The sequence below is a fragment of the [Limnothrix rosea] IAM M-220 genome (assembly GCF_001904615.1).
GTDB lineage: Bacteria > Cyanobacteriota > Cyanobacteriia > Cyanobacteriales > MRBY01 > MRBY01.
In genome coordinates, this window is sequence record NZ_MRBY01000038.1 from 1 (window position 1) to 42,071 (window position 42,071).

Here is a 42,071-nt window from a genome sequence, read left to right on the forward strand (position 1 = left end):
CTGGGTTAGTAATGGAACCATCGTTTCAACGACATTGCTTTTACTACTTCAGCATACTCATTCCCGGAGAGCCAAAAATTAGTCGCTTTGGGATTAAATTCGAAAGTTAAAATAGGGCTATAGACCACTAACTTCACATGGGAACATCACTGGATATGGACCTGGGCGATCGCCAAAACCAAGAATTACACAAACCGCCTAGTCCCCTCGCGACAAAGTTAATGCGAGCGATCATTATTAGCCGTTGGTCAATGGTTGTAGGCCTTTGGCTCACCTGTGGAACCTATGCCGCATGGGCTTTACGAGCAGAATTTGTATTGTGGCGCGATCATTTAACCTGGGCAAGTTTACGCTACGGTTTAGCTTACAATCCCCTCGCAGCTTTGGCGTTAGTGCTATGTGTTGCCTATACCTGCGCCGTCAGTGTATGGCATAGTCAAAAACTCTTACAAGGTTGGTCGGCACGCGAGCTATATCGCCTCGAAAAACAAGCCACCAAAATTTCCCAGAATCCTCGCCATTGGCTATGGCAAGTGCTCAAAAAAATTTAGTTCGGTTTAGCTTGAGCTATCGAAAAAAAGCGTAGTGCCAAGCATTGAGGCCATTGTCATTACCATAACCTGAGTTCGGTTTAAGGAAGGTTCAGCATGACGATGCAGCGAAGGGGAGAGTGAGTGAGGGGGGATTTTTTATGCCCACAAACAACCATAGGTATCAAAACATGTAAATTTCGATTAATTCTCCATTTCTCCCTCTCTCTGTATCTCCCGTTTCTTGGAGACATTCAGGCTAGTACTTAACCCGAACTGACTTTGCCATAATGTTCTTTGCTGACTGTCTAGTCGGTGTGTTCTTGGTAACGTAATAAAGCTTTGGTTGTTTTATCGCCTATTGATTGACTGTTTTGAACCTCAGGGGATGACAAGGAGATGTGAGGACTCGGAGACTCGGAGACACAGGGAATATTGATATTATTCTCACAGCATTTTTGTCCAAACTTATGAGCTGAGGAGATCTCCCCACCACCTTCGCTGCTGTCCACTGTGCCACCATGACACACTCTTTTAACCCGAACTCAGGTTACTTTAAAGCTCATAGCGCCTCTTCGGTTCGTCAGCTACATCACAAAATTCACAAAAAACTCAGTTTTTTCAGAAAAATCTGCATAAGATACGGCCAATCACACGATGAATCAGTAGAAGCATTCAATGGTCGCAAATTATGAATCTTAAGCATGATCTATTTTGGTTTTTAGCGGTTCTCCTATTTTTCTCATCAGCTCTCATTGCCCAACGACAGCAAATTACAGGTTCTTACTTCGCTAATGGTTGTTCCTCTCCCCTTGATGCCAAAGGGCACATGAGCTCGTTATTTTAGTTTCACTTTCAACTTAGACAATCAATCGCAGATTTTGTTTTTACTGTGGTTGATTGTTGTCCATTGAATAATGTTTGCAAGCAGACTCCCGTAGGGTGATCGTTAATGAGTTCCAGTGAATCCAATAGGTGTTTTTGAGCTTCATCGACTTGACCTGTCTGGTGATAAAGAGCTGCTAGATTGCGTAAAGCCGCGGCTTTTGTTTTAGTGTGGCTACTGCAGTTTAATCCTTGAGTTAAATAGGTTGCGCCCTCTGTGAGCTTGCCTTGCTGCAAAAATAGATGACCTAAGTCTGTGGCAGCTAAACAGGACACATCATTTTGAGGATTGCCAAGGACGATCGCCGTTTGATACTTTTCGATGGCCGCCTCATCATGGGCGAGGGCTTCTAATGACCGAGCCATACCGTGGGTTGCAAGGGCATTATAATCTTCGTTATTTTTGCGTTTCAGCAGCGAAAAAAATCGTAAAGCTCTTTCATAATCTTTGGCACGATAGGCTTCTGCGGCGGTATCCCTAAGTTTAGAGGGCGATCGCCACATCATATGCGCCCGAAAACCGAGGGGAATCATTAGAGCAAATCCACAGGCGATCGCCATATTTTTTTTTAGATGACGTTGATGGAGACTCAACCAAGCTCGTACCGGGTGGGCATCAATGATCTTTAATAGACGACTCATTTCATCCCGGAGAGCCGCGGCACTTTTCAGGCGTTGATGGGGTTGCGGTTGCGTTAAGCGCAAAAGTAATTGCCGTAACGCTTTCTGGGGAACCAGTTCTTGCCAGTTTAGGGTGTCATAATCTTCAGCAGCGGGGTGAATACCCGTCATCAAGTGCATGATGGTACGACCAGCGGCAAACAAATCGGATTTAAAGGTATATTTTCCGGCACATTGTTCTGGGGCGGCATAACCAGCGGACACGATCCTCGTCATGGCGCGATCGCCGGCAACCTTCTCGACGTAGGTGGGTGTACTGCGCCGTGCTGTGCCAAAATCGATTAAAACCAGTTCACCGTAAGGAAATCCAGCTTTTTCCCGCACGACAAGGTTCGCGGGTTTAATATCGCGATGAATAATATTATGGCGATGGATGGTGAAGAGAAGCTGCGCCAACTGACGCAACCAGTCGATCGCCTGAGCTGTCGAAATGAGGCCTTGTTGAATAACATGATCTAGGGATTGCCCCGCGATTTTTTCCATGAGGAGGCAATGCAAATCACGGTGACGGGGCTGGCCATGGGCACTAGACAGCGGAACCTGAAAATAAGGCTGCGCCTGAACACGCGGTACAGCATAACCCCGCAACTGTTGTAATAGTTCGCCTTCCTGTTGGAACAGTCGCGCGGCGATCGCCCCAGTATTCGGCCGTAAAATCTTAATTAGCTGCGGATAATCTGACCCAGAAAACCCTAAACTTTCAACAGCAAAAATTTCACTATTTGTTCCTTCCTCCATAAAGCCATAGAGCGGTTCGCGCAGCAAGAGATTATGGGGCTGCACAACCAAAGGTGTCCCACATGCCCGACAGTCTTTTTGCTGAAAACCAAAATAATTTTGTCGATCAGAACAATTGGGGTTAATACAGTAACAAGGCGTGCCACTGGTCATCGGAGGCTCCTCCACATCACGAGGAAATCAAGGTGAGACAGGATTTTTTTAATTATGACAACTACATTATTGTTGTTCTATCAAGCATTCGGCGGCTTCGTAAAGCGCCATGACATTAGATGCACCGTGAAATTGACACAACTCAGGATTTTTCTGTGTTGCTAATTTTAATTGCTCTAGGTGAGCCCGCAGGCGATCGCAACTGCCACTTTCTTTGCGTAAACCTTTCAGAATCGCGAGCACCACTGGGGCGATGGATTCACGGTTTAAAACCATAGCCTGATGCATCACTAATCGATAGTCCCCTAATAATTTCAATTGCGTCGGGTCATAACCAGCGGCGATCGCCGCCCCCAGTTCCCCACAACACCCCTGCACAAACTCCTGCATTAAATACCGATGGATCGAAGGCTGCAACATTAAAACAGGCAACTCAGCACTCGCACTTTTATCCAATAAAAACCGTCGCTCCAGAGAACGGGTCACATCCCAAACCTCCGTCGAGAATGTCACCTCATTCACAAAAGAGTCCTGTAGCTGCGGCAGAGTGATCGGCTTCCCCCAAAGCATTAGCCAGTTCAAGATTTGCCGTTCCAAATCCGTCACAGGGTCAGTCAACTGACGCAAAATATCCCGTAGAGTGTCCCCACCAATAATCGTATTTTGCTGATTGAAAGCTTGAATAGAACCGCCATGCCATTCCCGAATATCGTTACAGAGCAATCTTAATTTCAGAGGATTTCCCTTATAGGTACGCACAAAATCCAGCCATAGCGCCGGGTCCTGTAACCCATATTCCCGCAAAATCTTTTTAGCAGCCTCATGGTTTAGCTCTGGAACACGCACACTCGCCACCAGATCTTCTTCTGCACTGAGACATTCCATGGACGGAGCAATCTCATGGGTAAGCACCAAAACTTGACCAGCTAAGGGATAACGCGCCAACTGCCCTAACAGTTCTTGATATTTTGCATATTGCGATTGGTAAGTGCCCGATAGCTCCCCCTCGGCAAATAATAGCTCCCACTGATCAAAGACCAACACCACAGGGTGCTCTTGTAGGTACTGGCAAAGGGAGGCGATCGCCCCATCTACCGTTATGGGAAACGGCCAGAAACTGCGAATAAATTCGATACTGTCTGCAAAGGATTGCTGTTCGCCCAAATTACACCAAACCACAGGCAAGGACACAAGCTCAGTCAAAAGATGGCTCACCAACGATGTTTTACCAACGCCCCCCGCCCCATAGACGAACGTTAGACTATGGTAATTTTCTTTGAGAAGATGCTTTAAAGTCGCTAGGGTAGAATCGTGATTGTAAATTGGGTTAGTGACAGCAGGCAAGGGAAGACTACTGGCATATAGCCTTGGAGCTTCGGGTGTATCGCCAATCTTTTGTTTCTCACTATCGTCATCATCTAAGCTCACCAAGATTTCTACGGCCGCGACCTCCGAGCGCTCACTGGGCGTAAGCTGGGCATACCGCTCCTTTAAGACCAACTGTAGGCGACGAATCCCCACCCGCTGCCCGCAACAGTCACCGAGAGTTTTCCATAGGTTCGGCGCAACAACACGACCAATATAGTTCGGGGAAAAACCCAGTATCTCCATCTCATTGAGCCTTTTCCCTTGTAATGCTTCCACCAAAATGGTCTGGTCTAATACCCTTAGGGGCGGCTTTCCAGCCTGCTGACAGAGCCAAACACAAAGCTTAAGGTAAAGACTATTGGTCATGACAAAAATTCAAATATAGATGGGTGAGCGACATGGATTTGTGGCAATGGCAAAAGATACGAATCAACACTAAGCGCCCTAATAAGCAGTTTATCGAGATTCCCTGATGGGTTCTAGCCTTCAGATGAAAGTTATGAACTATATGAGTTTTAGGGGTGAGTATAGGGCGTGATTCAACGCAATTTAGCAATAGGTAAAATAGATAAATGCCTTTTTTGCTTGGGGTCCGAATCACCGGAAAAGGCCATGGCGGCGATCGCCACAGTGCCCATTACATATATCGTCATCATGGGCAGAACTTATGCAGATCGGGCTGCGTTCTTTGGCAAAATCTTTTAGGATCAAACCCTGTGATCTTGCCGGTGAAAATTGATGGATATTAGTGCAGCCTTACCAACTTTTTTTATTACGTTGCGGGAAGGATTTGAAGCGGCTTTAGTAGTGGGCATTGTTTTAGCTTGCCTCTACAAAGCAGAAGAATCCCAGCTCAAAACTTGGGTTTATGGCGGTGTGGCGGCGGGAGTGGCAGCCAGTGTTTTAGTGGGTTGGGGTTTGTGGGGGATTTTGTCTGGGGTCTCGGCGGGTGATAGTCCCTATACACCTGTGTTTAAGCAGATCCTCGAAGGGAGCTTTGGCATTGTGGCGATCGCCATGTTGAGCTGGATGTTAATTTGGATGACCCGCCAAGCAAAATCCCTCAAATCCGAAGTAGAGGGCGCAATTCAAGCGGCACTTGCGGAAACCGAAACCGCTGGCTGGGCAGTCTTTTGGCTCATTTTTATCGCAGTGCTACGGGAGGGCTTCGAAACCGTTGTATTTATCGTGGCGCAATTCCAATCGGGTTGGCTCATGCCCAGTCTTGGTGCAGTCGGTGGTTTATCAGTAGCGATGTTCATGGGAGTCGCCTTATTTGCCCTCGGCATCCGCATTAATATCCGCGCCTTTTTTCAAATTATGGGCGTGTTTCTGCTGCTCATTATTGCCGGATTAGTGGTGGGAGTCCTAAAGCATGTGGATGTGGGTTTAGCGGCTTTTGCCCAGATTCAACCGCAGTACCAAGCCCTCTGTATTTCCCCTGCGCCATCCTGTGTCTTAGGGATGCAAGTGTGGGATTGGTCAGAGCTTCTACCCGATAAACAATTTCCCGGTATCGTCCTCAAAACCCTGTTTGGCTACCGTCAAACCCTTTATCTCGCCCAGGCGATCGCCTATCTTTTATTTCTCGTTTCAGTCGGCGCTGTTTATCTCAATAGCCTTGGTTTATTTACCAAACAAAAATCTTAGAGTGAACAATTCAAAAAATTTTGAATTTAATTAAATCATAGTTACAACATAATCTGCCGCAAAAAGTCCATTGTAATATCAAGGACAGTACGGCTTTTCACTTCGTTCATATCGAGCAAAACAACTATGGTCAAGTTTAATAAGCTAGAAAAAAAAGGCATTGACAAAGGAGTACGCCGGGCTTTACTGAACCAAATTCGCCACGGACTAGATATCAAATTTCCCAAAGATGCAACAATATTGTTTACCGAAATTCAACGGGTTGCCAGTCTCCACGCCTTACAAACTGTTGAAGCCAGCATCTATAACGCCAAAACCCCAGCAGCACTACGTTCGATCTATCAAAACTATCTCTAATGGAACCGGAGTTCGGTTTAAGCATGGTCTGGAATGACGACGCGGCGAAAGGGAGGGCGAGGGATGGGGCGATTTTTCATTCAAACAATTCTAGATTCTAGGTGTCAGAAAACACAGACCTTCGTAGGTTCTCCGTGTCTCCCCTTCTCCGTGTCTCCCCCTATCCCAATGTCCCCGTGTCTTCAAGGCATTCAGATCATTCCTTAACCCGAACTGAGGTTAATGGATATTTCTAATTTGAATTTTCTCGCTTAAATTTCCTAACTTGAATTTCCTAATTTGAATTTGCTAATTTAAATTTTCCGATGCAAATCTTTTGATATCCAAAAACATTTATTTAGGGTAAAGCCCCGCTGCGATGAGTCTGCTCAAGAATATCCATGGTCTGAAAACATTTATCAGTTCGTTCCACCCGATTATCGTCATCGAAACGGTCGAAGAAGAACGCGTTTTAGACTTGATCAAAGCAGTGACGGAAGAGCTACAAATGCCTCTGTTTGAATGGACAACCAATCTTGGTTTAGCTGCAACGCCCGGCACAAAATATGCCCCCCGCACCAATGAATATGCCCGCCCATCGGTTAACCAAGCTGTCCCCTTTGACAATACAGTGGAAGCCCTCGATGCCCTGAAATATATTCGGGGCATGGAACGGGCTGGGATTTTTTGGCTGAAGGATTTTGCCACTTATCTCGACGATCCGAAGGTATTACGGGAGCTGCGAGATCTCGCAAATGCCTATGGTCTAATGAATTCGGCCTTTGTGCTGACTGGAGAGTCGGTCACCCTCCCGAAAAGTATTGCCCACGATGCGGTGTATTTTGAGTTGGGTTTGCCGGATGAGGACGAACTTTATCAAACTTTGTCGGAGGTGATGCGCGAGCTGAAACATCGGTATCGCCTCAAAATTAATTTACGGGGGGAAGATCTGAATGATTTTGTCCATGCTCTCTCTGGGATGACCCTCAAGCAGGCTCGGCAGGCGATCGCCTACGCAGCGTTAATTGACGGGGAGCTCAACCGCGAAGACATCCTCAAAGTAATTCACCGCAAGGCACAGATCCTCAAAGAAGAATCATTATTGGAACTCTATGCCGCTGAGGAAAATAAAGCGATACTCGGTGGCTTTGGGGGGTTAAAACGGTGGCTCAGTCAGGCAAAAGCTGGCTTTAGTGCGGCGGCACGGGAAGTAAATTTACCCTCACCGAAGGGCATTTTAATCGTAGGAGTACAGGGTTGTGGCAAATCCCTCGCAGCAAAAACCATCGCCCAACAGTGGCATTTACCGTTACTGAAGCTGGATGCAGGGCGACTTTACAACAAATATGTAGGGGAGTCGGAAAAGAATTTTCGACAGGCGATCAAACTGGCAGAATCCATGGCTCCAACGGTGTTGTGGATTGATGAAATCGAAAAAAGTTTTGGCGGCGGCAGTGATGGCGATGGTGGCTTAAGTTTGCGGTTATTTGGGTCATTTTTAACGTGGCTTCAGGAAAAATCCCAAGAGGTTTTTGTGGTGGCCACGGCGAATGATCTGTTGCAGTTACCGCCGGAATTGTTGCGTAAGGGGCGTTTTGACGAGATCTTTTTTGTGGATTTACCGAATGCTCAGGAGCGGGCTGCCATTTTTACTATTCACCTAAAACGTCATCGCCAAGATATCAAAAGTTTTAATCTAAAAGCGCTCGTTACGGCTGCTCAGGGTTTTAGTGGTGCAGAGATTGAGCAGGTCATTATTGCGGGACTTTATCAATCGCTTTACGAACAAAAAGTGCTGGCGACAGGCAGTCTCATTCAGCAAATCAAAAATACGGTTCCCCTCTCGGTGTCACGGAAAGAAGATGTGGAAAAATTGCGGGCGATCGCCTCGGAGCGATTTGTGTCGGCGCGGTAAAATTCCACCATGCGTATTTACGGAAATCGACAAATAAAAACCCTTGCAGGGGAGCAAACCCGTCCCACTTTAGCGAAGGTGCGGGAGGCTATTTTTAATATTTGGCAGGGTCAAGTGCAGGGCTGTGTGTGGCTGGATCTTTGTGCGGGTTCTGGGTCGATGGGGGCAGAAGCTTTATGTCGTGGGGCAATGAAAGCAGTTGGCATTGAGAAAAATCCCCGTGGCTGCCGCATTATTAATGAAAATTGGCAGAAAGTGACCAAGGAACATCAGTCTTTTCAAGTGCTCAAAGGCGATGTCTTGAAACGTATGGAAGCTCTGGGGGGCGATCGCTTTGATCTGATTTATTTTGATCCGCCCTACGCCGCAAAATTTTACGATGCTGTTCTCGAAAAAGTTATTGCTCTAGATTTACTCAATCCCGACGGAGAAATGGCTGTGGAGTATGACCCCAAGCTCTGGCAACCCATTGAGTTAGAAGGTCTCAAAAAAATCAAAGATAAACATTATGGCAAGTCGGCGATCGCCTTCTACTGTCGTACTAATCTTTGATTTTCTCTTTCAAAAACGCTTGAAAGTTTTGCATCGCCGCCGTTTCATCTTCCATTGCCTCAGCGAGAAAATTATATAAATCTTCTTTTTGAATAATTGGAAATAGTGGACTTATTTCACGCTCTTGGTACTCACCATTTTGGAGAGTGAATATGCGTAAGGTTGCGCCGTCATAACGCCAAAATTCCGGCACACCCATTGTTGCGTAAAGCTTATTTTTGTTGACATCCGTATTGGTGATATCTACCTCTACAATTAGATCTGGTGGTGAATCTCTATCAAAATCAACATTGCGCCCAGTAACTTTAGGCTGATTTTGAATGTAATATGCACAGTCTGGTTCCGCACCTTTTTTTATATCCTGACGATTCATGGTCGTTGAACCCATCGTTTTCATTTTCAATCCCATCTCAAGGACAAGCAGTCGAATGAACAGTTCAATTAGACGTAGGGCAAATTCATGATCTTCTAAAGGCACGGTGATTTCTAGAGTTCCATCGCTAAATGAGAGACGAGAATGACGGTCTTGGGGAAGCGCATTAAAAATTTGGAGATAGTCATCCCAACTGAGGCCATGAAACGCGACCCGTTTCTCTCCCACTGGCTTTGGGATATCTACTTTGACTGGTGTTGCGACCATTGTGTTTTATCTCAACGACAAACGCTACATTCATTCTACTGAAGTAAATTAAGAGGAAGGGCGATCGCCTTTTACCAGTTATCAAAAGGTTCAAAATAGAGGATTGAGACAGTCGCTAATGAAATGGATTGATGGTTGGTATCCAGTAATTCTCGACCGAGGACTTTTACCTCACGTGCCGCAATTAGTCGAACATCGCAATGGTGAATTTTGTGTTGCGTTAGATCTAGAACCGAGCTTTGTTGCAGAGGCTTGTCAGCATGGCTATATGCCCATGGGAGAAATAGCCCAAGGCAGACCAATTTTATTAATTAAATCCCATCAAAAGCGGTGTATTTTAGATTTTGAGAATTTACATATTTCTCGCAAACTTAAGCGTTATGCCCGCACGCTAACTTTTTACGTTAATCGAGATTTTTCTGAGTGTCTACGACGGATAAAAATTCACTACCATCCTGATACTTGGCTAATTAAACCGTTATGCGATGCTCTCATAGCTCTGCATCAAAATCCAATGTCTGGAGTCTCATTTCACTCTATTGAAATTTACGATGGCGATAATGTTGTTGCGGGAGAAATTGGTTATACAACAGGTGCTATTTACTCAAGTTTGGCGGGGTTTCATACTCAAAATGGTTCCGGTTCTGTGCAGCTTGCACTCTTAGGAAAAATCTTAGATGAAAGTGGTTTTGCCTTTTGGGATCTGGGGATGCCGATACCTTATAAAGAATCTTTAGGGGCAAATATTATTAACCGGGATATGTTTCTAAAACGCTGGAAAATCAATGGCGATCGCCCTACCCCTGAGTGGTCAGCTTTAATATTAGATACTGCTGAAATTCTTCAAAGGCTCAGATGCAACTAAGAGTCATAGGCGATCGCCTCTCCAACTCTCCTTAATTGATCGCTAAAACTGACATGACATATTCTCCTTGATTGGCGGATTCACTAATGGCATGATCCCAGACAATGCCGTCTATCATTGAGTTTATGGTGAGTACTTCTGGCATTTTTCCCTGACGATTAAAACTAAGAATTTCATAGAGTTTTTCGCCTGTTTTAACCGGACTGCCAAGGGGGAGGCGATCGCCGACCATGCCGCCGACGGTAGCGCGGTAGCGGGTGATATTTTTGCTAGATAAACATTTCGTTTGGCTGGGCTGGGGTGTTTCAGTAGAGAGGATGCCCCGGTGAGCGAGATAATTTTTAATTCCGGCTAAGCCTCGCGCGATAGATTCCGGGCACATTTTCATGCCACTACCGAGTTCTAAAGTGAAGCCATCTATGGGTAAACGCAGCTCTCGCCCGGCTTTGGTAAAGGCTTTTTCTAGCTCAATCCACGGCCAAAGAAATGCTTCATCAAAGGCATAGTCGCCGCCTTGTTCGAGCAGAATAGCGTAGTCAAATCCCAACCATCCGGCCTCGGTTTCACGGTTCGGGAAATAGTAAGTAAAGTCGAGACCGTCATTGCTAGAGCTGTGGATATCAATGAGATAGTCGGCATCGAGACAGAGGCTTTGCAATTTGCTGCGAAAGAGTTCTGGTACAGATACACCGCAGGGACGTTCTTGTTTTGCTAATTCCTGTTTAAACGCGGCTAAAATTTGCCCACGGTAGGCTTGGGCGATCGCCCCTTCACTACTCTCAAAATGCTGTTGGACAAAGTGGGTTAACGCTGCTTTTGTTGGCTCATATTCCCAAAAAATCCGATTCCAATCTTCGCCGCTGTAGGCATGAAACCCGCCCGTGGCATAGAAATGACCCCGTTGGTTGGTGGCGAGGGGATTACAGGTGGGTACAATCCAGATTTCTCCGGCGATCGCCTCCTGTGGCACATCACTCAAATATTCGATTAACCGATGCACGACGGCATTACCAACAATTTCACAGCCGTGGAGATTCGCCTGAATATAGACTTTTTTACCCGAATTTTGCCCCCGAAATTTATACACTTGAATGGCAAGGCGATCGCCCGATGCAAGTTGAAACAGATCGATAGGTTCAATAATGGGAGTCATGGAGTGTCAGCGTTTCGGATAAATACAACGAAAAATCACCCATCAAGCTTATAACAAGGCAACCGTTTTACGGTTCAAAATAGCTATGATCACAACCTAATGCCAATGTATCAATGCAAATTTACGCCGCTGCCCTATGACTGCTGATTCTCCCTTTACCGCTGCCGAACGTATCGCCTCCCTAAAAGCTGCCGTTATTGGCGGAATATCTGCGGGATTTATCAGCTTCATGATCTTGATTTTGCGCCGCGTTTTTGTGTTTGGGTTTGAGGGTTTGTCGTTAACCTTGACCTCAAGCATGGCCACTTTAACGCTGTGCGTAAATACTGTAATTGTCGGGTTTTCTGGTGCATTATTCGCCTTGGTCTACCGCTATGCCATTCGCCAAGACAAAAATCCTCAACTTAATGCTGGCGTTGTCTTTGCGTTTACTTTGGTGCGAGGTTTAGCCCTCGTGGATGCCGGGTCGGCGATCGCCCAGAATTTTGTACCCTTTTTCCTTGCCTGTGGTGAAAGTTTGATCATTTTTGGCTTGACGGCATTGCTCCTGAGCTTCCTGTTGCAACGGCAGTGGCTCACCTATTTCGGACAGAGCATTAATCCTTAGACACTAATTTTTCAGATGCCAGAGGTGTAAAAACTTGTCGTAATCTAGCTCCTTCGACCATTCCCACAGCAGTTTGTAGCAGGCTCTTTGGCCGGGGGCAGGGGTTTTAGGATTGAGGTAAATGTCGCGTATTGGGGGCAAGATTTCCGGTAATTGACTTGTTGCCACCAAGTTATCTAGGGTTTCAACGATGAGCTTTAAAGTGGCTTTACGCCGGGCGATCGCCAAACCTTCGATCAGACTCGGAATAATGATGGGGTGAGGTGGGTCATAATTTGAAAGTTTTACAATTAGAGAAATACGTTTATGGAGGGGCAAATCCGCCTCTAATTTTCTTAGGATTGTTTCAGTTGCAAATTGTAATTCTTTAGGGGATTTTTGTTTGATTTTGCGGGATTTTGCCCTAGGGGATTTCGCTTTAGTAATTGTTGGTTTTACATGGGTTTCAACCGCCGTATTTTGGGGCGCAATTAGGGCTAAAGTATCGAGAATATTACCGCGTTGGTGTGTATCAGTAGCTTTTTCGAGGAGCCTTTCAAGGGTTTGCACGGCAAGGGGATGATTGGGCTGCAATCTTCCCAATCGTAACGCCGCTTTACGCAGAATACTAATGTTTGATTCTGTTTTGAGCAGGTGCGTCAATGTTTGCAAAACCGTTTCATTATTCGGCTCGATTAATCCCAAACTCCGACAGAGATTTAGTTTTACCGATACATCAATATCTTTTTGCAATAATTTCTCTAGGGTGGCGATCGCCTTTTTATTAGCAGGATCGTGATTTTTGCCGAGGCTATGGGCAGCAAGCCATTGATCAAAGGGATTTTCGGTTTGGTCTAAAAAAGTTTCGAGGGCAGGAACCGTCAGTTGGCGATCGCTGCGGGATAGGGCAATACCTGCTTGCTCGACGATGGGAGTGGGTAATATGGGGGCATTTTGCGGAGTTTCAAAACGCCATTGTACTAATGTTTGAATAACAGCTTTTGCCCTAGAAAAATCAGAAAATTCGGCTAATCCTTTACCCACCAAACAAATCGCTTTAAGGTCATAAAATCCGCCACAGGCATCTTGCCAAGTCCATAATATTTCTAAAAAATCTTCTTTTTCTGCCGTTGCAATATCCTCTCGCCCTAACCACAACAAAATGATTTCTTGCCAGCTATAGTCAAAAATTGGACGGTATATTTTTCCGTTAATATCGAGCTGAATAAAATCCTGCCATTGGGCGATCGCCGTTGCAGCAAAATACTCTTGAAAGGTTTGGTGATAGAACCCGTAAATTTTTTCCCCCGTTGTTTCAGAGTGACCCACCACATCAAGCCAACCTAACTGCAATGCAAGAGTCAACAAATCAGGATTAATTCGATCAAAGCATTGTTCAATTTCCCGCTGCCGAAACCGAAACCGTTGGGGATAATCTTGCATCCCTTGTAACGCTAATTGGGCTAAGGCTTGATTGAGATTTTTTTGTTGAATACGAGTCGTCGGAAAAGCATCTTGTTTCCACTCATAAAAAGCCGTTACAAATTGCCGATATAAAATTGCCTTAGTTGTCGGTAATTTACCTTGGGTAAGCTGCCATATTCGACACAATAGCGTTAAATATAAAGGATGGGCAACCACCGAATGAATGCGATGATTGACTGCGCGATATAGTTCTTCTAAAAGGCGATCGCCCAGTGGTAGATTGTGTTGAAACCATTGCCGAACAAAGCATGAAATTTGGTTATTATCAGCCCCAAAACTTTGGCAACGATAACTTTCAAAATAGGCAAGGGCATTTTTTCCTGAGTGCCACACCGTATTACGACAGGTCAAAACAATATGGGCATTACCGAGCCAACCCTGACATTCCCGCTCTAAATTTGCCGCTGCCCGACTCGAAGTATCACCCATTTCATCGAGGGCATCTAATAATAACCAAACACGACCTTGTGCAATTAATCCCACAAATTCGTGGAGTATTTCTGGCTCGATAATAAACTGTTTTAAAACCTTTCTAAGCCAAGTGGTTGTTAAATAATCCTCTAGCGATCGCCCCTCTAGATCCGCTAAAGAAATCCACACAGGCAAGCAAATTTCAGTGTCGCTGAGATGCAATGCCAATTGCTGTAAAAAAGTCGTTTTTCCTGTTCCCGGCTCACCAATAATTGCGAATCTTTGGGGTTCCGTAGACCCTCGGTAATTCTCAACAAATGATTGTGGTGTATAGCTAATAAATTCAATTTCTTCTTCAGCATTACTATCAGAAAAACTATTTTTCACCACACCTAAAGGCACATACAAATCCCCCAGATCAAACTCCATGCCATCACCCGCAGTCAGGGGATTACTGGTAAGACGAGTATTCAGTCCATCTCGACAAATTCTGTACCAATTGCGGCGATCGCCCTTTTTTTCTACACCAGAGATTAACGTTTTTTCGGGAGCCACACCACCAGAACGCCGACTTTCCCAAACCCGCTCAAAACACCCTAAATTGTACTCACGATCCCAGCGATCGCCCCAAAAGGTTAGCGTAAAATGCCAATTTTCCGAGCCGCGCGTAATGGTGCGATTGTCCTCAAGAATTTCGAGAAAATTAGTGAAATGCTTGAGCGCCGTTTTAATTTGCGGCAAAGTTAACGGTATGTCCGGTGTAGCCAATCGCGATAACGTTTGCAGATAGCGTAATTTCGTTCGTACGACTAATCGCTCGGAAGATTGCCATTGCGTTTCGATTTGGCTCCGCAGCCGATCAATTTGCTCTTCATCCGCATCAAGGGAATCATTGGCAAAATCCAGCAGGGCAAATAATAACGACCGAGATCGCCCTTTGGGAATAGCTCCATAACTTTGCTTCGGCATACTCTCAAGTTTCCCACAAAGTTAGGGAGAATTCTAAAATTCAATAGCGTCATAAAATTATGAGCAGGCTAAAATATAGGGGGTCATAAAGAAATCACGGATGCCTAACAATCAAAGTTTTGAGTTTGATGAAAACAAAAGCCAGACTAACAAACAAAAACACGGTCTAGATTTCATCGAAGCTCAAGTACTCTGGGATGATAATGAATTAATTCAAATTAGGGGGACAAGCGACAATGAACCGCGATTTTTGGTTATTGGCAAGATCAAAGATAAATATTGGACAGCCGTAATTACTTACCGATTAGATAATATTAGAATTATTTCTGTACGTCGTTCCCGCATTAATGAGATGAGATGGTATGAAAGCTGAAGAGTTTGATGCAAAATTTGAAGCTGGTGAGGATATGACGGAGTTTTTGGATTTCTCAACAGCTAGACGACCGAATAGAGAAAAGAAAAAAGTAGAATTGAATTTACCTGTTTGGATCATTCGAAAGTTAGAGAGTGAAGCGGAAAAAGAAGGGATTTCTATGCAAGTTTATTTAGAAAATTATTTAGCTCAACAGTTAATGACTATTGTATAAATTTGGGTCGGAAAGTTTTTGATAGGCGATCGCCCTTCTCACATCACCCTACCGAGCCTAACTTTTTCTTAACCATTACAAGAATTCTAGATAAGCGTAAATCCGTAAATGCTACTTTGTTGAGGGGTCAAAGAAAATCAGGAGATTGTGGTGTCAGACTGTGGTTGCGCAATAGAAGCGAGAAATGCAAAAGAACGTCAAACACTGCTGATTGTCCTTGGGATTAATGCCTTCATGTTTGTCTTCGAGCTGATACTCGGTCTCGTCGCCGAATCTACAGGTTTAATTGCCGATTCCTTAGACATGTTGGCTGACGCTTGCGTGTATTCCATCAGCCTCTACGCTATCGGCAGAAGCAATATTCTTAAACGCCGAGCAGCGAAATTTAGCGGTATTGTGCAGTCAGTCCTTGCCTTTTTTGTGATCTTTGAAGCGATTCGACGGTTTATCTTTGGTAGCGAACCTTTAAGCCTATGGATAATTGCCGTGGGTTGTCTGGCTCTCATTGCCAACTCTATTTGTCTCACCCTCATTTCTAAACACAAAAACGGCGAAGTGCATATGCGAGCATCGGCAATCTTTTCAGCGAATGATGTCATTGCCAATATCGGTGTAATTCTGTCGGGTGTTCTCGTGTTGCTATTGGACAGTCGCTACCCAGACTTGATCATTGGTCTAATTATTGCGGCGATCGTATTTCGCGGTGGTCTAAAAATTATTCAAGAAGCGCAAAAATCAAACTCTACATATAGCGAATCTAGCTAGATGAATCTATGGTTTCATTCGTTTTTGCTTGATGGATATTTACGGTTTCTATAGTGTAATTAGACTAAGTTCATAGACTAAGTTTAGTTTGTTTGATGGTAATCTCCCCCAAATCTCTACAAAGTTAGGGGGAGACCGCAACTCAAATCATTACCCTCATTTCAAATTGCTTATATAGAAAGAGTTTTCGGCGATCGCCCCACGATTGGAATAGGGGTAAATAGTGCCCGTAAATTAAAGACATCGAACGGGACGAGAATTGGAGGTTCGATTCCTCCTCTACTACACCCACAACAGATATCAGACATCAGATTTCAGATATCAAGTAACCAATTCCTGATACCTGATCACTGTTCACTGATACCTGTCCAAGAGCGGATAGTTTAATGGCAAAACACCAACACTTCCTTTGTTCACAACTTACCTGAAAAGGTCGAAGAATCTAAGGTTATCGCCTTCAACGCGGGAGATGGGGGTTCGAATCCCCTTCCGTTCACCAAATTCAGTTATCAGTTAACAGTTATCAGTTAACAGTTATCAGTTATCAGTTAACAGTCATCAAAATCCTACTGGTCACTAATACCTGATAAGGGCGGGTAGCTCAGTTGGTAGAGCAGTAATTACCTTTCCTTAATTTATTTACTCACCTGCAAAGGTCGAAGAATTAAGGGTTACCGGACGGGAGTTCAAGTCTCCCCCCGTCCACCAAATTTAGAGACATCAGACATCAGATTACAAATATCCAATCAGTTCACCTCTGATACCCGATACCTGTTCACTGATAACTGTTCACTGATAACTGTTCACTGATACCTGTTCACTGATTTATCCCGCAAGGGACGGAGTTGTTATGTCATATAAATTTTTCACTTCCCGCAAGCAAACCCCTCAGTCTCAGCCGATCGCCGGACGAAAAGCTGAAATGGTGAAAGGTCGTTCTGGTGGTTATCATTTTGACCCTGGTATGTGGACAATGTTAAAGCGTTGTTTGCTGATCGGTACTGCCCAAAGCACTTTCTATGCCGATAAGCACGAATTGACAGGCGAATTTACCCAAGTTGTAAATCAATGTGTGGCAGCAGATCCTGCTCGCGTTGCCAAGGAAATTGCCTATGCCAGTGATGGTCACGCGATCAATAACAGTGCACCTATCTACGCATTAACGCTCTTATCTATGGGTGATTCCCCTGATGCAAAGCGTGCTTTCATCGAGATTTTCCCTAAGGTAATTCGTACTGGTAGTCATTTTTATGAGTGGTTGAGTTACTCGAAGGCCTTGCGTGGTTTCGGTAAAGTGGTACGCGAATGCGGTACGGCTTGGTTGAGTAACACCAATGTGAAAGCCCTTGCGTATCAATTGCTGAAATACCAACAGCGTCATGGTTTCACGAATCGCGATGTGTTGCGTTTATTTCACGTGAAGCCTGCCACCGTCGAGCATCAAGCCCTCTATAACTGGGTGGTGAAAGGTTGGGATGTTTTGCCAAAAGAAGCTCCCGCAAAATCCCTAGAGCAAATCTGGTGGTATGAGTGGCTGAAGCGTAATCCTAGCCAAACCAAAGTGGCGATCGCCGCAGGTCGTTTAACCCATGAAATGGTTGCACCTATTGGTGAAATGGATGAAGGTGCATGGAAACTCTTGATGCAGGATATGCCGATTGGGGCGTTATTGCGTAACCTTGGTTCCCTGACTGAAATCGGTGTGCTGCGCGCTCACTACAACAAACAGTTGAAGTATGTGGCTTCTGTATTGAATGACAGAAATCGCCTCCGTAAGGGTCGCATCCATCCTATCGATGTGCTGAAGGCGTTAAAAACCTATCAATCTGGCGGTAAGTTGGGTCGCAGTAAGAAAACATGGAATGTCATTCCGCGCATTGTGGACATTCTTGAAAAAGCTCTTGAGATGTCCTTCGAGACAATTCCTGCTACAGGCAAAACCTTTTTACACGCGGTGGATGTATCTGGCTCTATGTCCTATTACAACGTGAGTTCAGTGAATTTGACCTGTGCTGAAATTGCGACAGTAATGGCATTGGTGAGCGCAAAAGCAGAAAAGAACTATGCGATTCGTGGTTTCTCTACTTCCTTCAAGGATTTAGGTATCATGGCTTCCGATAGCTTCCAATCTGCGATGGAGAAAACCACCAATCAAAATTTTGGTGGAACAGATGCCTCCTGTGCCTACAAGTGGGCGATTAAGCATAAATTTTGGGCAGATGTGATTTGCTTCTGGACGGACTGCGAATCTTGGGCGGGAACTCAGCCAAGCCAAGCTTTGGAGAAATATCGCCGCAAGGTAAACCCCGATGTGAAAGCGGTTTATGTGACGCTAGCTCCCTACAAATTAAGTTTGGTAGATCCCAAAGATCCTAATTCTTGGGATTTGGGTGGCTTCGATCCTTCCATGCCTCGCATCATTCAGGCGATCGCCAACGGTGATCTTTAAAACTCAACTTCAATGCAGATATCCTTCGGGGTATCTGCTTTTCTTTGGAGAAGCTAATCGGCGATCTCGACTCAATTTAGTTTTTTTGAACTACACTAGATGTGGTGTGATAATCAAATTTCCAACTCAGTTAAATAATGAATAGCAATACGGCAAAAGCTCTTTTTAGCAAAATTCCTGTGAGGTCTCTCTCTCCAGATGCTTATATTGATGCTTACATGATATCTAGCGGAGAGAAGCGAATTGGGATTGAAACTGTTGGTTTGATTTTAGACCAGTCAGAAGAGTTTTTCTTCGAGCAAAAAACGGCTCAAAAAATAGCCCATCTCAAAAAACAAAATAAATTTGATGGTCGCTTTATTTGGGTTCAAGTAGACGATGGCGAGAATATCCTCAGCATTGCCAAGACAATTAGCATTCGTGACTTTACAAAGCTAATTCTTTGTGAGGCTGTTGAGAATAAAAATGTAAAAGCTATTATGTTGCTTGGTGCTTTTGCTGAAACTGGTCTGGAAAAAGTCGTGAATGATGCTTTTGATGGTCACGATTTTAGCTACTTCAACAAAAAGGCAGGTCACTATCTTGGCTGGACTGCAGAAGAATGGAACGAATCAGTCAGATACAATCGTGAAGAGTTAAAAGCTTTATATCCTTGGGGAATGCCTGCCAATTTATAAACAGACTTTAGGAAAAAACTGAATACTTATTTCCGTAAAAAGTTACGTAAATTTTGTTCTGCTTGAATTTCATCTTGTTGAGCTTCAGCGAGAAAGTGATATAAATCTTCTTTTTGGATAGTGGGAAAAGTCGGGCTGATTTCACATTCTTGATATTTCTCTTCTACTAGCTGGTAAATACTTAAAATTTCTCCGTTGTAGCGCCAAAACTCAGGAACACCCATCGCTGCGTAGAGCTGATTCTTATCGATATCGGTATTAGTAATATCTACTTCAACAACTAAATCTGGTGGTGGATCTTTTTCAAAATCGACATTTCGCCCAGCAACTTTGGGTTGATTTTGAATGTAATATGCACAATCTGGTTCAGAGCCTTTTTGTAAATCTTCCCGATTCATAGTGGTTGAACCCATTGTTTTCATCTTCATACCCAGTTCAAAGACAAGAATGAGGATAAATCGTTCGATAAGGCGCAGGGCAAACTCGTGATCTTCTAAAGGCATTGTGATTTCTAAGTTTGTGCCATCGAAAGTAAGACGGGAATTGCGGCGTTGAGGTAAAGCATTAAAAATTTTGAGGTAATCAGCCCAGCTCAATCCGTTGAAGATAACGCGCTGTTCTCCAAGTGGTCGGTACGCTTTTGGTTTGACTGGACTTGCAACCATTACTTTTCACGCAAGGATAAAGGCTATCTCCATGATAACGATAGCTCGGCGATCGCCAACGGTGATCTCTAAAAACTCAACTTCAATGTAGATATCCTTCGGGGTATCTGTTTTTCTTGGAGTCTTATTTAAAATAGGAGAGTGTATCCTGCCAGATCATTCCTCAAAGCAATGGCAAAAGATTTAAGATTTATTCCATGACCTCGTAAAAAAAGCCTTAGAGAAAGATGGCTGGACAATTACTGATGATCCTCTTGCCGTGAAAGCTGGAGGGGTCGAGTTTTTTATCGACTTGGGGATTGAGAGATTGGTTGGTGCAGAACGAAATGGCGAGAGGATAGCGGTTTATGTGACGCTAGCTCCTTATCAATTAAGTTTGGTCGATCCTAAAGATCCTCATTCTTGGGATTTGGGTGGCTTCGATCCTTCCATGCCTAAAATCATTCAGGCGATCGCCAACGGTGACCTTTAAAAACAAAAACTAGACTTAATGCAGATATCTTTCGGGGTATCTGTTTTTTTCGATCTCCTTTAAAATGAGGGAGTAAATCTCGCCAACTCATCACACAAAATAATGGCAAAAGATTTATTTCATGATCTCGTTAAAAAAGCCCTAGAAAATGATGGCTGGACAATCACCGATGATCCTTTAATGGTTAAAGTTGGAGATACTCAGCTATATGTTGATTTAGGCTTAGAAAAATTAGTTTCAGCAGAACGTAATGGCGAAAAAATAGCAGTTGAAATTAAAAGCTTTCTAAATCCTTCTGCAATGGCTGATTTTCATTTAGCTCTAGGTCAATATGTCAATTATCGCTTCGCTCTTGAAAAATCAGAAGAAAACCGAAAACTATATCTTGCTGTTCCCGATATAGCCTATGAAAAGTTTTTCAAAAAAGAATTTATAAAAATGGTTATTGAGCAGCACAATCTAAACCTTATTGTTTACAGTACTGATGAGGAGGAAATTTTGAAATGGATAGGCTAGATTTATACCGTCAAATTATCAAAGATATTCTCACTGAGTACTCTCAATATAAGCCGTCCAATGGAGAGATTGAAGTCCAACTTTGGCTTGATGAAGAACGAGATCATTACCAGATTTTAGGAGTGGGCTGGGATGGCAAAAAACGGGTTTATGGTTGCTCCGTTCATTTCGATATTAAAGACGGTAAAATTTGGTTGCAAGAAAATAATACTGAAATAGATTTTGCACAAGAACTTGTGGATAAAGGTGTTCCAAAAGAAGATATTGTCATCGGTTTTCATACACCACTATTTCGGCAATATTCTGGATACGCTCTGTGTTGAGGAGAGGGGCGATCGCCCTGAGTGACATTAAAAATATTCCATAGCAAAGACTCTTATGACTACAACCCTTTCAATTCCTGATGAATTAGCAGAAAAAGCAAACGTTTTAGCCAAAACTCTAGGAGTATCTTTGGATGAACTCTCTGTGATGGCACTAGAGGCATTACTGAAAAAATATGAACGCTCTTCTGATGCTGATTTAGATTTTGAGCAAAAAATGGCGATCGCCCAACGCGGTATCCGCAAGTATCAAGAGGCATTAATCGAGTTGGCGAAATGAAGGAACCCGTTTGGCTCAATGCCGCAGATATTTATGGCATTCACAAAGAGATTATTTCTGTTTCCGGTGGAAAATCAGGCATTCTCGATGTTGGCTTGATTGCTTCGAGTTTAAATAAAGCAAAAAATGTTTTTTACTACTCAGATGATTCAGATATTTTTGAGCTAGCTGCGGTTTATGGCTATGGCTTCGTGAAAAATCACTGTTTCATAGAAGGAAATATACAAGTTGGCCTCATCGCTGTGTACACATTTCTAGTGATCAATGGCTATGAATTAAATGCAATTAATGATGATGTTATAAAAGTTTTTTCTGAACTTGCTGCTAGTCAAGACTCCCAAACAACAGAGATTGAAAAACTATCACAATGGTTAAAGAGCAATACTCAATCCACTCAAATTTAGGAAGTAGGCGATCGCCTTTCTACTCTTTGAAAATGTTATGGGGATTTTTGTTGGGGAAGTTGTTTATGTAAATATTTCAATTCCTTCTAAAAAAATTGGGTTAATTAGTTTTTAGAGGCGATCGCCTCTCTGATTACGTTTCGTCCTAAAATACTCACAATCAAATCGAGAATTGTGGCGTGCTGATTTCCGGAAATTTACCTTTATCTAAGCCCTGCCCCTGCGGTAGCGGAGATCTATTAAGTCAATGTTGTGGCGTTTATCTCCAAGGACAATTGGCCGCCCCCACGGCTGAAAAATTAATGCGATCACGGTACACAGCCTATTGCCTTAAAAATATCGATTATCTTTTTAACACCGAGCATCCAAACCGCCGCGAACCCAATAGCCGAAAATTAATTACCGCGACAGCCAATAATGTCAAATGGATAGGGTTGACTGTTGTTAGTACAGCAGCAGGACAAGCAAAAAATGACACCGGAGTAGTTGAATTTGTTGCCGTTTATCAAGAAGGTCATCAGGTTGCCCAACTCCATGAGCGATCGCAATTCATTAAAGAAAACGGCAAATGGTTTTACACTGAAGGCGAAATGTTATCGCCGATTCAACCGAAAAAGAACGAACCCTGCTGGTGTCATAGTGGCAAAAAGTTTAAGCAATGCCATGGCAAAAAACGTTAGAGATATGGCGTAGGCGATCGCCCCATTAGAGAGGAAAAATATCCCTAAAGCTAACAATTAATCCGGTATTTACGAGAATCGGCGGTCACTTTACCTATCATTCTCCGCAATAATAGTGTTAAACAGGTCAAATTGACGGAGTTTCCTAACGAGCATGAGAAACTTGGAGCCTAGAGTAAATCAACTCAAGATTCAAAACGAGCTCCTTGCTCAAATTGCCAAGGGAGAACCCTTAGCGGATATCCTAAAAAAATTAGTTAACGCCATCGAAGCCACCCTCGATCAAACCATCTGCTCCGTCGTCCTACTACAACAGCCCAGCAATAAGCTCCGCCACAGTTCAGCGCCTCACCTACCAGAAGCTTACAAAGACTACTACAAAACAATTGATCACGACCCCCTCCAAGACAATGCATCTCCTTGCACCAGAGCAATTTTAAGGTGCAAACGGGTCATTCTCCCGGATATTGCGGCTTCTTCCCTCACTTCAGACTATAAAAATATCGCCACGGGCAATGGCCTATATGCTTGTTGGTCAATGCCAATCTTAGGTAGTCATAATCATGTTTTAGGGGCTTTCGCTCTCTACTACAAAACACGGCGATCGCCCCAAGACCATGAAATAGAAATCGTCACTCAACTCACTAACCTTGCCGTCATTGCCATCGAGCGCCACCACCTAGAAGAGCAACAGCGCCAGAGAGAAGCACAATTTTTAAAAATACAACAGGTCGCCCATATCGGTAACTGGAATTTCGATGTACCGACTCAAACTGTTACCTGGTCACCGGAAATGTTCCGTATATACGGCTTAACCGGGCAAACCACTGCGCCGTCCTATGCAGAATTTCTCCAAATGCTCCCAGAGGAAACCAGCCAAAATCTACAACAGTTTGTCAGCCGCGCCTTAACCACAGGGGAACCTTACACGATTGAATACAGTTTTGTGCGACCCGATGGCAGCATCAGTCACCATGAATGTCGGGGGGAAGTTGAGTACAACCATCAAGGTCAAGTCCAGCGTTTAATCGGCACCGCCCTAGACATTACAGAGCGACGCAACTCTGAGCTGGCGCTACAAAATTTGGTCGCGGGTACGGCCATGACTGGCCAAGATTTTTTTTCGGCATTAGTACAAAACATTGCTGAGGCTTTAGGTGTTGCCCATGCCATTGTCACGGAAAAAGTTGGCGATACGCTCACAACCTTGGCATTTTGGGCAGATGGTCAGTTAATGCCCACCTATAAATATGCCCTCGCCCATACGCCCTGTGAGCATGTTTTTCGACAGCGAGAATTTTTTTGTAATCAGAATGTCCAGCAGTATTTTCCCCTTGATGGGGATTTAGTCAAACTTGAGGCAGAAAGTTATCTCGGTATTGCTTTGGTGAATAGGCAGGATCAAGAAATTGGTCATCTTTATATTCTCCATAAACAGACGATCGCCAATCCAGGCTGGGCGAAACAAGTACTACAAGTTTTTGCCGCCCGCGCCGCCACAGAGTTAGAGCGACAACAGGCCGAAAGTACCATCAAACAACAGTTAGCAGCCATGGAAGCAGCCGTTGATGGGATCAGTCTTTTAAGGGATGGCATTTATGTCTATGCCAATCAAGCTCATCTTTCTTTATTTGGCTATGACAACGCCGACGAGTTAATGGGTCAATCTTGGCGGGATCTCCATTCCCCAGCAGAAGTAGAGCGCATGGAAACAGAGGTATTACCACACTTGGCACGGGAACAGGCTTGGCAAGGGGAGGCGATCGCCACCCGCAAAGACGGTTCAACCTTTACAGGCGAAATTTCTTGGACAATGACAGACGAAGGCTTACAGATCCAAGTTTATCGAGATGTGAGTGAGCGCAAACAAGCCGAAAATGCCCTACAAAACCTGATCCGTGGGACTGCCGCCAGCACTGGAGAAGACTTTTTCCCCGCCTTGACCCGCCACATTGCGACGGCTCTCGATGTCTCCTATGCCATTGTTTCTGAGTACACAGACGAAAAACTAAAAACCTTAGCATTTTGGGCGAATGGCGAATTACAACCGAATCTTATCTACAATCCAGTACACACCCCTTGCGAACTGACCTTACAGCGCGGGCAATTCTACTGTGAACATTCCGTTCAACAACGCTTTCCGAAAGATCACGATTTGGTCGCCATGGGAGCCGATAGCTATTTAGGCATTGCCCTAAAAGACTCCAATGGTGAGTCAATCGGAGATCTCTGTATTTTGCATCAGGATAAAATTCTAGCGCCCCACCGAGCAGAGCAAATTTTGCAGGTCTTTGCCGCCCGTGCCTCAGTGGAAGTCGAACGTCTACGAGCCAATGCCGCAAACAAAAGACAACTCGAAGCTATCGAAGCAGCGATTGATGGCATTAGTATTCTCCAGAATGGTCAATATCTCTACGTCAATCAAGCTTACCTAGAGTTATTTGGCTATGCCGACGCAGCAGAACTAATTGGTAAAAGTTGGCGCTCCCTCTACTCTACGGAGGAAATGGCCCGGCTTGAAACACAGGTCATACCGATGCTCCAAAAGAAACGAGCGTGGCAAGGGGAGGCGATCGCCACCCGCAAAGACGGTTCAACCTTTGCCCAGGGACTATCTCTCACCCTCACTGACGATAATTTATTAATTTCAGTGTGCCGCGACATCAGCGAACTAAAACAAGCCCAAGCCTTAATTACCCACAATGCCCTCCATGATCCCCTCACCAAATTACCCAACCGCACGCTGCTATTAGAACGATTAGCCTTAGCCATTCAGCGCGCCCAACGCCTTAACAAATACAACTATGCTGTACTTTTCCTCGATCTAGACCGCTTTAAAGTCATCAATGACAGCTTAGGTCATACAGTCGGGGATCAACTCTTGGTGGCGATCGCCAAAAAATTAAAGACCCACCTCCGCAAAACAGACCTCGTTGCCCGTTTAGGCGGCGACGAATTCCTCATCCTATTAGAAGATTTTCACCATATCGACGATGTTATCCATATTGTCGAGCGCATGTTAGCAGATTGTCAGACACCCTTAACCATTAACGAACATAAAATTTTTTACAGGCATGAGTATCGGCATCGCCCTAGGCAACCAAGACTACAAACAAGCCGGCGAACTCATTCGAGATGCAGATATTGCCATGTATCGAGCCAAAAGCCAAGCCAACAATTCCTACAAATTTTTCGATACCGAAATGCACGCCCAGGCACTCAGACGCTTAACCATAGAAGCAGATTTGCGCCAAGCCATTAACCAACAAGAATTCATGGTTTATTACCAACCGATTATGGATATGTCCCGCAATCAACTTGTCGGATTTGAAGCCCTAGTCCGTTGGCACCATCCCCATCGAGGGTTAATTTCGCCCCAAGAATTTATCCCGATCGCCGAAGAAATTGGCTTTATTGTCGACCTTGACCGCTGGGTTTTAGAACAAGCATGTCAGCAAATTAAATATTGGCGACAAACCTTTCCTTGTGCCGCCGCCCTCAAAGTCGGTGTCAATTTATCAGCCCAGGATTTACGAACAACAACCTTACTTCAAGATGTAGATAATATCTTACAAAAAACAAAACTACCCGGTTGTGCCCTTACGTTAGAAATTACAGAAAGTATGTTGGTGACAGATATTGACCAAACCATTCATTTACTCACTCAACTGGCCGCAAGGGACATTCAAATTAGCATCGACGACTTTGGCACAGGCTACTCATCTTTAAATTATCTCCATCGTTTCCCGGTAAATAATCTCAAAATCGATCAATCTTTTGTGAGTCAAATGCAATCGGAAAATCGGAACTACAGAGTAGTTGAAACAATTATTACTCTTAGTAATCAACTGGGATTAACCACCGTTGCAGAAGGAATTGAGACAGAAGATCAACTAGCATATTTACAACAATTAGGCTGCCAACTCGGACAAGGTTATCTATTTTCTAGACCTTTACCCGCCAAAGATATTGAAGCTCTATTTTTTCAGACTAGTACTTTTACCGACTGTCAAGCTTCCTAAAATCAAACTTTTAAAGCAGCAATGAAAAATGTTTGCGATGAATACTGACTTGCAGCAGTCAAACTGAATCATTCACAGGAAATAGAAAAAGGCGATCGCCCTCCACTGGCTAGTTATAATCAAAGCAACCACAGAGACGATATGTTCTATGACTCTGGCAACCTACAAATGGACAATAGCCAACTACCATCAAGCGATTGATGCGGGGTTATTCACAGATGAATCGGTTGAACTGTTACGGGGAAATTTAGTTGTTATGGCACCGGAGCGAGAACTCCATGCTTATTACACTCGCAGTATTGGCCACTATTTACAAAGTTTGTTGGGCGATCGCGCTTTAGTGAGTGAAGCTCATCCGGTTACATTGCCGAATAACTCTGAGCCAGAACCAGACATTGCAGTAGTTCAACCTTTAGGACGAGAATATTTAGAGCACCATCCCTATCCAGAAAATATTTTTTGGTTAATTGAATGTTCCCAGACAACGCTTACAAAAGACTTAACCGAAAAGAAAGACATCTATGCAGAAGCTGGCATTCAAGAATATTGGGTCATTAATTTACAAAATCACCAATTAATTGTTTTCAAAGACTTACAAAATGGCATTTACAAAATAGAAAAATCTTTTGTAGAAGGCACAATTTCTCCAATTGCTTTTCCTAATATTCAAGTATCAGTACATCAGTTGCTCAATTAGAGGCGATCGCCCCACTCTTTCCATGAGATTAACGAGCTCTCATAACTGATCCAATGAATTACCATGAGTATAGTATTTCCTTGAACTGCAATGACCCTAAAAGAGCGATTAATTCAAGAAATTGAGCAAGCTTCGGAGGAATCTTTGGAGCAATTTTTTCAATTGTGGCAACAAAACCAAAAAGCTCAAAGTTCGTTATCTACATTCTTCCAAACTTCACCTTTGGCGGTATATTGTGCTGAACAGGAGCTAGATATTAGTCGGGATAAATCTGGTTACGGCGATCGTTTCGAGCTATGAGCTATCTCCTTGATACTTGTATCATTTCTGAACTTATATCCAAACAGCCGAATCAAGGCGTTGTGACTTGGATTGATACTCAGCTAGAGTCAGAACTGTATTTGAGTGTTATAACCTTTGGTGAAATTACGAAGGGTATCCATAAATTACCACCGTCTGCTCGCCGCGATGACCTTACAATCTGGTTAAATTAGTCTTTACCCCAACGTTTTGCCAATAGGATTTTAGAGATTGACCGTTTAACCATGTTGTATTGGGGAGAACTCATTGCCAAATTAGAAAAAGAAGGGCGGAGGCTACCTGTGATAGATTCGCTAATTGCAGCGGTTTGTCTTCAACATTCTTTAACCCTTGTCACCCGTAATGAAAAGGATTTTCTCGGTACTGCTGTCTCGATTTTAAATCCTTGGACATTGTAGATTTACCAGATCGCCGCCCATTCTCTCCATGAGATCTACAAGCTCCGTAGAATGTGTTAGCGAAGCGTAACGCATTGATAGCCCATAACATAAAAAAGGCGCGTTACATTTCATTAACGCACCCTACAAAATCTCGACTTATAAAGTTTAAGTTTTTTCGATCAAATACTGGGCTTTTGCTCGTATCCATGGTTCTGTTTTCTTGCTTTCTATAATTATTTTTAAAGCATCCATAGCAAAATTCTTGTCAATGATTTGGCGAGCCCTAGAAACTCTAGTTCTTGATCCATTTTCTGTATATCCTTCAATTTTCATCAAGGCTTCTACCAAATCTTGGTTACTTTTTGAAAGATCACTGAATGCTTCAAAATATTTGACAAAGCATCCCATCCCCATTGACTGAATGCTTTTAGTTAGTTGGTCATCATTCATCAGATTAGTCTCATTTATTTGTCAACATCAATGGCGATTATCGCAGAAGAAATCTGTGTGAAATTCTTTATGTACTCTTAACGTGAGTTTTGCTTAAGCATGCTCGGAAGTACGACGCGGTGAATGGGAGAGCGAGAGATCGGGAGATGTTTCTATGCAAACAATCCTCGCTTTCAAAAAATGCAAATTTTCGTTGCTTCCCCGTGTCTCTCCCTCTCCATGTCTCCTTTTCTGTAAAGAATTTTGGCTACATTCTTATCCATAACTGACGTTACTCTTATTGACGATCGCCGTCCTATTTTCCTTTTAGACATCACGTAATAAACCAATTAATTCATCGGTGGACATCTTGCCGCCAGCATCGGTTCCTTCAAGGAGACTATCGGCTAAATCTCGCTTGTATTTATGTAGTGCCACAATTTTTTCTTCGATGGTATTTTTTGCAACGAGTCGATAAATGGTGACGGGACGTTGTTGTCCCATGCGGTGGGCGCGATCGCTGGCCTGATCTTCCACGGCCGGATTCCACCACGGATCCATATGAATCACATAATCTGCGGCAGTTAAATTTAAGCCTGTTCCGCCTGCTTTGAGGCTAATAAGAAACACATCCCCTTCTCCTGCTTGGAAGGCATCTACCGCCTGTTTACGTTTTTTCTGGGGAGTACTGCCATCGAGATATTGGTAATGAATCTTTTTCTCGTCGAGGTATTCCCGCAGGATCGTCAGATGATCCACAAATTGACTAAAGACTAATGCCTTATGGTTATTGCTGAGGAGTTCCTCTAGGGTTTCGCCAAATAACGTCAGTTTGGAACCCGTCAAATTAGTATCTGGCATTACGAGACGGGGACTACAACACATCCGCCGCAATCGCATAATTTCCGCCAATACCTGCAAATGTTTTGCTCCTGCTTGGGCATCACTGTCTGTTAATTTATTCACCGCTTCCCGCCGGAGGGCTTCATACATCGCCATTTCGTCTTGGTTGAGATCCACGGACAAAGTGATTTCAGTGCGGGAGGGCAGCTCTGTTAAAACTTGGGTTTTGGTGCGCCGCAAAATAAAGGGTCTAAGTAATCGTTGCAACCGTTGTTTGGTGGCTTTGTCATGGTTCGCTTCGATGGCATTGGCAAAGCGTTCGTTAAAACTTTGTTGGGAACCGAGTAAACCGGGATTGATAAATCGGAATAGATTCCATAATTCGCCCAGATGGTTTTCGATGGGTGTGCCAGTGGTAATAATTTTAAAATCGCCTTGCAGTTTCATCGCTGCTTTAGAGCGTTTTGTTGCGCCATTTTTTATCGCTTGGGCTTCGTCGAAGATAATGGTTTGCCACTTCACTTCCGCCAACATTTTCGCCACATCGTCCTGTTGCAACAAGCCATAGCTACAAACCACCAAATCAAAGGGCTGCACATTGTCTAACACTGCTTGGCGATCGCCGCCCCCGAAGGCAATAGGTTTTAGGGTGGGGGCAAAGGTTTCCGCTTCCGAGAGCCAATTCATACAAACGGAAGTGGGGGCAATGACCAAACTCGCTCCCTTGGGGGCACGGGCAAGGATGGCAGTTAAGCCTTGGAGGGTTTTACCGAGACCCATATCATCGGCGAGACAGGCTCCCATACCCCAGTGGGCCAGACGCATTAACCATTGAAAACCTTCCACTTGGTAATCCCGCAATTCCGCTTGGAGGGTAGAGGGCACTTCTGCTTTCGCGTCACCGAGGGAACGGATTTTTTTGATGTGCTTTTGCCAGTGGCGATCGCCGTCCAGTTGGATTTCATCGGTAAAGTCCTCAAGGGCAAAGGCGGCAAGGGGATGGATGCGCGTGGTTTTCCCTTGGCTGTCTGAGAAAGCCCGTAGATCATCGAGGCGACGGCGAAATTCTTCCGTAAGAGCCAGAAATTTTCCTTCATCTAGTTGAATAAAGCGCCCCGGTGTTTTTTCCAGTAATTGCAACAGATGCTGCATATCGATTATCTGATTTTCCCCTAGTTTTAGTTCTCCTTCCATGGCGAACCAGTCTTTTTGCTGACTGATGCGCGCCTGAAAATTTCCCGCACTAGCGTAATGGGTAATGCGGAATTTTTCTCCCTGTGGCCACTGCACAATGAGGCGATCGCCCATTTGATGGAGTTGTGCTAAAAGCTCTAAACAAGTTTCCGGATCTTCGATAAGAAATTCTCCTGCCTCCCGTGTCGCATCGAGCAAAATTGGACATTCCTGCAAAATATCAAACGCCAAGCCAGCCTCTTCCTCAAAATCCCGCCGCGTTTGTAATCGCTCCCCCGCAACCTCCGCCACGACTAACTCGCCACCTTTTCCCGGATGATAGTAGGGGCCTTCCTCCCCAAAGGGACACACCAAAATCGCAGCTTTTAAACCCTCATTGAGGGGCAACAAATGCACATGGGGCGTGCTCTGGGCTTCCACTTCTCGCGCATCGATATTGCCGCCACCGATATCCGACTGGATGGTCAATAAATTTGCGATCCCATTAATTGCTTCGAGTACTTGCTCCTTGGCGCTGACGGGCACAGTAAGTTGATTTTTAGTCCCTAAAATTGACGCAATTTTTTGATGTTCCGGCGTAATTTCATAGGCCCGCAGTCGCGTCGGTGTTTCTCGGTAGACCAAAATTTCACTATCTTCGAGATCTAGGTCAAGGGCAGGATCGAGGGAGAGAGCTAGTTGCTGCTCAGAAATTTCGGCAATACGCAGTTGCACTTCCCCTTTTTTGATTTCCACCCGCACCTTGGGATTATCTAGGAGGTAAACATGGGGATGTTCTACCAAATCTAAGATGGCGCTGCGATTCCATTTGTAGCGAATATCGGAACCATAACCGTTGTACATCCGATAGCTATGGAGGTGGCGACAAATGCGGCGATCCTGTTCGGTAAAGTAATCAAAACTCTCTAATTCCTCATCTAAACGGCGGGTGGCGATCGCCCGTCCTTTACTCCATTGACCATTGGCTTTGCGTTTCTGTTCACGCACTTCAAGATCAAACCAACGCGGAGAAACTTCCAGTAGCCAAATCAATCGCTTATCTGCCGTTTGCTGATGACCCGCTCCTTTACCTCCTAAATTTGCCAGCGCCGTTAAACTCAGTTCCCAAGTTTCTTTCGTTTCTAAAAAATTTTGCCAGCTTTGCCATTTATCTCCTCGTAGTTTTTCCGCTTGCTTACGGTAGATAGCAGCAATATCTGGGACGAACTCTTTATTGAGCTCCACAAGGAGATCCATCGCAACGGATGCAACCCAGTTATAGCCGTTTCTACTCGCCCGTTTTTCAATGTCTTTGAGAACAGTAGTGAGTTGATTTTTCTTTTGTTTTAATCCTTGGCGATCGCCGTGAATGAGACAAAAAGCCAGTAGCAAATTTTGGAGAGGATAATCACCGATGTCTACTTCAATAGTGGCGATCGCCTGTCGAGAAGCAAGATCAGCCTGTTGTAACCGCGTTAGATGAAACAATCCCCAGTAAGCCAACTGCAACCAATGAAATCGCCCCTGCATTAATTCACTAATTTGAGCCGCTTGCTTTAACGATTTCGCCGAACCCTGTTGCAATAGCGCCAACACAAAAAATACGCCCGGCGCACCCACAAAAAAGACATCCTTACGCCGCCCTAGTCGCTTTTTGAGCAATTTTAGAGACTCATTGTAATAATCAACGCTTTCATCTATTTTTCCAGTAATAAAACAAAGCCAACCCTGCAACATCACCTGCATATCAAAAGGATTGAGGGTTTGGGTCAAGAGAACTTTCGCGTCATCCAAACGTCCCCGCAGCAGATATTGCTCGATCAGGACAAGCTTTGAAAAATCAAGGGCATCATCATCCAGCCGCACTAATCTTTCTAACTCTTCTAGCTCTTGAGAACAATCCTCTAAATTTGCCACCGACCAACTCACTACCTCGATCAGAAACAGCTCAGAAACACTCGGTGCGATCTCTTTTAATAAATCCGGCGTTTCCCAATGTCGCTCAATTACTCCAATTACCTCACGTAAACTGCTTGGTTCAAGCTTATTAAAGCTGAATTGTTTAGGATTGTTGTATTCGGTAATGTAGCGATTCAACAGCTCCCCATCATTTTGATACAACGCAATCCGGACAGCCCGCAGTAAGTCATCAAAATCCCGAAAAAAGACTTTTTGATTTTTCTCGTCTGATTTGAGATTAAAGACTTTAGTAATTGCTTCGGCGATCGCCCCAAACTCCCCTTTTTCCCATAACCTCACCGCGATATCTTCTGCAATCAGCGGATTACACCGAGAGCCTTTGCCGCGCTCTCCCACCATTAACTGCTTTGCTTGGAGCCTCTTCACATAGGGAGCTAGATTACTCTCACTAAAAGTCACCCCAGCCTCTGTCTTGATCCCTAGCTTTTTTAGACAGTTCACAATATTAGTGCGGTTGGTGAGACTGTAGATTACTGCCATCACATTGGTGATCTGTTGCTCTAGCTGTGAACATTGCCCATAGCGCGACAGAAGGACTTCTTTGTTAGCAGATTTTGAAGAGGATGACATAAAGCAATCAATGGATGGTAGATGATTTCCACAGCGATGCTCTAATTATGACAACGGAAGTAAGAAGCTCAGAAATAATTATTTATTTTTTAAACACCAGAGAGTTCGTCCACGGGAATTTAGTCTAAGGGGCGATCGCCCCTGTCTTTCTCCATCAAGTTCACTGGATGCCAAAATAGAAGCACAACGATATTCCGTCGCAAAATCTAATCATGCAATCATCCCTACTGTACGAACAAGATATTTTGCTTTGGGTTGAAGATACTGTCTCAAAATTAAAAGCAAAAGATTTTGGCTAAATTCTGAAGAGTAAAAGAAGGGGCGATCGCCTCTCATAATCTCCCTAAATACGCCAGTGAATTTAATCAAACGTCAGTTATGGATAAGCATGTAGCCAAAATTCTCTAGAGAAAAAGAGACACGCAGAGGGAAAGACACGGGGAAGGAACAAAAATTTGCATTTTTTGAAAGCTAGTAGGATTGGTTACATAGCAACATCTCCCTATCCCTCGCTCTCCCATGCACCGCGTCCTATTTCCGAGCATGCTTAAGCAAAACTCACATTAATCAAGGCTAAAATGTCTTAGCTCTCACAGTGAATGACACAATGACAGAAGCGAATGTATTGAAACGAGATTTTGTGTTGAATACCTTGGTGCAGCGTTTAGATAGTATTCAGCAAATGGGAGTTAAACATTTAGCTTTGTTTGGTTCTGTTGCGCGTGATGAAGCAGATACGGAAAGTGATTTAGATTTTTTGGTGGAGTTTGAAGCAGAGTTGACCTTCGACCTCTATATGGATTTAAAGTTTTTTCTAGAGAATCTATTTCAACGAAAGGTTGATTTAGTTATTAAAGAAGACCTGAAACCTCAACTTAAAGACTCTATTCTTCAGCAGGCTATTTATGTCGCGTAGTCTTTCGCTTTATCTCACGGATATTCTGACCAGCATCGCAAAAATTCAAAGTTATGCTGAGGGATTGAGCTATGAAGAGTTATGTGATGATGAACGCACTCTAGATGCAATTGCCCACAATTTACAGATTATTGGTGAAGCCACAAAACAAATACCTGACTCAATCCGTACAAAATATCCAGAAATTGAATGGCAGAAGATTGCGGGGTTGAGGGACATCATTGCTCACACTTATTTCAAAGTGAATCCTAAAATTATCTGGAGTATTATCCAAACTAAATTAGCGCCCCTCCAAAACTGTGTTCTGAGAATAAGTGAGCAAGAAATATTTTAAAATCGCCCCATCTTTCCCTACGAAATCTACAGCTCTGTAGAATGTGTTAGCGAAGCGTAACGCATCAACATCCAACAGACAAAAGGTGCGTTACATTTCATTAACGCACCCTACAAAAACTAACTTACTAATCACTAAGGATTGAGCCAGTCACGATCTGGACGGGTAATTAAACGTGCATCCATATAAGCCATATCCATCGTGAGAACCGTTTTGATTCGGTAAATATTGCCTGATGTATCCTTCTCGGCAACAAGAGCTAAATCTGCCTCTTGATCATTTGTGATATTCAGCGGTAGTAAGAGTTGAATTTGATTTCGATACCAGTGGGGAATTGCCAGTTTATAGTTCCGAATAATTTTTTCTTTGAGCAATTCGATAGATCCTTGTATTGCCGAAATTGCTAAAGTTTGATTATCTCTAAGAACTTCAGGTAATCTATCTTTATTATCATTAAATAAGTGATCGTAATTGACTTCAATCTTGCAATTAGTATCAAAAACAAGTGAAGATGCATCTTCAATGTATGTAGCAATTGGGGGTAGTGGTCGAAAGTCAGTTAATCGATCAGAATATGAGTCAAAAAATCCGAAGTGTGTCCAATCAGGTTGATCTCGCTGTTGAGCTTTTTTGTTACGAAAAAACGTTGCAAAAATATCTTTTTCGTTTGGTGTCTGAATTCCAGTGTTGAAACAAGCACGGTCACCATCTTCAGAATATACAATTTTATTTTGATCTTGAAGTCTCAAAAAAGTGTGATTTAAATAACCAATTAATATTGGGAATTGCTGATTAGCTCGTCGAAACTCTGCACGTTGAAAATTCCAATTCTCCTCTTTTGCGAGTGAAGCCAGCTTTTCGTAGGGAGCTTCCCACGTTTCTCCATCGCGACCGTCATAGCCAAAATGAGCAAAAATTGTATCGTTGGGCTGCTCTTTATAACGGCGCATTAAGCTTGAATATTTTTTTGCTTGATTCATGATTGTTGAAAGTATTTGATTAACATACCAAGGTTTATTTTTGTTTTAGCTTTATATTGATGACTCTCTTCAGTACCCCATAACTTAGTCATTCGCCGATAGATAGTATTTGATGAGTTACTGTAACTTTAGCCATTAAGCATCATATACAACATCTTAGCGATCGCCACCCTTCCTTCTCCATAAGTTCTACGGAATGTCACAATAGATGCAGTAAAGTTTGTAAAGCGAAAATTTTCTCTGTAAACCCATGTCTAGTGTGCCTCCTGTCCTGAGCGGAAGTGAAATCCGGTCGAAATTTCTCAACTTCTTCCATGAGCGGCAACACCCTATTCTTCCTAGTGCCTCCCTTGTGCCGGAAGATCCAACGGTGCTGTTAACGATCGCCGGCATGTTGCCTTTTAAGCCGATTTTCCTCGGACAGCAGGAACCACCCGCCCCCCGCGCTACAACATCCCAGAAATGTATCCGCACCAATGACATCGAGAATGTGGGTCGCACCGCCCGCCACCATACATTCTTTGAAATGTTGGGGAATTTTAGTTTTGGGGACTATTTCAAAAAACAGGCGATCGCCTGGGCATGGGAACTCTCGACAGAGATTTATAAGCTTGACCCGAAAAATATTGTGGTTAGTGTCTTTCGGGAGGATGATGAGGCATTCGATATTTGGCGCGATGAAATCGGCGTAAATCCGAAGCGCATTATCCGCATGGGTGAAGCAGATAATTTCTGGAAATCCGGCGTGACTGGCCCCTGTGGCCCCTGCTCTGAGCTGTATTACGACTTTAAGCCGGAGCTGGGTGATGAGGATATTGATCTCGAAGATGATGATCGGTTTATCGAGTATTACAATCTCGTCTTCATGCAATACAACCGCGATGCCGAAGGCAATTTAACGCCCCTCGCGAAACAAAATATTGATACGGGCATGGGTCTGGAGCGGATGGCACAAATCCTCCAGCGTGTCCCAAACAATTACGAAACTGACCTGATTTTTCCGATTATTGAAACGGCAGCAAAAATTGCAGGGATTGAGTACAAAACCTCTGACGAGAAAACAAAGGTTTCCCTCAAAGTGATTGGTGATCATGTTCGGTCAGTGGTGCAGATGATTGCGGATGGTATTACCGCTTCTAATACAGATCGTGGCTATATTTTGCGTCGTCTCATTCGTCGAGTGGTGCGTCATGGTCGTTTGATTGGCATCGATGGGCAGTTCATTAATCAAGTGGCTGAAACGGCAATTCAAATGCTGGAAGCGCCCTACCCCGAAACCCGCCAGCGGGAAAGCTTTATTAAGCAAGAACTGGAGCGGGAGGAAAATAACTTCCTCAAGACCTTGGCGCGGGGCGAAAAGCTACTGGCGGAAATCATTGCGAAAGGCGATCGCCAAATCTCTGGTGTTGATGCATTCACCTTGTTTGATACCTACGGTTTTCCGCTGGAGTTGACCCAAGAAATTGCGGAAGAGCAAGGCCTAACGGTTGATGTAGAAGGTTATGCCGTAGAGATGACCAAGCAGCAAGAGCGTGCTAAAGCTGCCCACAAAACCATTGACCTCACGGTTCAGGGCAGTATTGATGCCCTTGCGGAAACTATTCATCCCACTGAATTTTTGGGTTATACAAACCTGCAATCCCAAGTCAAAATTGAGGCTTTGTTGGTGAATGGTGAATCTGTGGAAACGGCAGAGGTGGGTTCTGAAGTGCAGCTTATTTGTAATCAAACGCCTTTCTACGCAGAATCTGGTGGTCAAATTGGCGATCGCGGCTATTTTTCGGGAGACAATCTTGTTGTTCGCATCAATGATGTGCAAAAAGAATCGGGCTTTTTTGTCCACTACGGCAAAATTGAGCGCGGTACTCTAACGATTGGCGATACTGTAAACGCAACCATTGATCGGGCTTGCCGTCGTCGTGCTCAGGCGAATCACACCGCAACGCATTTATTGCAGGCAGCTCTCAAAAATCTTGTCGACGACTCTATTTCCCAAGCGGGTTCGCTCGTAGATTTTGACCGTTTGCGTTTTGATTTTAATTGTCCCCGGGCAATTACTGCCGACGAGCTCGTGCAAATCGAAGACCAAATTAATACATGGATTTCCGAAGCCCATGATGCTCAAGTGGAAACCATGGCGATCGCCGATGCGAAGGCCAAAGGTGCAGTGGCCATGTTCGGCGAAAAATATGGCGCAGAAGTTCGCGTTGTAGATTTCCCCGGCGTTTCCATGGAGCTGTGTGGCGGCACTCACGTGAACAATACCGCTGAAATTGGTCTCTTTAAGATTGTCTCTGAAACGGGTATCTCTTCTGGTATCCGCAGAATTGAGGCGATCGCCGGCGCATCGGTATTAGATTACCTCAAGGTACGTGATCGAGTGGTTAAGACCCTCAGCGATAAATTTAAAGTGCAGCCCGAAGAAATCACCGAGCGTGTCGATAATATTCAGGCAGAATTGCGCGGTGTCCAAAAGGAATTAGAAAAAGCGAAAGCTGAACTGGCGATCGCCAAATCCGAAGCCTTGGTTAGTCAAGCAGAAACCGTTGGTAAGTTCAAAGTACTCGTTGAAAATATGGGTAACCTTGATGCCAAAGCCCTACAAACGGCAGCAGAACGTCTCCAACAAAAACTCGGTGATGCAGCGGTAGTTTTGGCTTCGACTCCGGCAGAAGGAAAAGTTTCTCTGGTCGCTGCCTTTAGCGAAAGCATCTTCAAAGGCAAGAAACTCCAAGCGGGTAAATTTATCGGCGGCATTGCTAAACTTTGTGGCGGTGGTGGCGGTGGTCGTCCCAACCTTGCCCAAGCAGGGGGACGCGATGCCAGCAAACTACCGGAAGCTCTCACAACCGCAAAACAGCAACTGATCGAAACACTCAGTTAGACAAACATAAGCTAAAACAAAAGGGTGGGGGACACATCAGACCTCACCTTTTTTATTGCGACAAAAGCTTTCATACTGCCAATGCCTAAAGCAGAATCCCGCATTGCTCTCCTAATTGATGCGGACAATGCTCCCGCTTCAAAAATCGACGTTATCCTTGCTGAAGTTGCAAAGTATGGGGTGGCCAATATTCGGCGCGCCTATGGTAATTGGAAAAATCCGAGCATCAGACCTTGGGAAGAATGTTTACATGACTATGCGATTCAGCCCATCCAGCAGTTTGATTACACGAAGGGCAAAAATGCCACAGATGCGGCGCTCATTATTGACGCGATGGATTTGCTTTATACGCAGAATTTAGACGCTTTTGCCATCATCTCTAGCGACTGTGACTTTACGCCCTTGGTAATGCGCATTTTGACCAATGGTTTAAAGGTTTATGGCTTTGGCGAAAAGAAAACGCCCTCGCCTTTTGTCTCGGCTTGTTCGACTTTTTTGTATCTCGAAAATCTTAATCAACCCAACGAAGAAGACTCTCAAAATAAGACCCGCCAACCGAAATCTGGTCACGCTTTAAAACAAGATACAAAGTTAATGAATTTATTGCGCGGGGCGATCGCCAATACCCAAGACGAAGACGGCTGGGCAAAACTCGGTTTAGTGGGCGGCCACATCAAAAACCAAGCATCCTTTGATGCCCGTAACTATGGCTATGACAAACTCAGTAGTTTATTTGAGGCGATCGATCTCTTTGAAGTGAAACGGAATCAAAATGTTATTTCTGTCCGCCGTAAAGATAAAAAAGGGTAAAGACTACAGGCGATCGCCTCCCGCCATTAAACTAGCCTCATCAAAATCGGTTCCATCAGCAACATTAAGTCAGTTTGAGTCAGTACCCAACGTCAGTTATGGATAAGCATGTAGCCAAAATTCCTTAGAGAAAAGTAGACACGGAGAGGGAAAGACACGGAGAAGCAACGAAAATTTGCATTTTTTGAAAGCTAGTAATGTCAGTTCGGGTTAAAGATTGAGCATGCATACCTTAGAAAAAGGGAGATACGGAGATACGGAGACACGGGGAATGAGAGACGCGGGGAGGGTGTAAAACATTCAAACTTGTATTTTTTTGACCGCTGCAATTGTTTGAATGAAAAATCGCCCCATCTCTCGCTCTCCCTTTCGCTGTGTCGTCATTCCAGACCCTTCTTAAACCAAACTCAGGTTAGTAGGATTGTTTGCATAGAAACATCTCTCGCTCTCTCGCTCTCCCATTCACCGCGTCGTACTTCCGAGTATGCTGAAGCAAAACTCACGTTACCTAATTTCTCTGCTCCAGCTCTTCCACAGCTTTCTCAGTACGCTCATGGGGATCATCAAACCTTTCAGATGGCAAAACCCCAATAATCACAGAGTTAATCGCAGACTTTGTATTTTTGCTGGCACTCTTTAGAGGTTCTGGCAGAAAAATATCACCCACAAGAACAAACATAATGGCCAAGAAAACCACTAATTTAATCGTGTTGTCTGTACTCAGAAATTTAATACGCATTTTTCTTATTCCTTAAGAGAAAACCCAGATAATATCGTGACGCACTGAATACTTTTACCTCATCTCTATTTTGCCTGCTTTACCAAGAAATGACCCCTCATTTCTGCCGATAAATCAACGATCATGATGAAGTATTGATGAAAATTATGTGATAGGTGTCTTTATCTAGAAAATTTATCCATGACCAGAAGCCTAGTCATTTTTGTCTGAAAATTCACCACAAAAAGATCGGGCGATCGCCCCCTCATCCAGCCATATCACACCACCACTTATCACAATTTATTGACAAGCCCTGAGCGAAACGAAGAATATATCAGAAGACTGCCGCAAAACGAAACCATATTTTCCAAGCACCATGACCAAACCATTTCACTATTTATGCGCCGTTGCGCTGGCGATCGCCCTCTGTTTCAGTAGCCCCCAAAACACCTGGGCACTACCGGGTCAAACCTTTACCATTGCAGCCCTTGCCCAAGGAGACGCAATCACAGACCCAGAAGCAATATTGCGCTACGCCTTGCCCGTCGACAACAAGCAAATTCGCCGTCTGCAAGACAGCATGGAATTCATCAACAAAGATCTCCGTGCTAAACGTTGGGGACCCATCTCCTCCGCAGCAAAAAAAGCAAGCCGTGTACTCACCGTCGGGAAAGATACAATCCTCGCCGACGTAGTTACCGACTTCCGCCCCGAAGCAGAAGCACTCCTCACCGAAATTGAGCAAGACATTGAAGTCATTCGCGAAGCCGTCAAAGAAAAAGACCGCGAAACAATCTGGGCAAAGCGTCGTAAAATCCTGAACGATGTCGGCATCATCGAAGAAAACATGATTGCCGAATATCCCATCACCATTCCCGCCGAATACGACAACCTCCCCCGCTTACTCGGTCGCGCCACCGTCGAAATGGAAACAACCCAAGGCAATCTCACCATTGTGCTTGACGGCTACAATGCCCCCATTAACGCCGGCAACTTTGCCGATCTCGTCCAACGCGGCTTCTACGACGGTCTACCCTTTACCCGTGCCGAAGACCTCTACATCCTCCAAACAGGCGATCCCGTCGGCCCCGAAGTCGGCTTTATCGATCCCAAAACTAACGAATATCGCGCCATCCCCATGGAGATCATGCAAACTGGCGACACCGAAGCAACCTATGGTTTTACCCTCGAAGATCTAGGCATCTATCTCCCCGAAATCAATCTTCCCTTTAATGCCTACGGTGCATTAGCACTAGCTCGCCCCACAGAAGACGTTAATGGCGGTTCTTCCCAGGTCTTTTTCTTTAAGTTCGATACAGAGCTGTCCCCTCCCGGCTTTAACTTAATGGATGGTCGTTACTCCGTATTTGGCTACACCACAGAAGGGAAAGACGTTCTTGAAGCACTCACAAAACAGGACAAAATCATCTCCGCAAAAATCGTGAAAGGCGCTGATAAACTCGTTGTCCCTAGCTAAAGAACTCAGAGCAAACAGAGCAACACTCAGGGTCATCCCTCAGTTTTAGGTATCATTTCTCCCGTGCTCAACGGAGCTATGGTTCTTGCGCATAAATTCTAAAGTCATCCATTTCCTTCCTTGGAGAAGGGATTTCTATAGATTTCGCAACTTACGGACAACTGACTCCTACCAAGGAAGCATCAGTTCTTATTCGAAAGGGATATATAGTCTTTTTCGTTGAGTTCAAGACATTCGCTCCCCCTAAATCCCCCTTGAAAAAGGGGACTTGTATTTTTAGTTGTTTCATAGTTGTTTTGAAATGACTCTACAAAACCCAAAAGCCCCTGAACGAATGATCGCGCAGGGGCTTTTTTATGGGGTTAACTTCAAGAGTTTATTTGAAGCCAATTTAGTGAACCCCAGTTTAAGTGGGGTCTTTCTAGTCTTTCTAATAATTACCGTCTGTCAGCGTACCTCGGTAACGGGCATCACCAAAGCCCAGCACCGGATAAAAAATGTAGGGTAACAATAGTAACCCAAAGCCATAACCGAGGCCTTTCCCGAATTTATCTGCTAGCCAGAATGGTAGCAATACGATCATGACAATATTGACAATGGGCACAATAAAGAGCACCAGCCACCATGCGGGCTTTTCGACGATTTGCAGCATGACGTACACATTGTAAATAGGTATCAAAGCAGCCCAGCCGGGTTTACCGGCTTTAGTGAATATCTGCCATAGGCTGGCGATAACGGCGATCACTAGGCTCTCCGGGATTGACTATGCAGCGTTGGTAGGAAAATGCCAACAAATGAGACA

General features: G+C 44.3%; 37 protein-coding genes, 2 tRNA genes and 4 pseudogenes. 32 read left to right on the forward strand and 11 right to left on the reverse strand.

Features of this window, described 5'->3' with window-relative positions; all coding sequences use genetic code 11:
* Window positions 1-137 precede the first annotated feature (137 nt).
* Window positions 138-551, forward strand: coding sequence for a hypothetical protein (locus NIES208_RS13640; RefSeq protein WP_225875314.1), 414 nt, complete (start codon window positions 138-140; stop codon window positions 549-551).
* A gap of 834 nt (window positions 552-1,385) precedes the next feature.
* On the opposite strand, the gene NIES208_RS13645 is transcribed toward NIES208_RS13640, so the two are convergent.
* A complete protein-coding gene (locus NIES208_RS13645; RefSeq protein ID WP_075893540.1) occupies window positions 1,386-2,987 on the reverse strand; it encodes a protein kinase domain-containing protein in 1,602 nt (533 codons plus the stop codon).
* Window positions 2,988-3,053: 66 nt separating this feature from the next.
* On the reverse strand, window positions 3,054-4,721 hold the full coding sequence (locus NIES208_RS13650) for an ATP-binding protein (RefSeq protein ID WP_139325069.1): 1,668 nt from the start codon (window positions 4,719-4,721) through the stop codon (window positions 3,054-3,056).
* Between the two features lie 372 nt (window positions 4,722-5,093).
* Between NIES208_RS13650 and NIES208_RS13655 the strand changes: the two genes are divergently transcribed.
* The 4 genes from NIES208_RS13655 (at window position 5,094) to rsmD (ending at window position 8,808) form a co-directional block, all read left to right on the forward strand.
* Window positions 5,094-6,005, forward strand: coding sequence for an FTR1 family iron permease (locus NIES208_RS13655; protein ID WP_075893542.1), 912 nt, complete (start codon window positions 5,094-5,096; stop codon window positions 6,003-6,005).
* 126 nt (window positions 6,006-6,131) lie between these two features.
* Complete coding sequence (locus tag NIES208_RS13660; protein ID WP_075893543.1) at window positions 6,132-6,362, forward strand: hypothetical protein; 231 nt, start codon at window positions 6,132-6,134, stop codon at window positions 6,360-6,362.
* Between the two features lie 358 nt (window positions 6,363-6,720).
* Window positions 6,721-8,256 carry an AAA family ATPase gene (locus NIES208_RS13665; RefSeq protein ID WP_075893544.1) on the forward strand — a complete coding sequence of 512 codons (1,536 nt, stop codon included), beginning with the start codon at window positions 6,721-6,723 and terminating at the stop codon, window positions 8,254-8,256.
* Between the two features lie 9 nt (window positions 8,257-8,265).
* Window positions 8,266-8,808, forward strand: a complete 543-nt coding sequence (rsmD, locus tag NIES208_RS13670; protein ID WP_075893545.1) for a 16S rRNA (guanine(966)-N(2))-methyltransferase RsmD — start codon at window positions 8,266-8,268, stop codon at window positions 8,806-8,808.
* Here rsmD and NIES208_RS13675 read toward each other — a convergent pair.
* Window positions 8,798-9,448, reverse strand: coding sequence for a Uma2 family endonuclease (locus NIES208_RS13675; RefSeq protein ID WP_075893546.1), 651 nt, complete (start codon window positions 9,446-9,448; stop codon window positions 8,798-8,800). The two genes, rsmD and NIES208_RS13675, sit on opposite strands and share 11 nt — an antisense overlap.
* Before the next feature lie 118 nt (window positions 9,449-9,566).
* Between NIES208_RS13675 and NIES208_RS13680 the strand changes: the two genes are divergently transcribed.
* On the forward strand, window positions 9,567-10,313 hold the full coding sequence (locus tag NIES208_RS13680) for a leucyl/phenylalanyl-tRNA--protein transferase (RefSeq protein ID WP_075893547.1): 747 nt from the start codon (window positions 9,567-9,569) through the stop codon (window positions 10,311-10,313).
* Window positions 10,314-10,344: 31 nt separating this feature from the next.
* Here the strand turns inward: NIES208_RS13680 and NIES208_RS13685 are convergent, their stop codons facing one another.
* On the reverse strand, window positions 10,345-11,466 hold the full coding sequence (locus NIES208_RS13685) for a succinylglutamate desuccinylase/aspartoacylase family protein (protein ID WP_075893548.1): 1,122 nt from the start codon (window positions 11,464-11,466) through the stop codon (window positions 10,345-10,347).
* 136 nt (window positions 11,467-11,602) lie between these two features.
* On the opposite strand from NIES208_RS13685, the gene NIES208_RS13690 reads away from it, so the two are divergent.
* Window positions 11,603-12,073: a hypothetical protein gene (locus tag NIES208_RS13690; protein ID WP_075893549.1), complete on the forward strand. Its 471-nt coding sequence runs from the start codon at window positions 11,603-11,605 to the stop codon at window positions 12,071-12,073.
* Between the two features lie 3 nt (window positions 12,074-12,076).
* On the opposite strand, the gene NIES208_RS13695 is transcribed toward NIES208_RS13690, so the two are convergent.
* The gene (locus tag NIES208_RS13695) at window positions 12,077-14,917 is read right to left on the reverse strand and encodes an NACHT domain-containing protein (protein WP_075893550.1); all 2,841 of its coding nucleotides are present in this window, start codon (window positions 14,915-14,917) and stop codon (window positions 12,077-12,079) included.
* Between the two features lie 100 nt (window positions 14,918-15,017).
* Between NIES208_RS13695 and NIES208_RS13700 the strand changes: the two genes are divergently transcribed.
* The 7 genes from NIES208_RS13700 (at window position 15,018) to NIES208_RS13720 (ending at window position 19,395) form a co-directional block, all read left to right on the forward strand.
* Complete coding sequence (locus NIES208_RS13700; protein ID WP_075893551.1) at window positions 15,018-15,290, forward strand: BrnT family toxin; 273 nt, start codon at window positions 15,018-15,020, stop codon at window positions 15,288-15,290.
* Window positions 15,280-15,504, forward strand: coding sequence for a type II toxin-antitoxin system BrnA family antitoxin (gene brnA, locus NIES208_RS13705; RefSeq protein ID WP_075893552.1), 225 nt, complete (start codon window positions 15,280-15,282; stop codon window positions 15,502-15,504). The genes NIES208_RS13700 and brnA overlap by 11 nt, the downstream gene beginning before the upstream one ends.
* A 147-nt stretch (window positions 15,505-15,651) precedes the next feature.
* On the forward strand, window positions 15,652-16,269 hold the full coding sequence (locus tag NIES208_RS13710) for a cation efflux transmembrane domain-containing protein (RefSeq protein WP_216349410.1): 618 nt from the start codon (window positions 15,652-15,654) through the stop codon (window positions 16,267-16,269).
* Window positions 16,270-16,641: 372 nt separating this feature from the next.
* A tRNA-OTHER gene (locus tag NIES208_RS19050) sits at window positions 16,642-16,768 on the forward strand.
* A gap of 91 nt (window positions 16,769-16,859) precedes the next feature.
* A tRNA-OTHER gene (locus tag NIES208_RS19055) sits at window positions 16,860-16,977 on the forward strand.
* A 142-nt stretch (window positions 16,978-17,119) separates the two neighbouring features.
* Window positions 17,120-18,718, forward strand: a complete 1,599-nt coding sequence (locus NIES208_RS13715) for a TROVE domain-containing protein (RefSeq protein WP_075893553.1) — start codon at window positions 17,120-17,122, stop codon at window positions 18,716-18,718.
* A gap of 137 nt (window positions 18,719-18,855) precedes the next feature.
* The gene (locus NIES208_RS13720) at window positions 18,856-19,395 is read left to right on the forward strand and encodes a hypothetical protein (protein WP_084176640.1); all 540 of its coding nucleotides are present in this window, start codon (window positions 18,856-18,858) and stop codon (window positions 19,393-19,395) included.
* 26 nt (window positions 19,396-19,421) lie between these two features.
* On the opposite strand, the gene NIES208_RS13725 is transcribed toward NIES208_RS13720, so the two are convergent.
* On the reverse strand, window positions 19,422-20,060 hold the full coding sequence (locus tag NIES208_RS13725; RefSeq protein WP_075893554.1) for a Uma2 family endonuclease: 639 nt from the start codon (window positions 20,058-20,060) through the stop codon (window positions 19,422-19,424).
* Window positions 20,061-20,259: 199 nt separating this feature from the next.
* On the opposite strand from NIES208_RS13725, the pseudogene NIES208_RS19705 reads away from it, so the two are divergent.
* The 13 genes and pseudogenes from NIES208_RS19705 to NIES208_RS19405 all read left to right on the forward strand — a co-directional run.
* Window positions 20,260-20,400 (forward strand): annotated as a pseudogene (locus NIES208_RS19705) (element excision factor XisH family protein); the annotation flags it as partial.
* A gap of 9 nt (window positions 20,401-20,409) precedes the next feature.
* Window positions 20,410-20,532, forward strand: a complete 123-nt coding sequence (locus NIES208_RS19710; protein WP_282956471.1) for a hypothetical protein — start codon at window positions 20,410-20,412, stop codon at window positions 20,530-20,532.
* Window positions 20,533-20,634: 102 nt separating this feature from the next.
* On the forward strand, window positions 20,635-21,048 hold the full coding sequence (locus tag NIES208_RS13735; RefSeq protein WP_411974256.1) for an element excision factor XisH family protein: 414 nt from the start codon (window positions 20,635-20,637) through the stop codon (window positions 21,046-21,048).
* Window positions 21,036-21,371, forward strand: coding sequence for a XisI protein (locus NIES208_RS13740; protein ID WP_075893556.1), 336 nt, complete (start codon window positions 21,036-21,038; stop codon window positions 21,369-21,371). The genes NIES208_RS13735 and NIES208_RS13740 overlap by 13 nt, the downstream gene beginning before the upstream one ends.
* A gap of 55 nt (window positions 21,372-21,426) precedes the next feature.
* Complete coding sequence (locus NIES208_RS13745; protein ID WP_075893557.1) at window positions 21,427-21,651, forward strand: histidine kinase; 225 nt, start codon at window positions 21,427-21,429, stop codon at window positions 21,649-21,651.
* Complete coding sequence (locus tag NIES208_RS13750) at window positions 21,648-22,055, forward strand: type II toxin-antitoxin system death-on-curing family toxin (RefSeq protein WP_075893558.1); 408 nt, start codon at window positions 21,648-21,650, stop codon at window positions 22,053-22,055. Before NIES208_RS13745 ends, NIES208_RS13750 begins: the two co-directional genes overlap by 4 nt.
* Before the next feature lie 179 nt (window positions 22,056-22,234).
* Window positions 22,235-22,735 carry a YchJ family protein gene (locus NIES208_RS13755; protein ID WP_075893559.1) on the forward strand — a complete coding sequence of 167 codons (501 nt, stop codon included), beginning with the start codon at window positions 22,235-22,237 and terminating at the stop codon, window positions 22,733-22,735.
* A 154-nt stretch (window positions 22,736-22,889) separates the two neighbouring features.
* Window positions 22,890-25,778, forward strand: a pseudogene (locus NIES208_RS18675) (PAS domain S-box protein); the annotation flags it as partial.
* A 31-nt stretch (window positions 25,779-25,809) separates the two neighbouring features.
* Window positions 25,810-25,857 (forward strand): annotated as a pseudogene (locus NIES208_RS19935) (hypothetical protein); the annotation flags it as partial.
* 81 nt (window positions 25,858-25,938) lie between these two features.
* The gene (locus tag NIES208_RS18680) at window positions 25,939-26,757 is read left to right on the forward strand and encodes a putative bifunctional diguanylate cyclase/phosphodiesterase (protein WP_171971775.1); all 819 of its coding nucleotides are present in this window, start codon (window positions 25,939-25,941) and stop codon (window positions 26,755-26,757) included.
* 148 nt (window positions 26,758-26,905) lie between these two features.
* The gene (locus tag NIES208_RS13770; RefSeq protein ID WP_075893562.1) at window positions 26,906-27,454 is read left to right on the forward strand and encodes a Uma2 family endonuclease; all 549 of its coding nucleotides are present in this window, start codon (window positions 26,906-26,908) and stop codon (window positions 27,452-27,454) included.
* Window positions 27,455-27,544: 90 nt separating this feature from the next.
* Window positions 27,545-27,754, forward strand: coding sequence for a hypothetical protein (locus NIES208_RS13775; RefSeq protein WP_075893563.1), 210 nt, complete (start codon window positions 27,545-27,547; stop codon window positions 27,752-27,754).
* Window positions 27,751-28,173 (forward strand): annotated as a pseudogene (locus NIES208_RS19405) (PIN domain-containing protein). The gene NIES208_RS13775 and the pseudogene NIES208_RS19405 overlap by 4 nt, the downstream one beginning before the upstream one ends.
* Before the next feature lie 147 nt (window positions 28,174-28,320).
* Here NIES208_RS19405 and NIES208_RS13785 read toward each other — a convergent pair.
* Together NIES208_RS13785 and NIES208_RS13790 are read right to left on the reverse strand one after the other, a co-directional pair.
* Complete coding sequence (locus NIES208_RS13785) at window positions 28,321-28,605, reverse strand: hypothetical protein (RefSeq protein WP_075893564.1); 285 nt, start codon at window positions 28,603-28,605, stop codon at window positions 28,321-28,323.
* Between the two features lie 306 nt (window positions 28,606-28,911).
* Window positions 28,912-33,150 (reverse strand): DEAD/DEAH box helicase, encoded by a 4,239-nt coding sequence (locus NIES208_RS13790; RefSeq protein ID WP_075893565.1) that lies wholly within the window; start codon window positions 33,148-33,150, stop codon window positions 28,912-28,914.
* A gap of 607 nt (window positions 33,151-33,757) precedes the next feature.
* Here NIES208_RS13790 and NIES208_RS13795 point away from each other — a divergent pair.
* Window positions 33,758-34,066 carry a nucleotidyltransferase family protein gene (locus tag NIES208_RS13795; protein ID WP_075893566.1) on the forward strand — a complete coding sequence of 103 codons (309 nt, stop codon included), beginning with the start codon at window positions 33,758-33,760 and terminating at the stop codon, window positions 34,064-34,066.
* Window positions 34,056-34,400, forward strand: coding sequence for a HepT-like ribonuclease domain-containing protein (locus NIES208_RS13800; RefSeq protein ID WP_075893567.1), 345 nt, complete (start codon window positions 34,056-34,058; stop codon window positions 34,398-34,400). The genes NIES208_RS13795 and NIES208_RS13800 overlap by 11 nt, the downstream gene beginning before the upstream one ends.
* Before the next feature lie 134 nt (window positions 34,401-34,534).
* On the opposite strand, the gene NIES208_RS13805 is transcribed toward NIES208_RS13800, so the two are convergent.
* A complete protein-coding gene (locus NIES208_RS13805) occupies window positions 34,535-35,380 on the reverse strand; it encodes a DUF3825 domain-containing protein (protein WP_075893568.1) in 846 nt (281 codons plus the stop codon).
* A 250-nt stretch (window positions 35,381-35,630) separates the two neighbouring features.
* On the opposite strand from NIES208_RS13805, the gene alaS reads away from it, so the two are divergent.
* Both alaS and NIES208_RS13815 read left to right on the forward strand, forming a co-directional pair.
* Window positions 35,631-38,264, forward strand: a complete 2,634-nt coding sequence (gene alaS / locus NIES208_RS13810; protein ID WP_075893569.1) for an alanine--tRNA ligase — start codon at window positions 35,631-35,633, stop codon at window positions 38,262-38,264.
* Window positions 38,265-38,345: 81 nt separating this feature from the next.
* On the forward strand, window positions 38,346-39,074 hold the full coding sequence (locus tag NIES208_RS13815; RefSeq protein ID WP_075893575.1) for an NYN domain-containing protein: 729 nt from the start codon (window positions 38,346-38,348) through the stop codon (window positions 39,072-39,074).
* A gap of 508 nt (window positions 39,075-39,582) precedes the next feature.
* Here NIES208_RS13815 and NIES208_RS13820 read toward each other — a convergent pair.
* On the reverse strand, window positions 39,583-39,813 hold the full coding sequence (locus NIES208_RS13820; RefSeq protein WP_075893570.1) for a hypothetical protein: 231 nt from the start codon (window positions 39,811-39,813) through the stop codon (window positions 39,583-39,585).
* A gap of 355 nt (window positions 39,814-40,168) precedes the next feature.
* Here NIES208_RS13820 and NIES208_RS13825 point away from each other — a divergent pair, with 355 nt between their 5' ends.
* Window positions 40,169-41,269: a peptidylprolyl isomerase gene (locus NIES208_RS13825; protein WP_075893571.1), complete on the forward strand. Its 1,101-nt coding sequence runs from the start codon at window positions 40,169-40,171 to the stop codon at window positions 41,267-41,269.
* 430 nt (window positions 41,270-41,699) lie between these two features.
* On the opposite strand, the gene NIES208_RS13830 is transcribed toward NIES208_RS13825, so the two are convergent.
* A complete protein-coding gene (locus tag NIES208_RS13830) occupies window positions 41,700-42,014 on the reverse strand; it encodes a DUF5684 domain-containing protein (protein WP_225875315.1) in 315 nt (104 codons plus the stop codon).
* Window positions 42,015-42,071 lie beyond the last annotated feature (57 nt).

Excerpts from the sequence above, each read along its gene's own strand:
- NIES208_RS13640 (WP_225875314.1), top strand. The coding sequence starts at position 138 with ATGGGAACATCACTGGATATGGACCTGGGCGATCGCCAAAACCAAGAA.
- NIES208_RS13720 (WP_084176640.1), top strand. The coding sequence starts at position 18,856 with ATGAATAGCAATACGGCAAAAGCTCTTTTTAGCAAAATTCCTGTGAGG.
- rsmD (WP_075893545.1), top strand. The coding sequence starts at position 8,266 with ATGCGTATTTACGGAAATCGACAAATAAAAACCCTTGCAGGGGAGCAA.
- NIES208_RS13825 (WP_075893571.1), top strand. The coding sequence starts at position 40,169 with ATGACCAAACCATTTCACTATTTATGCGCCGTTGCGCTGGCGATCGCC.
- NIES208_RS13680 (WP_075893547.1), top strand. The coding sequence starts at position 9,567 with ATGAAATGGATTGATGGTTGGTATCCAGTAATTCTCGACCGAGGACTT.
- NIES208_RS13690 (WP_075893549.1), top strand. The coding sequence starts at position 11,603 with ATGACTGCTGATTCTCCCTTTACCGCTGCCGAACGTATCGCCTCCCTA.
- NIES208_RS13770 (WP_075893562.1), top strand. The coding sequence starts at position 26,906 with ATGACTCTGGCAACCTACAAATGGACAATAGCCAACTACCATCAAGCG.
- NIES208_RS13660 (WP_075893543.1), top strand. The coding sequence starts at position 6,132 with ATGGTCAAGTTTAATAAGCTAGAAAAAAAAGGCATTGACAAAGGAGTA.
- NIES208_RS13645 (WP_075893540.1), bottom strand. The coding sequence starts at position 2,987 with ATGACCAGTGGCACGCCTTGTTACTGTATTAACCCCAATTGTTCTGAT.
- NIES208_RS13805 (WP_075893568.1), bottom strand. The coding sequence starts at position 35,380 with ATGAATCAAGCAAAAAAATATTCAAGCTTAATGCGCCGTTATAAAGAG.
- NIES208_RS18680 (WP_171971775.1), top strand. The coding sequence starts at position 25,939 with ATGCACGCCCAGGCACTCAGACGCTTAACCATAGAAGCAGATTTGCGC.
- NIES208_RS13685 (WP_075893548.1), bottom strand. The coding sequence starts at position 11,466 with ATGACTCCCATTATTGAACCTATCGATCTGTTTCAACTTGCATCGGGC.
- NIES208_RS13800 (WP_075893567.1), top strand. The coding sequence starts at position 34,056 with ATGTCGCGTAGTCTTTCGCTTTATCTCACGGATATTCTGACCAGCATC.
- NIES208_RS13785 (WP_075893564.1), bottom strand. The coding sequence starts at position 28,605 with ATGAATGATGACCAACTAACTAAAAGCATTCAGTCAATGGGGATGGGA.
- NIES208_RS13675 (WP_075893546.1), bottom strand. The coding sequence starts at position 9,448 with ATGGTCGCAACACCAGTCAAAGTAGATATCCCAAAGCCAGTGGGAGAG.
- alaS (WP_075893569.1), top strand. The coding sequence starts at position 35,631 with ATGTCTAGTGTGCCTCCTGTCCTGAGCGGAAGTGAAATCCGGTCGAAA.
- NIES208_RS13655 (WP_075893542.1), top strand. The coding sequence starts at position 5,094 with ATGGATATTAGTGCAGCCTTACCAACTTTTTTTATTACGTTGCGGGAA.
- NIES208_RS13735 (WP_411974256.1), top strand. The coding sequence starts at position 20,635 with ATGGCAAAAGATTTATTTCATGATCTCGTTAAAAAAGCCCTAGAAAAT.
- NIES208_RS13820 (WP_075893570.1), bottom strand. The coding sequence starts at position 39,813 with ATGCGTATTAAATTTCTGAGTACAGACAACACGATTAAATTAGTGGTT.
- NIES208_RS13715 (WP_075893553.1), top strand. The coding sequence starts at position 17,120 with ATGTCATATAAATTTTTCACTTCCCGCAAGCAAACCCCTCAGTCTCAG.
- NIES208_RS13725 (WP_075893554.1), bottom strand. The coding sequence starts at position 20,060 with ATGGTTGCAAGTCCAGTCAAACCAAAAGCGTACCGACCACTTGGAGAA.
- NIES208_RS13815 (WP_075893575.1), top strand. The coding sequence starts at position 38,346 with ATGCCTAAAGCAGAATCCCGCATTGCTCTCCTAATTGATGCGGACAAT.
- NIES208_RS13695 (WP_075893550.1), bottom strand. The coding sequence starts at position 14,917 with ATGCCGAAGCAAAGTTATGGAGCTATTCCCAAAGGGCGATCTCGGTCG.
- NIES208_RS13740 (WP_075893556.1), top strand. The coding sequence starts at position 21,036 with ATGGATAGGCTAGATTTATACCGTCAAATTATCAAAGATATTCTCACT.
- NIES208_RS13650 (WP_139325069.1), bottom strand. The coding sequence starts at position 4,721 with ATGACCAATAGTCTTTACCTTAAGCTTTGTGTTTGGCTCTGTCAGCAG.
- NIES208_RS13790 (WP_075893565.1), bottom strand. The coding sequence starts at position 33,150 with ATGTCATCCTCTTCAAAATCTGCTAACAAAGAAGTCCTTCTGTCGCGC.
- NIES208_RS13665 (WP_075893544.1), top strand. The coding sequence starts at position 6,721 with ATGAGTCTGCTCAAGAATATCCATGGTCTGAAAACATTTATCAGTTCG.
- NIES208_RS13745 (WP_075893557.1), top strand. The coding sequence starts at position 21,427 with ATGACTACAACCCTTTCAATTCCTGATGAATTAGCAGAAAAAGCAAAC.
- brnA (WP_075893552.1), top strand. The coding sequence starts at position 15,280 with ATGAAAGCTGAAGAGTTTGATGCAAAATTTGAAGCTGGTGAGGATATG.
- NIES208_RS13775 (WP_075893563.1), top strand. The coding sequence starts at position 27,545 with ATGACCCTAAAAGAGCGATTAATTCAAGAAATTGAGCAAGCTTCGGAG.
- NIES208_RS13795 (WP_075893566.1), top strand. The coding sequence starts at position 33,758 with ATGACAGAAGCGAATGTATTGAAACGAGATTTTGTGTTGAATACCTTG.
- NIES208_RS13750 (WP_075893558.1), top strand. The coding sequence starts at position 21,648 with ATGAAGGAACCCGTTTGGCTCAATGCCGCAGATATTTATGGCATTCAC.
- NIES208_RS13700 (WP_075893551.1), top strand. The coding sequence starts at position 15,018 with ATGCCTAACAATCAAAGTTTTGAGTTTGATGAAAACAAAAGCCAGACT.